The sequence below is a fragment of the Paenibacillus sp. YN15 genome (assembly GCF_003285005.1).
GTDB lineage: Bacteria > Bacillota > Bacilli > Paenibacillales > NBRC-103111 > Paenibacillus_AR.
Map to the genome: position 1 here is coordinate 1 of NZ_QMFA01000028.1, position 57,671 is coordinate 57,671.

Annotated in this window: 44 protein-coding genes (1 of these 44 running past the window's edge); 26 read left to right on the top strand and 18 right to left on the bottom strand. The window is 56.8% G+C overall.

The window, feature by feature from the left end:
- The 4 genes from DQG13_RS20225 to DQG13_RS20240 form a co-directional block, all read right to left on the bottom strand.
- On the bottom strand, positions 1-898 hold an 898-nt coding region (locus DQG13_RS20225), incomplete at its 3' end, for a pyruvate formate lyase family protein (RefSeq protein ID WP_309472250.1).
- A gap of 500 nt (positions 899-1,398) precedes the next feature.
- Entirely contained in the window at positions 1,399-3,240 is a 1,842-nt protein-coding gene (locus tag DQG13_RS20230; RefSeq protein WP_397334009.1) for an ABC transporter ATP-binding protein, read from the bottom strand.
- Positions 3,240-5,012 (bottom strand): ABC transporter ATP-binding protein, encoded by a 1,773-nt coding sequence (locus DQG13_RS20235; RefSeq protein ID WP_113021594.1) that lies wholly within the window; start codon positions 5,010-5,012, stop codon positions 3,240-3,242. Before DQG13_RS20235 ends, DQG13_RS20230 begins: the two co-directional genes overlap by 1 nt.
- A 129-nt stretch (positions 5,013-5,141) precedes the next feature.
- Positions 5,142-5,474, bottom strand: a complete 333-nt coding sequence (locus tag DQG13_RS20240; protein ID WP_113021595.1) for a TFIIB-type zinc ribbon-containing protein — start codon at positions 5,472-5,474, stop codon at positions 5,142-5,144.
- A 531-nt stretch (positions 5,475-6,005) separates the two neighbouring features.
- On the opposite strand from DQG13_RS20240, the gene DQG13_RS20245 reads away from it, so the two are divergent.
- From DQG13_RS20245 to DQG13_RS20260, 4 genes are all read left to right on the top strand, one after another.
- Positions 6,006-6,875: a patatin-like phospholipase family protein gene (locus DQG13_RS20245; RefSeq protein ID WP_113021596.1), complete on the top strand. Its 870-nt coding sequence runs from the start codon at positions 6,006-6,008 to the stop codon at positions 6,873-6,875.
- Between the two features lie 67 nt (positions 6,876-6,942).
- Positions 6,943-7,803 (top strand): carbon-nitrogen hydrolase family protein, encoded by an 861-nt coding sequence (locus DQG13_RS20250; RefSeq protein ID WP_113021597.1) that lies wholly within the window; start codon positions 6,943-6,945, stop codon positions 7,801-7,803.
- A gap of 16 nt (positions 7,804-7,819) precedes the next feature.
- Positions 7,820-8,488 carry a GNAT family N-acetyltransferase gene (locus DQG13_RS20255; protein ID WP_113021598.1) on the top strand — a complete coding sequence of 223 codons (669 nt, stop codon included), beginning with the start codon at positions 7,820-7,822 and terminating at the stop codon, positions 8,486-8,488.
- 288 nt (positions 8,489-8,776) lie between these two features.
- Positions 8,777-9,445 carry a GNAT family N-acetyltransferase gene (locus DQG13_RS20260; protein ID WP_113021599.1) on the top strand — a complete coding sequence of 223 codons (669 nt, stop codon included), beginning with the start codon at positions 8,777-8,779 and terminating at the stop codon, positions 9,443-9,445.
- Positions 9,446-9,508: 63 nt separating this feature from the next.
- Here DQG13_RS20260 and DQG13_RS20265 read toward each other — a convergent pair whose 3' ends face one another.
- The gene (locus DQG13_RS20265) at positions 9,509-10,024 is read right to left on the bottom strand and encodes a GNAT family N-acetyltransferase (protein WP_113021600.1); all 516 of its coding nucleotides are present in this window, start codon (positions 10,022-10,024) and stop codon (positions 9,509-9,511) included.
- A gap of 323 nt (positions 10,025-10,347) precedes the next feature.
- On the opposite strand from DQG13_RS20265, the gene DQG13_RS20270 reads away from it, so the two are divergent.
- Both DQG13_RS20270 and DQG13_RS20275 read left to right on the top strand, forming a co-directional pair.
- Positions 10,348-11,253, top strand: coding sequence for a lysylphosphatidylglycerol synthase transmembrane domain-containing protein (locus DQG13_RS20270; protein WP_113021601.1), 906 nt, complete (start codon positions 10,348-10,350; stop codon positions 11,251-11,253).
- A complete protein-coding gene (locus DQG13_RS20275; protein WP_113021602.1) occupies positions 11,253-12,443 on the top strand; it encodes a glycosyltransferase family 4 protein in 1,191 nt (396 codons plus the stop codon). The genes DQG13_RS20270 and DQG13_RS20275 overlap by 1 nt, the downstream gene beginning before the upstream one ends.
- Before the next feature lie 323 nt (positions 12,444-12,766).
- Here DQG13_RS20275 and DQG13_RS30910 read toward each other — a convergent pair whose 3' ends face one another.
- The 8 genes from DQG13_RS30910 to DQG13_RS20300 form a co-directional block, all read right to left on the bottom strand.
- Positions 12,767-12,943: a hypothetical protein gene (locus tag DQG13_RS30910; RefSeq protein ID WP_181592873.1), complete on the bottom strand. Its 177-nt coding sequence runs from the start codon at positions 12,941-12,943 to the stop codon at positions 12,767-12,769.
- A gap of 50 nt (positions 12,944-12,993) precedes the next feature.
- Positions 12,994-13,569 (bottom strand): xanthine phosphoribosyltransferase, encoded by a 576-nt coding sequence (locus DQG13_RS20280; RefSeq protein ID WP_113021603.1) that lies wholly within the window; start codon positions 13,567-13,569, stop codon positions 12,994-12,996.
- A 158-nt stretch (positions 13,570-13,727) separates the two neighbouring features.
- Positions 13,728-13,868: a hypothetical protein gene (locus tag DQG13_RS30915; RefSeq protein WP_181592874.1), complete on the bottom strand. Its 141-nt coding sequence runs from the start codon at positions 13,866-13,868 to the stop codon at positions 13,728-13,730.
- Positions 13,869-13,922: 54 nt separating this feature from the next.
- Positions 13,923-14,183 carry a transposase gene (locus DQG13_RS30920; RefSeq protein WP_181592875.1) on the bottom strand — a complete coding sequence of 87 codons (261 nt, stop codon included), beginning with the start codon at positions 14,181-14,183 and terminating at the stop codon, positions 13,923-13,925.
- Positions 14,184-14,352: 169 nt separating this feature from the next.
- Positions 14,353-15,318: a metal-dependent hydrolase gene (locus tag DQG13_RS20290; protein ID WP_113021604.1), complete on the bottom strand. Its 966-nt coding sequence runs from the start codon at positions 15,316-15,318 to the stop codon at positions 14,353-14,355.
- A gap of 3 nt (positions 15,319-15,321) precedes the next feature.
- A complete protein-coding gene (locus tag DQG13_RS20295) occupies positions 15,322-16,248 on the bottom strand; it encodes a lysophospholipid acyltransferase family protein (RefSeq protein ID WP_113021605.1) in 927 nt (308 codons plus the stop codon).
- Between the two features lie 27 nt (positions 16,249-16,275).
- Positions 16,276-16,551, bottom strand: coding sequence for a hypothetical protein (locus tag DQG13_RS31555; RefSeq protein WP_258525780.1), 276 nt, complete (start codon positions 16,549-16,551; stop codon positions 16,276-16,278).
- Entirely contained in the window at positions 16,530-17,045 is a 516-nt protein-coding gene (locus tag DQG13_RS20300) for a GNAT family N-acetyltransferase (RefSeq protein WP_258525781.1), read from the bottom strand. The genes DQG13_RS31555 and DQG13_RS20300 overlap by 22 nt, the downstream gene beginning before the upstream one ends.
- A 191-nt stretch (positions 17,046-17,236) precedes the next feature.
- On the opposite strand from DQG13_RS20300, the gene DQG13_RS20305 reads away from it, so the two are divergent.
- On the top strand, positions 17,237-17,941 hold the full coding sequence (locus DQG13_RS20305; RefSeq protein WP_113021606.1) for a DUF554 domain-containing protein: 705 nt from the start codon (positions 17,237-17,239) through the stop codon (positions 17,939-17,941).
- Positions 17,942-18,007: 66 nt separating this feature from the next.
- On the opposite strand, the gene DQG13_RS20310 is transcribed toward DQG13_RS20305, so the two are convergent.
- Complete coding sequence (locus tag DQG13_RS20310) at positions 18,008-19,294, bottom strand: hemolysin family protein (RefSeq protein ID WP_113021607.1); 1,287 nt, start codon at positions 19,292-19,294, stop codon at positions 18,008-18,010.
- 264 nt (positions 19,295-19,558) lie between these two features.
- Between DQG13_RS20310 and DQG13_RS20315 the strand changes: the two genes are divergently transcribed.
- On the top strand, positions 19,559-20,335 hold the full coding sequence (locus DQG13_RS20315; protein ID WP_113021608.1) for a DUF1836 domain-containing protein: 777 nt from the start codon (positions 19,559-19,561) through the stop codon (positions 20,333-20,335).
- Positions 20,336-20,664: 329 nt separating this feature from the next.
- On the opposite strand, the gene DQG13_RS20325 is transcribed toward DQG13_RS20315, so the two are convergent.
- Positions 20,665-21,225, bottom strand: coding sequence for a PadR family transcriptional regulator (locus tag DQG13_RS20325; RefSeq protein WP_181592876.1), 561 nt, complete (start codon positions 21,223-21,225; stop codon positions 20,665-20,667).
- Between the two features lie 107 nt (positions 21,226-21,332).
- Here DQG13_RS20325 and DQG13_RS20330 point away from each other — a divergent pair, with 107 nt between their 5' ends.
- The 4 genes from DQG13_RS20330 to DQG13_RS20345 all read left to right on the top strand — a co-directional run bounded on the left by DQG13_RS20330 (position 21,333) and on the right by DQG13_RS20345 (position 31,814).
- Positions 21,333-22,850, top strand: a complete 1,518-nt coding sequence (locus tag DQG13_RS20330; RefSeq protein WP_113021611.1) for an MDR family MFS transporter — start codon at positions 21,333-21,335, stop codon at positions 22,848-22,850.
- 822 nt (positions 22,851-23,672) lie between these two features.
- A complete protein-coding gene (locus tag DQG13_RS30925; RefSeq protein ID WP_181592877.1) occupies positions 23,673-23,906 on the top strand; it encodes a MoaD/ThiS family protein in 234 nt (77 codons plus the stop codon).
- A 182-nt stretch (positions 23,907-24,088) separates the two neighbouring features.
- Positions 24,089-30,445 (top strand): choice-of-anchor I family protein, encoded by a 6,357-nt coding sequence (locus DQG13_RS20340; RefSeq protein WP_113021613.1) that lies wholly within the window; start codon positions 24,089-24,091, stop codon positions 30,443-30,445.
- A gap of 418 nt (positions 30,446-30,863) precedes the next feature.
- Positions 30,864-31,814, top strand: coding sequence for a zinc dependent phospholipase C family protein (locus tag DQG13_RS20345; RefSeq protein WP_113021614.1), 951 nt, complete (start codon positions 30,864-30,866; stop codon positions 31,812-31,814).
- Positions 31,815-31,822: 8 nt separating this feature from the next.
- Here DQG13_RS20345 and DQG13_RS20350 read toward each other — a convergent pair whose 3' ends face one another.
- Complete coding sequence (locus tag DQG13_RS20350) at positions 31,823-33,109, bottom strand: MFS transporter (protein ID WP_113021615.1); 1,287 nt, start codon at positions 33,107-33,109, stop codon at positions 31,823-31,825.
- A gap of 133 nt (positions 33,110-33,242) precedes the next feature.
- Between DQG13_RS20350 and DQG13_RS20355 the strand changes: the two genes are divergently transcribed.
- From DQG13_RS20355 to DQG13_RS20380, 6 genes are all read left to right on the top strand, one after another.
- Complete coding sequence (locus tag DQG13_RS20355; RefSeq protein ID WP_113021616.1) at positions 33,243-34,139, top strand: aldose epimerase family protein; 897 nt, start codon at positions 33,243-33,245, stop codon at positions 34,137-34,139.
- A gap of 80 nt (positions 34,140-34,219) precedes the next feature.
- Complete coding sequence (locus DQG13_RS20360; RefSeq protein ID WP_113021617.1) at positions 34,220-34,444, top strand: hypothetical protein; 225 nt, start codon at positions 34,220-34,222, stop codon at positions 34,442-34,444.
- A 29-nt stretch (positions 34,445-34,473) separates the two neighbouring features.
- A complete protein-coding gene (locus tag DQG13_RS20365) occupies positions 34,474-35,394 on the top strand; it encodes a hypothetical protein (protein ID WP_113021618.1) in 921 nt (306 codons plus the stop codon).
- A 44-nt stretch (positions 35,395-35,438) separates the two neighbouring features.
- Positions 35,439-36,635, top strand: a complete 1,197-nt coding sequence (locus DQG13_RS20370) for a glutathionylspermidine synthase family protein (protein WP_113021619.1) — start codon at positions 35,439-35,441, stop codon at positions 36,633-36,635.
- Between the two features lie 5 nt (positions 36,636-36,640).
- Entirely contained in the window at positions 36,641-37,306 is a 666-nt protein-coding gene (locus DQG13_RS20375) for a hypothetical protein (protein WP_113021620.1), read from the top strand.
- On the top strand, positions 37,306-37,695 hold the full coding sequence (locus DQG13_RS20380; protein ID WP_113021621.1) for a DUF350 domain-containing protein: 390 nt from the start codon (positions 37,306-37,308) through the stop codon (positions 37,693-37,695). Before DQG13_RS20375 ends, DQG13_RS20380 begins: the two co-directional genes overlap by 1 nt.
- A gap of 73 nt (positions 37,696-37,768) precedes the next feature.
- Here DQG13_RS20380 and DQG13_RS20385 read toward each other — a convergent pair whose 3' ends face one another.
- Positions 37,769-38,839: an SGNH/GDSL hydrolase family protein gene (locus DQG13_RS20385; RefSeq protein WP_113021622.1), complete on the bottom strand. Its 1,071-nt coding sequence runs from the start codon at positions 38,837-38,839 to the stop codon at positions 37,769-37,771.
- Between the two features lie 287 nt (positions 38,840-39,126).
- On the opposite strand from DQG13_RS20385, the gene DQG13_RS20390 reads away from it, so the two are divergent.
- The 7 genes from DQG13_RS20390 (at position 39,127) to DQG13_RS20420 (ending at position 54,998) form a co-directional block, all read left to right on the top strand.
- Positions 39,127-40,719: an extracellular solute-binding protein gene (locus DQG13_RS20390; RefSeq protein ID WP_113021623.1), complete on the top strand. Its 1,593-nt coding sequence runs from the start codon at positions 39,127-39,129 to the stop codon at positions 40,717-40,719.
- Positions 40,720-40,778: 59 nt separating this feature from the next.
- Entirely contained in the window at positions 40,779-41,684 is a 906-nt protein-coding gene (locus tag DQG13_RS20395) for an ABC transporter permease (protein ID WP_258525782.1), read from the top strand.
- 5 nt (positions 41,685-41,689) lie between these two features.
- A complete protein-coding gene (locus DQG13_RS20400; RefSeq protein ID WP_113021652.1) occupies positions 41,690-42,613 on the top strand; it encodes a carbohydrate ABC transporter permease in 924 nt (307 codons plus the stop codon).
- Positions 42,614-42,764: 151 nt separating this feature from the next.
- Entirely contained in the window at positions 42,765-45,089 is a 2,325-nt protein-coding gene (locus DQG13_RS20405) for a helix-turn-helix domain-containing protein (RefSeq protein ID WP_181592878.1), read from the top strand.
- A gap of 247 nt (positions 45,090-45,336) precedes the next feature.
- Positions 45,337-53,478 carry a 5'-nucleotidase C-terminal domain-containing protein gene (locus tag DQG13_RS20410; RefSeq protein WP_113021625.1) on the top strand — a complete coding sequence of 2,714 codons (8,142 nt, stop codon included), beginning with the start codon at positions 45,337-45,339 and terminating at the stop codon, positions 53,476-53,478.
- Positions 53,479-53,686: 208 nt separating this feature from the next.
- Positions 53,687-54,571 (top strand): metallophosphoesterase, encoded by an 885-nt coding sequence (locus DQG13_RS20415; RefSeq protein ID WP_113021626.1) that lies wholly within the window; start codon positions 53,687-53,689, stop codon positions 54,569-54,571.
- A 133-nt stretch (positions 54,572-54,704) separates the two neighbouring features.
- Positions 54,705-54,998, top strand: coding sequence for a hypothetical protein (locus DQG13_RS20420; protein ID WP_113021627.1), 294 nt, complete (start codon positions 54,705-54,707; stop codon positions 54,996-54,998).
- A 605-nt stretch (positions 54,999-55,603) separates the two neighbouring features.
- On the opposite strand, the gene DQG13_RS20425 is transcribed toward DQG13_RS20420, so the two are convergent.
- Positions 55,604-56,602, bottom strand: a complete 999-nt coding sequence (locus DQG13_RS20425) for a LacI family DNA-binding transcriptional regulator (protein ID WP_113021628.1) — start codon at positions 56,600-56,602, stop codon at positions 55,604-55,606.
- A 111-nt stretch (positions 56,603-56,713) separates the two neighbouring features.
- Here DQG13_RS20425 and DQG13_RS20430 point away from each other — a divergent pair, with 111 nt between their 5' ends.
- On the top strand, positions 56,714-57,671 hold the 5' portion of the coding sequence (locus DQG13_RS20430) for an FAD-dependent oxidoreductase (RefSeq protein WP_113021653.1). The gene runs 428 nt beyond the window's last position; only the first 958 of its 1,386 coding nucleotides appear in the window; its start codon is at positions 56,714-56,716; its stop codon lies off the right edge, out of view.

Genomic DNA, 57,671 nt, shown 5'->3' on the forward strand with positions numbered 1-57,671 from the left:
TCATGACGAAGTGGTCAACCAGCTCTTGGGCTTGCTGCTCGTTGATGACGCCTGCCTTCAGATCGCGCTCTACATAGATGTCCAGGAAGGTGGAGGTGCGGCCCAGGCTCATGGCAGCGCCGTTTTGTTCCTTGATGGCGGCCAGGTAGCCCAGGTACAGCCATTGGAAAGCTTCCTTGGCGGTTTGCGCCGGTTGGGACAGGTCGAAGCCGTAAGCCTTGCCCAGCTTCTTCAGTTCGTTCAAAGCGCGGATTTGCTCGTTCAGCTCTTCGCGCAGGCGGATAATGTCATCGCTCATGGTGCGCAGGCCGGTGTTGGCCAGGTCCTTCTTCTTCTCGGCGATGAGGTGGTCGATGCCGTAAAGGGCAACGCGGCGGTAGTCGCCGATGATCCGGCCGCGGCCGTATGCGTCAGGCAAACCGGTGATGATGGCGGCCTTACGGGCCAGCTTCATTTCGTCGGTGTAGGCATCGAATACGCCTTGGTTATGGGTTTTGCGAATATCGGTAAAAATCCGGCTGACTTCTTCACTTACCTTGAAGCCGTAGGATTCGCAAGCCTGCTCTGCCATACGGATGCCGCCGAAGGGCTGCAGGGAGCGCTTGAAGGGCTTGTCGGTTTGCACGCCGACTACAGCTTCCAAGTCCTTGTTCAGGTAGCCGGGGCCGTGGGAGGTGATGGTGGAGACAATTTCGGTATCCATATCCAGCACGCCGCCGTTATCCCGTTCTTGCTTGGAGAGGTCCATGACTTGCTTCCACAATTGGTTGGTTGCTTCCGTGGCCGGTGCAAGGAATGCATCGTCACCGGTATATACTGTGATGTTTTGTTGAATGAAGTCTCTTACGTTAATTTCCTTTTCCCATGCGCCGCCTTGGAATCCTTCCCATTGTTTCATTGCGGTCACCCTCCCGAAAACAGATAATTTAAATTATTGATACAGTTCTTATGACTCTAGGATAATACGGTTTAGCTATTTTGAAAAGAGGTCATTCGTGACGTATTTGTGAAAATAATTATAAATAACGAATTCTTCGAATCCAAAGCAAATCCTTGGTGCAGAAGGGTGGAAAAATAAGGTTGTGAAAACGATCACAAAGCGTATAAATTGATTTTTGACAATATTCGTCATTCCGGCAGAAGTGTAACAGATGTCAGAAAACAGTATAACAGAGAGGGACAGAACGAAATGGAAGTCTGCTGTTTGCCTGAACATTCCGAAAAGTGTGATAATTGTTAATTGCTGTGACTAATATCATATTCATAAAGCGGCCATCCACTAAAGTATTACCCCCTTTGCCCCTGCTTTACACATCTGCCGGCCCCGGTCCGGAATCCAAAAAAAACCCCGCCTGAAAGGCGAGGGGGTGGAAGTACGGCTGCCGGGAACGGGCTCTCCTAGGAAATCTCCCCGCTCCACAGGCGGCGCATTTCTTCATTGGAGGCCAATAGCTCCGCCAGCGTACCGGATGCGTGCAGCCGTCCGTCCTTCAGAAGCAGAATCCGGTCGGCGTGCTGGAGAACGGCCTTGCGGTGGGATACCACCAGGCAAGCCGCCCTCCGCCTGGCAAAAAGCCGCTCCCACAGCTTTTGCTCCGTCTCCACATCCAGAGCGCTGGACAGGTCGTCGAAGACGTACAGCTGCGCCTCCCGGGCGAACATGCGTGCAGCCGCCGCGCGCTGGGCCTGGCCCCCGGAGAGCTTGACGCCCCGAGGGCCGATAACCGTGTCCAGGCCCAGGTGCAGCTCCTCCACATCATGCTCCAGCACCGCCGCGTGAACCGCTGCCGGGAGCCGTCCGCCCTCATGGGGCAGTCCCAGGAGAATATTCTCCGTCAACGTATCGCTGTACAGCCGGGGCACCTGGGGGGTATAGGCGCTCCGCGGCGGTACAAAGAAGTTTCCCGGGTCCTCTACCCTGTACCCGTTCCATAGCACGTTCCCGCTGTCGGAAGGAAGCAGCCCCAGAAGAGCCCGGACCAGAGTGGTTTTGCCGGAGCCGATGCGTCCGGTAATGACGGTGAAGGTCTCTTTTTCCAGTGTAAAGTTAATATCCTGGATTCCCCGCCCGGTAGCCGGATAGAGATAAGTCAGCCCCTCCACCTTCAACTGCTCCAAGGTCAGGCTGGAGGCCGCGCCGGCACCGGCATTGGCCTCGTCTGGCGCGGCTTGCGCTGCCAGCTCCCCGGGGTCGGGAAGGGTCCCGCTTAAATAAAGGGGAGCCTTGCGGATCAGCTTTTCTCCCGGCGCTCCCTGGAGCAGGGCGCTCATCCGTTTGGCGGAAACGGCGCTTTGCTTGTAATAGGTCAGGAATTTGCCGAAGTTCTGGATAAAGGTGGTGACGAAATTCAGGTAATACACAAACAGCGCAAAATCCCCTACCTGAAAGCTTCCGTTCTGCATCTTCTGTCCGGCCAGAATAAGAATGAAGCCTGTTCCCAGATTCACCGTATTGGAAAACACCGAATCCAGCGCCTGGCTGAACAGCTTGTCCTTGAGCATGGATTTGCGCCGCGTGTCGTTTAATTCCCGGAACTGGCCGATAACCCGTTCCTCGGCGCCGGCCACCTGGATGGCCTGGACGGAGGTAAACATCTCGCTGATGGCCCCCGTCACCTGGCTGGTGGCTTCGCGGCTGGCGGCGCGGTATTTCTGCAGCCATCCGGTGGACAACTGGGCCAAGGCCACAACTACCACCAGAGGCAGGAACACCCACAAGGTCATTTGGGCGTCAATTCCGGCCAGAATATAGATCGATATGGCGGCAAAAAAGACCATGCTGACCGCATCCACCGACCAGCTTACTGCCTCCTCCACCTGCTCCACATCATCCCGGAACTGGCTGATGGCCTCCCCCGGCGAACCGGGAATGGCTTTGGCTCCCGGCTCCCGGAGAATATGCTCCAGCATATTGCGGCGCAAAAGCCCGGCCGCCCGGAAGCGGAAGTGAACGTCGGAGAGAAAGCCGACGATAATGGCGGCCACCCGGGCCATGGCCGAAGCCAGCAGCAGGGCAATCACGGTGGCCACGTTAAACCCTGTAGCGGATTCCCCGGTCAGCACATCGAAAAACTCCTTGGTAACCAGTCCGGGGAGAATGGGCACCAGTGTAATCAGAATCCAGTTCAGCAAATTCCAGCTGTACAGCCAGGGCGTATAGCGGATAAGTCCCATAAAAAGCCTAAAGGTGCTTAAGGGACGGCTTCCGGTGGTTCCGGCAGTTGCATGGGGCGATTTCATCAGGCCAGCACCTCCTCAAGTCCGGCTTCCATCACCCGGCTGAACCGGGAGCCGGGGTCGGCAAGCAGCGCCAGCCGCCGGCCGTGTTCAGCGATCCGCCCGTCGTCCAGCATCAGAATGTCATCCGCCCGCTGGATGGTGGAGAGGCGGTGGGCGATGATGATGCAGGTGCGGTCCTTCAGGAGCTTGCTGACAGCCCGCTCCAACAGCTGCTCAGTGGCCGGGTCCAGCCGGGAGGAGGCCTCGTCCAGCACCACCAGCCCCGGGTTCTTCAGGAATACCCGGGCAAAGGCCAGCAACTGGGCCTCTCCTGCGGATAAGCCGCCGCCGCCGGATTCCAGCAGGGTATCCAGACCCTGGGGCAGGGCGGCAAGCCAATTGCCCAACCCCAGCTCCTCCAGCACCTGGCGGATCAGGCTGTCCGCAATGGCGGAATCATAGAAGGTCAGATTGTCCCGGACCGTTCCTTGGAAGATTTCGATATTTTGGGTGACGAAGCCGATCCGGCTGCGCAGATCATGCAAACGCACCTCCCGGATGTCCGTTCCGCCCAGAAGGATGGCTCCTTCCCCGGGATCATAGAACCGGAGCAGCAGCCGGGCCGTGGTGGACTTGCCGCTTCCCGTCCGGCCCAAGAGCCCCAGCACCTTGCCGGGCTCCAGCCGGAAATTCAGGCCCTTTAGTGTGGCGCTGTCCTCCTCGTAGCCGAAGGTGACGTTCCGAAACTCCACGGACAGGGGGCCTTCCGGAAGCTTGAACGGATTGCCGCCGTCCCGGATCAGGGATTGGGTGGCCAGCAGCTCCCGGATGCGGGTGATGCTGGCGTCCGCTTTTTGCAGATCCTCCAGCTGCTGGCGGATTTTCTCAATGGGCTGGGCCAGCAGCTCCGTATAATGGAAGACCATATACACTGCGCCGATGGTAATGCTCCCCTGCCGCCACAGATAGGCGCTGATGCCGAAGGCCATGGCGTTGCCCAGGGCAAACACTACAATGGCGGTGATCCACATGGCGGCAAACCCGAAAAACGCCCGAATCCGGATGGGCAGCCAGGTGCGCAGCAGGCTATGGAAGCGGTGCATCACATAGGCGGTGGCGCCGTTGGCCCGGGTATCCTCGGTGCCCTCCAGATGCTCTCCCAGAAAGCCGTAGAATTCGGCGCTGATCTGGCGCATTTTGCTCCACATGGGGGCGGCGTATCGCCGGATGCGCTGGATGACTACCAAAGCAAAGACAACGAACACCGTCATAACGGCGCCGATCAGGATATTTTCCCGGAACAGCAGGATCAGAATGCCGGCCATCAGGACCATATTGCTTACAAGCAGAATGACGAAGTTGGAAAAAAAGTTGCCCAGGGCATTGATGTCTCCGTCCACCCGCTCAATGATGGAGCCGGAGGTATGCTTTTTGTGGAAGGACATATCCAGCTTTAGACAGTGGGCGGCCACCTCGCTGCGCAGCCGGTTGGTGGCGGTCCAGCCCACATTTTCCCCGATATAAGCGGCGATAACCCGCACAATCTGGGTCAAGAGAGACAGCCCGATAAACCACAGGGCCGCCTGCATCAGCCGCTCCCCGCCATGGCCCGATTGGGCTGTATCCAGAAAAAAGCGGATCAGCTGGGGGCTGATCAACTGCATGGTGATGCCGGAGAGCAGCAGGAGAGCCAGGGCGGTCATGGCGGGCCACTGGGGAATCAGGTATTGCGCCAAGAGCCCCGCGTACTCCCGGAGGGGGAGCTTAAATTTTGGTTTTGACGACGATGGCATACAAAAGTCCTCCCGGTTATGATGGACGCGAAAACCAGCCGTCTGTAACCCCGTGCTGGGGGCAGCGGCTGGTTTTCGTTCAAGTCAAAAGCATGATGATCGCAGGTCAGATGGCGGCAAATATGGGGGCTAGTCGAACAGGTCGCCCAAACTGTCCAGAATGCTTTTCTTCTTCTTGCCCTTGTAGCCCTGTTGGGGGTAGTGGTTCTTGTCGTAGGAGGGGCTGTGCCCGTGATCGCGCCGCTCATCATCATGCCGTTCGTAATCCCGGCGCTCGTACTCGTCGTCACGCTGGTTCTGCCACGTATTGAAGTCATCGCGGACCTCGCGGACACCGCCCATCAATTTGTCCAATTCCCCGCGGTCCAGCCAGACCCCTTTGCACTGGGGGCATGTATCTATGGTGACGCCTGCTTTTTCCACTTCACGCATTCTCACATTGTCGCATACCGGACAGTTCATCGGGTTCGGCCTCCTTAAATTTGGCTATGAGCGATTGTTTCATGAGTTTCCTTATTTTAATTATACATGGTGACGGAATGGGCTTCCAGGCGAAACACTTGTATAAAGGTTTTTTACACGCAAAGAATCTATAAGCTCCCTGCTCCAACCGAAGATTGGGCTTTCAGGCGCCATCTTGACGCGGAGCGCCAGCACCTGCCAATGCTATAATGCAAAAGTGCAGTTATTTATGGTAGCGAGCCCTCTTTTTGGCTGGGATAATGCAAAAGTGCACTTATTTTCGCTTGAAACCACCAAAAAAGCTGAAAACTGCGTGAATGAACTGCACTTTTACATTTATGACCCTCCGTTTCAGCGGCTGACCCATGGAATAACTGCACTTTCGCATTATGGACATACCTATGTCCGGTAAATCCCCCGCAATTCGGAAACCCTATATAAACGGCTTCCGGGAAGTGCCGGCATGCCCCGAAGTCAAGTTCGGGTGCTTTTGGGGTTTGGAGCCTATTTTTGCGGAAAAGGAGGATACCGATGAAGCTGGATCAAACGGGCGGCATTGCTCTGGCGCTGGGAGGAGGCGGGGTGACGGGCTGCTGTCACGCCGGGGTTGTCCGGGCGCTGGAGGAGGAGGGCATTGCCGTCCAGGCGGTTGCCGGAACCAGCGCCGGGGCTTTGGCTGCCGCCATGCTGGCCTGCGGCGCCACCGGGCGGGAGCTCGGGGAATTGACCTCCAGGCTCAGCGCCAAGCTGATGGATGTGGACTACGCCGGCCTGGCCTGCCGCTGGTTTGCCCCGAAGGGCTCCCTGCCGGGGCTGATCCGCGGCAAACGGTTGGCCAAGCTTCTGGAGGAGATGCTGGGCAGCCGGCGGATCAGTGAGCTGGCGCTGCCGTTTGCGGTGGCGGCCACCGATCTGGCGGCAGGCTCCCAGGTGCTGTTCGCCAACCGTCCGGCGGACAGCGGCATTCTGGGTCCCCATTGCGAAGTGGTACCCGACGGAAATCTGGCCCATACGGTTATGGCCAGCATGTCCATTCCCGGCATCTTCCGGCCGGTGCGCATGGGAGAGCGGCTGCTGGTGGACGGGGGACTGATGGACAATTGCCCGGCCGCCGCTCTGAAGGCCATGGGCGCCGCACGGATTGTGGCGGTGAATCTGGTGACGGTAAAGCCGCTGCGCCTGCCCAAATGGAGCTTCTCCTCCATTCTGTCCCGGTCGGTCAGCCTGGGTCTGCACCGGATGTCCCAGGCCGATTCCGGCTATCCCGAGCTGATTCTGTCCCCGGAGCTGGGGTCCATCGGCATCCTGGACTTTCCTTGCGCCGACCGCTGTATGGAGTTGGGCTACGAATGCGCCAAAGCCAACATGCCGCTGATCCGAAAAGTGGCGGAAGGCGGTTAACTTTGGTACCATAACGGCATAATGGCCTTTTCACACAAAAAGAGCAGACGGACAGGAGGGGTTCGCGTTGAAAATGCGGGTATCCGCCGTGCAGTACCGGCTTCGCAAGGTGGAGGGCTTCCACGACTTTGCCAAGCAGTCGGAGCATTATGTCAAAACGGCCATGGAATATGGGGCGGAGTATATTCTGTTCCCCGAGTTTTTTACTACCCAGCTTCTGTCCATCGGCAGCGGCACGGGGGAGGGGCTGCCCATCGGAGCCTTGCCGGGGTTTACGGAGCAGTATACGGCCCTGTTCCGGGGACTGGCGCAGACACATGGGGTGCATATTATCGGAGGCACCCACGTGACGGAGCGGGAGGGACGGCTGTACAATACGGCCCATCTGTTTTATCCCGACGGGCGGGTGGAGCGCCAGGACAAGCTGCATATTACCCCTACCGAGGTGACGGAATGGCGCATGAGCGCAGGGGACGGAGTGCGGGTGTTCGACACGGCCAAAGGGCGGATCGGCATTCTCACCTGCTACGATATCGAGTTCCCGGAAATTGTCCGGATGGTCCGCGCAGCGGGAGCGGATGTGATCTTCTGTCCGTCCTGCACCGATGACCGGCACGGCTTCTACCGGGTGCGGTACTCCTGCCATGCCCGGACCGTGGAGAACCAGATTTATGTAGTGACTACAGGAACCGTGGGCGCTTTGGAAAATGTGGATTTTATGCGGGCCAATTATGGCCAGGCGGCTATCTTGAGCCCCAATGATATTCCGTTCCCTCCCCGGGGAGTGTTGGCGGAGGGAGAGATCAACGACGATATGATCGTCACGGCGGATCTGGATTTGAGCCTCTTGGAGGAGGTCCGCCAACGGGGCAGCGTGACTACATGGCGGGACCGCCGGACGGATTTGTATCCCGACTGGACGACGTAGGAAGGAGGGACCGCTTTTGAAAAAGGAATTGTATACCTTCACTCCTGAGGGTTATCCCCACCGTACCGTGATCCGTCAGTATAAGGAAGCGGACTTCGACGGGCTAATCCGGATTCAGGCGGAATGCTTCCCGCCGCCGTTTCCTTCGGAGCTGTGGTGGAATAAGGAGCAGCTGGCCAACCATGTGGCTCTTTTTCCGCAAGGGGCCTTGTGTGTGGAGGTAGAGGGGGAGCTGGCCGGCTCCATGACCGGGCTGGTGGTGGATTATGACGCAGAACGTCCGCAGCATACCTGGGAGGAGATTACCGATGGAGGCTACATCCGGACTCATAACCCCCGGGGCAACAGCCTGTATGTGGTGGACATCAGCGTCTCTCCCCGCTACCGGAAGCTGGGCCTGGGCAAGTGGTTGATGCAGACCATGTATGAGGTGGTGGTGCAGCTTGGGCTGGAGCGTTTGCTGGGCGGGGGGCGGATGTCCGGCTATTGCAGATGGGCGGAGCGGTTCAGTCCGCAGCAGTATTTGGAGGAGGTGCTGGCCGGGCGGCTCGCGGACCCGGTGATTACCTTTCTCCTGCGCTGCGGCCGGACGCCTGTGGCGGTGCTGGAGGATTATTTGGAGGATGAGGAGTCCCTGAACCATGCGGTGCTGATGGAGTGGCGGAACCCGTTTTTGGGCGGTTGAAGGGCAAGTGGGCGCTGTCTGTGGCAGTGCGTATGCGAAAAATCGAGCATAAAAAGCTCCTGACGGCCCTTTTGAGCGGTTATGCGCGAAAAATCATATACAATAGCGGCCCGGTTGAGGAAATAGACGCATTATATATGAAAAACCGAACACAAAGGGTGGAAAGCGGACTTCGGCCCGGATTATATATGAAAAACCGAGTTCACACTTCCCAACGTTGATGCCAGCCGCCGCCAAAGCAATGCGGACACCGGCGCCATCCACAATGACCGAGGAGGAGACTTATTCATGGACTTTGTCCGGATCACATCCATTCATGATCCTTATTTTGCCGCCATGTACAGCCTGATGCAGCGGGTATTTCCCCCGGAGGAGGTGCTGGAGGCCGCTCTGTGGGAGGGGCCGCTCCAGGATAATGGCCTGCGGGTGTATGCGGCTGTGGAGCAGGGCCAGGTGGTGGGAGCGACGGAATACCGCTTTTATCCCGATATGGAAGTGGCGATGACCGACTTTACCATTATCGGCAGGGAAGGGCTGGGAGTCGGTCCGTTCCTGGCCCGGCGGAGGCAGCAGGAGCTTAATGAATGGGCGGCGGGAAGCGGCCGGAGGCTGAAGGGGATGTTCGCCGAAATTTATAACCCTTACCTGATCCAGGACCACAGCTTCGGCGGCATCAAGCCCATGGACCCGTTTGTGCGGCGGGAGGTGCTGGCCCATCTGGGCTACCGCAAGCTGGATATGGACTACGTCCATCCCTCCTGGCTCGGGGACGGGGAAGCGGTAGGCGAGTTGGACCTGTGTTACCTTTCTTATGAAGAGGAGGCCGTTTTGCCGGGGAGTCTGGTGGCGCAGTTTCTGCAAACCTATTACGCCATTCTGCCCAATAAGCCTGCCGCTTGGCATCGGATGGTGGAACAGGCCGGAGGAAGGGAACGGATCGCCCTATTGCCGATCTGAGCGGAGCCGGAGTCGGTTGGGCAACACGGGATGGACATGCGCTCCTTCCGCCCTTATTCCGGATCATTCCTTGTTTAACCGCAGCGTCATCAAGTCTTCATCGTAATAAACTCCGTTCCACTTCAGCGACTCCCGCTCGGTGCCATATACCCGGAAGCCCAGGGATTGGTACAGCCGCCGGGCGGGGGCATTGGAGGCGTTCACCATCAGCCTCAGCTGCTCCACACCCGGCCAGCCTTGGGCCAACCGGATTAGCTCCGCTATCAGCTGCCGCGCCATGCCTTCGCCCCTGGCCTCCGGGTGGACAAACACCCGGCAAATATCCGCCTTATGGCTCTCCTTGAGATTCCCCATCCGAATGGCCGCGGCGATGCCCCATAAACGCCCGTCCGCTCCGAATGCGCCTACAGTCGCCCGTTGGTTGTCCAAGGGCCGCAGCCGCTCTTTTACCGTGTCCGGACTGAAACCCGCCTCCCGATCATAATCCGAGCCAAAAGCCTCCGGATTCAGCCTCAGCCCCATAAGCCGCAGCTCCTGATAAACGGCGGCATCCTCTTCCTGCAGCACGCGGATAAACATTCCCATCCCTCCTGTGACCACGAGTGTTATAAGATGAAGTATACAACATGGCCCTTCAAGCGGTTTTACCTTTATGGGCACTCTTAAGGAAAATTTAAGAAGCTGCGGCCGTCACCTTTTCCGGTCCGCGCCGATAGTCTGTTGAATGGCTTGAATGGCGGTTTTTTGGATAAGCTGAAGAATAAAGAAGCCGTTTTTCCCGGAAAATGCGGGCGGGAGCGGAGCAGGCTTCGTTGCGCCGGGATATGAAGATGTGTACAATGATGATATCACTTTTGCAGGCGGTGGAAAGGCTCCCTTTCATATAGAGAAAGGATGCGGTTATGAAGAAAAAGCTTCTGAACGTTCTGAAGGCCGCGGTTCTGGCGGCAACGGTTTATTTTATTGTGGTCAACCTCAAAATGAGGCCCATGGATATTGTGGACTACCTCTTGCAAGCCAAGAGTTTTTTTTATCTGGCGTTGTCTATATTCGTGGTGTTCCTGGGGGTGCAGGCCTGGATTTGGGTCCAGATCCTGAATGATTCCGGCAAGCAGATTTCCTCCTACCGGGGGCTGGTCATCTATATGACCTCCCAATTCGCCAAGTATTTGCCCGGCGGCTTCTGGAACCTGGTGGGCCGGGTGTACCTCACCAGCAAATACGGGGTGGTGCTGGGCACCCAAATGACGGCGATTCTCTATGAAAATATGATGCTGGGCATTGTTTCGTGCATTTATGGCATTATCCTGCTGTACAGCTTCCACTTCATCTTCCTGCCGGTGCTGCTGGCATTGGCGGTGCTTTTGCCTGTTGCCTACTTTTTCTATGAGCCGGTGCGGGTGTTCAGCCAGAAGGTGATCCACAAGATATCCAAGCGCTTCCGGGGAATGGAGCTTTCTTTGCCGCGGGAGCGGTTTTTCCTGTATTTGTCCTATTACTTCCTGAGCCATCTGCTTCAGGGGATTGCGTTCTGGCTCCTGCTGCAAACCTTCGGTGTGGAATCGGTCAATATTGTAACGGCGGCGGGGATTTTCGCTGTTTCCTGGCTGATTGGCCTGATCAGTCCGCTGCCCGGGGGGATTGGCATCCGGGAAGGGGCGCTGGTGTTTCTTCTCTCCTTCCAGGTGCCTGTGGCGGTGGCCACCCAGATTTCGATTATTACGCGGATCTGGAATCTGATGGGGGAGCTGGTGCTCTTTACCCTTCTGAACAGCATTGATCTTATTCGGAAAAGGATGGCCGCCTGATGATGAAAAAACGCAATGTTCTGCTTGTGGCCGGGGTGTTCCCGCCGGGAGTCGGCGGCATGCAGAACTATTATTATAATCTGTGCCGGCATTCCCGGCATAAGATTACAGTGTTCGCCTCGGATTACCGCGGAGCGGCGGAGTTTGATGCGCAACAGGATTTCAAGGTGATCCGCAGGCCTTTTTTGCAGGATGAGAAGGTCAGCGTCTGGCATACCCTGCGGATGATTCCCCAGGTGAGGCGGGTGATCAAGGAGGAAGCCATCGATATTACCGTGTACGGATATATCCTGTACGGGCTGATCGGGTGGTTTCTCAGTGTATTCCGCGGCCGGAAATACGGGGTTTCGGTCCACGGCATGGATGTGCTGAAGCTGACCCGGTATGCGGTGCTGCGCAGCATCGTCAAGGGGATTCTGCAGCGGGCGGATGCGGTGATCGTCAACAGCGGATATGTGAAAAAGCTGATGATGGAGCTGGGCGTCAAGGCCGAGCGGCTTCAGGTGGTGTATCCCGGGGTGGAGGAGCAGTACGACCGGATGGAAAAAGACCCGGCGCTGATCCGCAAGCACGGCCTGGAGGGCAAGTATGTGCTGATGACCCTGGGCCGGCTGGTGGGCCGCAAGGGCTTCGATATGGTGATCCGGGCCATGCCCGAAATCCGCAAGGCCATACCCGACGCAGTGTATCTGATCGTGGGGGGCGGCCCGGAGCGGGAAGCGCTGGAACGGCTGGTTAAGGAAAACGGCGTTTCGGACTGTGTGGTGTTTGCAGGCCGGGCGGCGGATGAGGATTTGGTAAAGTATTACAATCTGTGCGATGTGTTTGTGATGCCCAGCCGCTACATTGCCGCGGAGGGGGATGTGGAGGGTTTTGGAATCGTCTACATGGAGGCCTCCAGCTGCGGGAAGCCGGTGATCGGGGGCAATTCCGGAGGCGTTGTGGAGGCGGTGCTGGACGGGGAGACGGGGCTGATCGTGGACCCGTCTTCGGCGGCGGCCATTGCCCGGGCGGTGATCCGGCTGCGGGAGGACCCGGCGCTGGCGGATCGGCTGGCCGATAACGGCTGCCGGCGGGCCAAGGAGCAGTTCCGGTACAGGGCCATTGCCCAGGGCTTCGACCTGTTCCTGGACGAGCAGAGCGGGGGCGGACACGAACAGGCCCTGCAGGGCAGGACCCGGATGCTGTAGCGATGGTTATTCGGCAAAAGCTGCACGTGCTTCCGGTGCTTTCCGTCCGCGTGCGGCCTCCCGATCCGTTGGTTGTTTGGTCAGCATGAGGCTGTCCAGCACCTATTTTGCGGTGACCGCAAGGTGGTGGGGAATCTAACGGAAGCTGCAGCCGTTATTTCAGCTAAAATGGGGCGCTTCGGTTCCTAACGGAACTGGGCGCCCTTATTTGTGTCTGAATGGCCTCAAACCAGCCGGATTGCTCCAAATAACGGCTGTGGCCGCCGTTAGATTTTTTTTGGAGGCGGTTTTTGGGGAAATAAGGGCTCTGGCCGCCGTTAGAATCACCGCAGCCAGGCGGCGCATCCGGCGGGCAAGGCTGCGCCTGCCGGTGCAAGGCTGCGCCTGCCAGTGGCAACGCTGCCGCTGGCAGAGATGTCCGCAATTTTGCGTCTCCCCGGCGCATTTTTGCTCTGCCAATCCCAGTTCCGCACACAATCGGCCTTTCTGGTCCGCAGCACAAGTATCGCCGTCCTTCCGGAACGGCGATGTTGGGCATGCCTTAATGTGTCTACTCCTCCACAAACCTAACCTCGTTGTTGTCCAGGGAGGCGATCCGCGCCAGGGACTCCACCCGGTAACCGGCCGCGGCCAGCTTATCGGCGCCCTGCTGGAAGGACTTCTCAATGACAATGCCGATCCCCGCCACTACAGCGCCCGCCTGCTCGGCAATGCGGGCCAGCCCGAAGGCCGCTTCCCCGTGGGCCAGGAAATCGTCCAGAATCAGCACCCGGTCTCCCGGCTGGATGAACTTTTTGGCAATGGTAATCTCGTTTTTCTCCTGCTTGGTGAAGGAAAAAACCTCCTGCACATAAATGTCGTCGCGCAGGGTCAGCGACTTCTGCTTCCGGGCGAAAATCATCGGCACCTGCATCACCAGGGCGGTCATAATCGCCGGCGCGATCCCCGAGGATTCGATGGTCAGAATCCGGTTTACACCCTCATTCTCAAAACGGCGGGCAAACTCCTTGCCCAGCTCCATCATCAGCTGCGGGTCCATTTGATGGTTCAAGAAGGAATCCACCTTCAGAACCTGGCCGGACAGCACGATGCCTTCCTTCATAATCTTTTGCTTCAGCAGCTCCATTACGGCTTTCTCCTTCCGGGACGTCTATTTGCGATTATACAATAGAACATCGGCGCAGAAAAAGAAGGCTTATGGCGAATTTGCGAAAAAGAAAGGACAGGCTTGGGCAGCCTGTCCGGTGAGTGCGGGCATAACGCTGCAAAAGGCGGTATGCCGGATTAATGCTTTTTCAGATCCAGCTGGTCGGTTTCGGATTGGGCTGCCCGCGCTCTCGCTTTGCCTTGCCCGGTCCGGTCCGCCTTGGATTGCAGATCCGCTGCCGCCAGCTTCCGCTTGGATGGATAAGTGCCGCTCGCCATGGGAAACACTCCTTTCCGGAAGGTGATCCGTTATCCGTGCCTGGGTCCTAGCCGTCAGTCTCCTTTGTCGCTGCCTTTTCTCTTGAACCGGTCGGGATAGGTGATTTCCTCCCGGAAGCGGGCGTCCATCGTCATCCCGGTGTGGGTGTCATGGGCCAGGCCCACCAGCTTCCAGGTGGAGGTGCCCAGCTGCGGATCGGCGGGGAACAGCTCGCCGCGGTTAAAATAAGCCTCCCGGCCCCATTCGTTCTCGTACACACCGTCCGTCTCCACCGGCTCCCCGGACATGGGGTCCATACGCTCTTGCTCTGACAAGGGACATTCCTCCTGCTTCGCATGATATTCGTTCGGTGCGGCGCAGCCGGCCCCGGAAGGAGCCGGCTTTTGAAGCCAAGCAAAGCGCGCAGCTTTCGCGCTTCCACGGCTATTTTCCGCTGAAGGGAGGCTTTCTATACTCCGGCAGCCCAGCCGCCGGTCCCAGCCTTCACACGTAAGGCGGGTCCCAGACCTTTTTGCTCCAGTAGAGCTTCTCCCGCATGACATGGAGGTCTGTGTCCAGCTTCACATCCACCCCGAAGGGAAGCTTGCTGTTATGCCAGAAGCGCACATCCCGCCACTGCACCAGGAAGCCGTCCTGGGCTTCCGTAATGCTCACATGCACCTTCTCGGCGAAGCTGAGGAAGGTCCGCACATTGTCTCCGCCCAGAGTGGCTTGCACCGCCGGGTGGCCGCTTTCCTTGGGATAGGCGCCTTGGAGGACTGCGCGGCCCTGAAGCAGGGTGCCGGTTTGGTATTCCTGCTCCGTCTCCAGCAGGAACTGGCCCCACCCCCAGATCAGGCCGGGAACCAGCTGGATTCCCGTTTCCGCCGCCGCGTATTCGGAGCGGATGCGCCTTAGCAGGCGCTTCTGGTACAGCATACGAAGCAGCACATAGCCGCAGGAGGCGGCATATACGGCGGGAAACACATGGACCGCCCTCCAGTCCGCAAGCAGCCAGCCCGCAAGCCCCAAGGCATGCAGGACAAACAAAAAGGGATCAAACAGGGGCAGGATGTCCAGATGGTGCCAGCGCCGGTTCAGGGGCCGGAAGCACTGCACCCCGTATACATTGAGCCAATCCAGGAAAACATGGAGGGCCACCGCCGCTAGGGTCCACATATACAGCAGCCAGAACGATTCCATAACGCCGAAGGCCCAGGAGCAGGGCAAGGCGATCAGAGCGGGCCAGACGCCAAGGGCCGGCAGGGAGTGGGTAATGCCCCGGTGGTAACGAAGGTAGTGGCGGTAGCTCTTCAGACGGGCGACGGTGTCGAAATCGGGAGCGTGGGACCCTACTACCGTGCAAAGCAGCATGGCCTGGGCCAATTCAGGCTGCGCCGCCACCTCCGGGTGGAGGAAAGCCAGGCCGCCCAGTGTGGCGCCAAACAGCAAATGGCTGGCTGTATCCATGGATCATTCTCCTTCCCGCCGGAAATCTCCGGCAAACCGCTCATGAACGTTAAACCAATAGAACCATTGCTCCGGACACTTCAGAAGCTGCTCCTCCAGCCGGCTGTTCAGCAGAGCCGTAGCCTTCGTCTGCTCCTTGCGCCCGAACTGCCGCCGAAGCAGCACCGGCGCCTCCATCACCAGGCGATGGGTCAGATCGGCATCACGGATGCAGCGGGCCGGCAGCACCGGCGAGCCCAGCTCCAGCCCCAGCATGGCGGCTCCGGCGGGCAAGCGGGTGGTTCTCCCCAGAAGGCGGGCGGGAGGAAAGCCCGGCCGGTAGAAATCACCCAGAAGCAGCAGCACTCCGCCATTCTCCAGATGTCTGCGCAGCCTCCGGATCAATTCCAAGGGCGGCGTCCCGTCATAATCCAGACCCGGACAGCCCAGCCGCTGGAAGCTCCGGTACAAGGGGGCCAATTCAGGGTCGGAGGCGGTAGCCACAGTCAGACAGGGATAATCTCTGGACAAGCGCCAGTAGCCGTAAAAGAAGTTCCCCGTATGGGGCGCATACAGAATGGCCCCTTTGCCCAGCTGCAAGGCGTCCAGCAGATGCTGTTCGCCCTCCAGCGCTATGTTTATTCTCCCGGAGGGCAGCAGCGTCTCCGCCGCCAGCAATTCATACAGGGTGCGGGCCGCATGCCGGTAAAACCCGTTTACACACGCGTTGACGTAAGCCAACTGCTCCGCTTCCCCGCGGCCCTCCCGGGGGAGCAGCTCCGCCATATTGCGGCGGATCACAGCGGTTTGCCCGCGGAGCACCGCCTGCAGGGTCCATGCGGCCCCGGGCAAAAGCAGCGGCGCGGGTTTGGCCAGGACCCTGCGCAAAAGCCCCGGCCATTGGCCGGGAGCCTGCTGGAGCCTCGCCAGTCTGGCTATGGTTTGATACATGGGTGACACCCCCTCCTTCCGCAAGCCTCAATGGCCCTGCTGGAGCAGGCGGAGGTAGCGGCGGGAAATACGGGCCTTTTCCAAAATAACGAAGTAGTCTACGGTATCGAAGAGGGCGTCGTATGCAGGGTCTCCCCCGATTTCCGCACCCAGCCATTGGTAGCCCTTGACCAGAGGCGGCAGCCGCCGGAACAGCTCCTCCTCGCTACCGGTCAGCTCCACCTGAGCCAAATCGGGGATGGTGTGGGTATCCAGCGGCTTGATGCCGTAACGGTGGGTAATCACCCCTTTGCCTCTAAGCAAAGAGTAGGTTTCCAGCATTTCGCCGCGGCTGCGGGAATGGATGCTGGCGCAGCCGACCAAGCGGGAGAAGCCGCCGTTGTCGGCGTATTGAAGGATTCCCTCCCACAGAAGGCGGATAGCTCTGCCGCTGCGGTAATCCGGGTGATGCAGCTGCGTCCCAGCTCCAGGGTTTCCCGTACCCAGGGACGATAGCCCTCCAGATCGAATTCGCTCTCCGAATAAAAGCCGATATGTGCAGCCGCTCTGGGGCCGGGCAACAGCCGGTACGTGCCGATTATCTCACCGGCCTCCAAATCCTTGACCACCAGATGGTCGCAGAATTCATCGTACCGGTCCGTTTCCAGACCGTCCGGGTTATACAGCTGCAGATTCTTCTCTTCCTCGGCAAAGACCCGGTAGCGCAGGCGCAGCGCCCCTTCCACATCTCCATCCGTCCGGGCCAGGCCAACCTCCAGGCGCCGGAGGCACAGGGCGGCATTGATTGGTTCTGCCATTCGTCTCACACCTTTCGCGAGGAGTAAAGGCTTTGCATGTGTACTGGGGATTATCGTAGCAGGGCATCATTAAGCCCGGATATGCGCCAAGTTAAGTTATTGTGTAGGTTCCCGGGGCTTGACCGCAGCAGTATAATAGATGCTGGCGTATTTAAATTTTGGACACGGGCGAGAGAGGATTGGAGAGAATCATGGTCTTATGGGGAACGCTGGTCAATACTTTTGCAATCATTCTGGGGGGCATCATGGGGCTGGCGCTGCCGAAGCTGTCCCAGGGCATCAAAGCAACGGTTATGCAGGGCTTGGGCCTGGCCGTTGCGGTGCAGGGAGTTACAATGGCGCTGAAAACCAATAATCTGCTGATTGTCATCGGAAGCCTGGTAATCGGGGGAGTGCTGGGGGAGCTGTTGAAGGTGGAGCAGGGGCTGGAAAAGCTCGGTGTGCAGCTGGAGGGTTTCGTGGGCAGCAGGGCCAAGGGGAAAGTGGCGGCGGGTTTTGTCTCCACCACTCTGATCTACTGCGTGGGGGCGATGGCGATTCTCGGCTCTATCGACAGCGGAGTGCGGCTGAATCATGACATGCTGTACACCAAATCCATGCTGGACGGATTTTCAGCGATTATTTTTGCTTCCACCCTGGGGGTAGGGGTGCTGTTCTCCTCCCTGCCGGTGCTGCTTTACCAGGGGGCCATTGCTCTGTCCGCCACCTTGATCACTTCCCTGATCAGTCCGGGCATGCTGGAGGCCATCACCGCGGAGCTTACCTCCGTCGGCGGCATTCTGATCATCGGCATCGGGCTGAACATTTTGGAGATCAAGAAAATCAATGTGGCCAATCTTTTGCCGTCGGTGGTGGTAGCGGCGCTGCTGGTGCCGCTGGTGTCCTACTTTAGCTGACTGGTTCCTCCATTAATAAAAACAGCCCCCGGACTTATGCCGGAGGCTGTTCGTCTATTAGCGCCGTTATTCCACCTTCAGAATCTCCACCCGGCGAATCCGGTGGGGACCCATTTCGCGGACGGTAAATTTGATCCCGTTGTACATCCATTCGCCGCCTTTTTTGATGGTGGGCTGGTTGGTGTAGAGCCAGCCGCCGATGGTATCCAGCTCATCGCTTTCCAGATGGGTATGGATCAGATCGTTGACCCGGTCCAGCGTCACCTTGCCGTCCACAACGTAATGCTGCTCACCCAGACGGGTAATTTCCGCTTTTTCCTCGGCGTCGAATTCGTCCCGGATTTCCCCGACAATTTCCTCCAAAATATCCTCGATGGTAATCAGACCGGAGGTGCCGCCGTATTCATCCACCAGAATCGCCATATGGATTTGCTGCTGCTGCATCCGCTGGAGCAGACTCTTGATGGGGATGGATTCGGAAACGGACAGTACCGGCTGGACCAGGGAGGCGATATCCAGGTTGGGATCGTCGCTTAATTGCATAAACAGCTGCTTGGTGTTGATAAAACCGAGAATATGGTCCTTGTCCCCGGCCATAACGGGAACCCGGGTGTATTGTTCTTTTTTCATCACCCGCAGATTGAATTTCCGCTCCACACTCAGGTCGACGCAGACCATATCCGTCCGCGGCACCATGATCTCCCGGGCCAGCAGTTCGTCGAAGTTAAAAATCCGGGTAACATAGCCGTATTCCGCCTGGTTGATCTTGCCGCTCTCATAGCTCTCCGTCAGAATCAGGCGCAGCTCCTCCTCGGAATGGGCCTCCTCATGCTCCTTGGCGGGCTTCATGCCGAACAGCCGGACAAACCAGTTGGCGGAGCCGTTCAGAGCCCAGATAAACGGATACATGGCTTTATAGAAGAAGATAATCGGTTTCGCCACAAAAAAGCTGATGGCCTCCGCTTTATGGATGGCCAGGGTTTTCGGGGCCAGCTCGCCCAGCACCACATGCAGGAAGGTAATGGAGGCGAAGGCGATCACAATCGAGAGCACATGGCTTATATTGTGCAGAAACTCATACCGGGCAAACACAGGCTCCAGAATTTTCTCTACGGTGGGCTCACCCAGCCAGCCCAGAATCAGCGCGGTAATGGTAATGCCCAACTGGCAGGCGGAGAGATAGCCGTCCAGGTTGGAGGTAATCTGCTTGACGGCCAGGGCGTTTTTCTTGCCCTCCATCACCAGCTGGTCAACCCGGCTGGAGCGCAGCCGGATTACAGCGAATTCCGTGCCGACAAAAAAAGCTGTGGCGAGAATCAGCAATGCGACTGCAATAAGATTCAGGACGATCATGGACAAACTCCCATCTCATGAATTTTTCAGCAAAAATAAATGCATATCATGAACTTACACATTATAAGTTCTTATGAACTTATAATATCAGGAAACCTGATGGCGGCTCAATGTCCGAAATCCACCGGAACCACCCAAATAAGGCAGTATAGCCCCGGTTGGGGCAGGTCATGGCCGGCCTGACTAAGCCGCAGCCCCGTTCTTTACAATTCACGGGCGCCGTCGTAATATGAGTTCGTATGAACTTGAAATGGGGGGATTGGTCTGGAAACCTTTCAATTGACCCGCAAAGAAATGTCCCAGCTGCTCATCAGTCTGTCCGGCCGGCCGGGGAAATCCCCCAAAGCCATCCTCCAGGAGGTATGGCTGAAGTCACGGCGGGAGCAGCCGGGCCAAAGCCGCTCGTTTGACGCCTATGTGGGCGCGTCCATCTCGCCCATTCTGGCCAAGGTGATGGACATTAATCCGGCCCGGGAGGCGGGGCTGTCGCTTAGTGATATTGTGGCCCTGGGAGGGCAGATCGAATACAATCATTTTGCCGTCACTGCTGTGCAGAATTGGGTAAAGCGGGACTTGAAGGAAGTCATCGGCGCTCCCCGGCTGGGCAAAAAATATTCCATCCAGCAGGCCGCCCTTCTCTTCATTATTGAGGACCTGCGGGCCGCTCTGGATCTGGAGTCCATCCGGCGGCTGCTCCTGCGGATTTTCCGCCATTGCGACAGCGATGCCGATGATGTGATCCATCCGGCGGACTTCTACGCCGCGTACTCCGGCCTGTTCGAGGAGCTGGACCCCAACAATGACCAGGTGCTGGACCTGCCCGGCTCGCCGGGGCGGGATTTCAAGCATGACCACCTGATGGAGGCGCTGGTGAAAAAGAAAGCCGATGATTTCGCGGCGGCTCTGCCCGGGCTTCTGCCGCCGGAGCGGGAGGCGGTCCGCAATTGCATGGTGATCGCCATGCTGTCCGTACAAACCGCTTATTTCCAAAGCTTGGCCAAACGGTATTTTCAGGCCTCCATGTTTTTGCAGAATTTGTAGGAGGGGACTGTTGTGCCCCAAAAAAGAAGACCCGCGGGAGCGAGATTCCCGGCGGGTCATTTTTTGTGGCGGAGGTGGGGAGGGGGAGTTGGGCGGACAGAGAATCCGTTATTTTCCGCAAGCGGCCCGTTTTTCGATTTTCACGGACAGACGTTCCGCTATTTTGCTCCAGAAGCATGGATTCCCATCGCTTTTTCAGATTTAACGGATCGTGAGTCCGCGGAGGAGAAAAAAAGGCGGATTTTAGCGAAATAGCAGAACCTCTGTCCGTCAAACTCAAACGTTTTGATAAACGTGCAGCTCCAAAGGACGCCCAGGCGTTTTTCTCATTACGGTTGAACCGGTCCCGGCTCCTCCAGCTTCCGGATTATGCTCAGGCACCAATCCCGCTCCGCGTATTTGGTGGCGATGGATTTTTCGATGAGAATCTGGGCCCCGAACATGGGCGAGGTTAGATCATAAGACTCCTCGCCGGGTTTCCGCCGCTCAGCCAGCTGGACCAGCCGCTTGTTCAGCCTGGCCAGCTTCTCGTCCAGCATCCGAATCTTTTCCTCCAGCAGGCCTTTAATGGAGGGTTTGTCTACCAGGAACAAGCTGAAGATCTTCAGGGCAAACTCATCGCGCACCACAGGATAATCCGTAGGCCCGGTGATCCATTGCCGGACGGCCTCCATCCCCTCGGGGGTGATGGTGTAAACCTTCTTGTCCGGCTTATCCGTCTGGGGGACCAAGGTGAAGCGGACGTAGCCGCCTTCCTCCAGCTGGGCCAGCAGCGGATAGATCTGGCTGTGATTGGCGTTCCAAAACAGCTGGATGCGCTGGGTAAGGTCATACCCTGTGCAGGGCTCCACGGCGATCAGGCTCAGAAGTCCATAGGACAGCTTGTTCATGGCTTCCTCCAATATGTTGTATTTGACATATGATTTCGTCGGGTGTAAGATAAGCTTCATTCATTATATGTAAATTGAGACATAAAGACAAGGAGAGGTAAACCAGTATGGCAACTCAAAACGAGAAGCTCCGGAGAGGCGCGCCGGACGGGGAGAAGGCCGGTTCGCACCGGGATTCCTTCTGGCCGATCATGATCGCCCTGTTCTTCGGCAGTTTCTTTTCTTCGTTGGCTTCCAGCACCATCAATATTGCCCTTCCCGTGCTGCAGCGCGAATTCAATACGGAGCTTGGCACCATTCAATGGGTGATGACCGGCTTTATGCTGGCCATGGGCACCTTCGCTCCGGTTACCGGCTATTTCGGCGAAAGATTCAGCTACAAGCGTCTCTATCTGTTCAGTCTGGCCGGTTTTACCGTGGCCTCCGTATTCTGCGCTTTGTCCACCACGGTAGGGTCGCTGATTGCTTTCCGGACGCTGCAGGGCGTCTTCTGCGGGGTTATCGTCCCCACAGCCATGGCGGTTATCTATCAGGTTATCCCGCGGGAAAAGCAGGCGGTGGCCATCGGCATTTGGGCGGCATCGGCCATGCTGGCCCCCGCCATCGGACCAACCTTGTCCGGCTATATTCTGGAGCATGTGTCCTGGCACTGGATTTTCTGGATGAACCTGCCCATCGGAGCTATTGCCATTGTGATGGTGCAGCTGTTTATGCCCTACTACCGGATGAAGGTGCCGCAATCCTTTGACTTCCTGGGCTTCATTACGGTTATCGCCAGCAGCGCCTCCATTCTGGTGGCCCTCTCCCAGGGACGGACCTGGGGCTGGAGCTCTGCGGGCACCCTGTCCCTGCTTATCGGAGGCTTCGCCGTGCTGGGGCTGTTCCTCTGGAGAGAGCTTACTGCCAAGTCGCCTCTTCTGAACCTGCGGGTCTTCAGAAGCGGACGTTACACTATGGCGCTGGTGATAACCTGCATTCTGAACATCAGCCTGTATTCGGGCATGCTGATGACTCCTGTGTTTCTGCAAAATATCCAGGGCGTTTCTCCTATGGACGCCGGGCTGATTCTGCTGCCGTCCTCCCTGGCTATGGCCATTGCCATGCCGTTTGTCGGCAAGCTGTACAACAAGGTGGGCCCCCGGGTGCTGACGGTTACCGGACTGAGCATGGTGGCATTGGGCTCCTTGCCCTTAAGCTGGCTCTCGGCGAACACCCCTCACCATTATCTGTTGTGGTGCATGGTAATCCGCAGCCTGGGTATCGGTTTGACTATGATGCCGGCAAGCAACTATGGCATGGAGCAGATTCCGAAGGAGCTTTCCGGCCATGCCTCATCCATTAACAACTGGACCCGCAGCGCCTTCGGCTCCTTCGCCATTGCGGTGTTCACCGCCATCATGAGCAGCCGCTCCGCTACCCATGCCCAGGAGCTGGCGGCGGGGGGGCTGCGGGATAAGGCGCAGATTCAGCTGTCGGCGGTCACCATGGGTGTGGACGACGTATACCTGATCGCCACATGCATCGCCGCCGCGGCCATTCCCATTGCCTTCTTCATCCGCAAGCACAACAAGGGCCCTTCCGCTCCTGCCGCCGAGCAGGTGGCGCTGGAGCCGCAGAAAGCCTGACAAGCAAGCCAAAAGATCCGGAGCCGGTTGGTTCCCGGGTCTTTTTTTTGACATATCGGAAAGTATAAAATCCCGCGAAGGGGCGCTCTTTCTCATCTGGTCACGCTGCGCTCTGCGAATCATCCTCTGACCAGGTTTGCAGGCGCGCGCAAGCCTGCGTCCTTGTTAAACGGAGATTCTTCGTTCCGTTCAGGCGGGAATAAGCGGCAAAGGGCCTGGCCTGGTACTAACGGCGGTGGGAGCCCTTATTTCGGCAAAAACACCGCTTCCGAAAATCTAACGGCGGCAACAGCCGCTATTGGGGCCGATTGCTCCGCGGCAAGCCCTTTTTTAGCCCAATAAGGGCTCCTGCTTCCGTTAGATTTGGCCGCCCCCCCGTTTTGGAGCAAATAAAGGCTCTCACCGCCGTTAGGAATCGGGGCATGGTAAAGCGAACAAATCGGCAGAGGCGCGGTCAAGCACTGGTTTATGGTTAGAGCCTCTATCGAATGTATCAAAATGTTCGGAGCGAAGACGGTAAGGGGAGGGGGGCGGACAGAGAATCCGTTATTTTGCTCCAGAACCAGTCAATGGCGGAAGCGAACAAAAGAATGAATAACGGCATAAAATATTAACTTGCGTAATATTTCATTACATAAATATATCAAAAATTTTGCTTGTATGCGATTGCACATTTGTTTTTCCAGAAAATTCACCCAAAAACATCTTGTTATATTTAGTTTTCTCACTATAATGAATGTATTAGGGGAGATATATGTTAATAAACCTGTCATATTATATAGCCCTCGGGCAAACTTTTCAACAAGGAAAGGATGGAGCGCAATGATCAAAATCCGATTTTACGCAAGCTTAGCCGACCACACCAAGTGTACAGAGACGGAAATGAACGTCGCGCCGCTGACTGTGGAAAAGCTGCTGGAGAAGCTGTCCTCCCAGTATCCTGACGCCCGGTTTGAAGGGGTGCTGGTGGCGGTAAACGGCGCATCGGCGCGGAAAACCAGCACCGTGGAAGCCGGAAGCCTGGTGGCGCTGCTGCCGCCTATAGCCGGGGGCTGAAGCATCGAACCATCCGAACCGCCGCCCTGTTCGCAAAACATGCTTTTGCGAAAGGGGCGGTTTTTGCTGTCTTTACAAAACCTCCATGTTGCGCTGACGTTTGGATAATCTTTCTTCGCTACAATTAGGGATGATCTGGAAGATTGATAGAGTCCAATCGCAAATGGAGGGAATACAAAACCATGCAGATGTGGAGAAAACGCGCAGTATCGGTTGTGATGTCATTCGTTTTGGGCATCGGGGCGGCCATTCCGGCGCTTGTGGCGGAGTCCTTCGCCGTGCCTGCCGCGGCTCAGGCCGCTTTGGGTCCTGACATCGCGGATGCTTCAAACGACGAGCTGACCATGACGCTGATCGGCCGTTACAACGCGGGAAAAGAGACGGCAGCAGAGATTGTATCGTACAACAAGTCCACTCACAAAGCCTATGTGATCAATGGTGCAGACAAGTCCCTGGATATTTTGGATCTGAGCACACTTCAGAGCTCCGTGACTGGAGGCACCTACCAGGATCTCAGTCTGGCAACCAGAATTACTCTCCAGGATTTGGGGCTGGCCGATTCGGACGAAGGCAGCTACGATATGACCAGTGTCGCGGTTTCTCCTCTCGGAGACTATCTGGCCCTAGCCATTCCCTATGTCAAGAAGGACGCTGTCGGCAACGCCCTGGAGCATTACAAGGGGAAGATTGTTCTCCTCAAGGAGAACGGCGATTTAGTCGAGCAATTCGAGGCCGGTTATCTGCCGGATATGGTCACCTTTACGCCGGACGGCATGAAGATTCTTGCCGCCAACGAAGGCGAGCCGAACCTCGATTACAGCAAGGACCCGGAAGGCTCGATTACTGTGGTGGATCTGTCCGCAGGCGTGAACAACGCCACAGTCACTCAAGTCAGCCTGGTACTGGACGACAGCGTATTTGACGCCAATGTCCGTCTTTTCCCTCAAGGCAAGTCGATTGAAGCCTTGGCATCGGCCAACGGCACATCCGTTGCGATTGAACGGGCCAAGGATCTGGAGCCGGAATATATTGCGGTGGCCTCCGACAGCAATTATGCCTATGTCACCTTGCAGGAGAATAACGCCATCGCCACGCTCAACCTGCAGACGTTGTCAGTGGAGAAAGTCAGCGGCTTGGGCGTTAAGGATCATTCCCGGCCGGGCAATGCGCTGGATGCATCCAATAAGGACAATGCCGTCAACATTGCTCAATGGCCTGTGCTGGGCATGTATATGCCGGATGGCATGTCCCTTTTTGAACAAGCCGGAAAAACCTATCTGGTTACAGCCAATGAGGGAGACGCCAGAGTATATCCCGCCATTGAAACCTCTGAGCTTGGCGAAGGGGAAGCATATAGCGAAGAAGAGTCTATTGAGGATATTGCCGACCTGGTCCAGTTAAACCGGGCCTACTACCCCGGCTACACCGATGAGGAATGGGCAACCTTGCAGCAGAATCTGCCGGATATACTCACAAATAAGAAAAAACTCGGCAAGCTGACGGTGACCAATTCCGTATACACCGTAACCGGAGCGGCTTATTATGAGGCCCTGTACAGCTACGGCGCCCGCTCCTTCTCCATTTGGGACACCTCGGATATTGCGGCAGGTCCCGTATTCGACAGCGGTGCGGACTTTGAGCAAATTATAGCCGCACGGCTTCCCAATTACTTCAATGCCTCAAACACGAAGACGGATATAGATGACCGCAGCGACAACAAAGGACCCGAGCCGGAGGACGCCAAGGTAGGCGTGATCAACGGCAAGACGTACGCTTTCGTCGGTCTGGAGCGGATTGGCGGCATCATGGCCTACAACGTGACTGACCCGGCGCAAGCCACCTTTGCCGGGTATGTGAATTCCCGGGATTTCAATGTACCCGTTGGCGGAGATTCCGGACCGGAGGGCTTGCATTTTGTTGCGGCGGAATACAGCCCTACAGGCAAGCCGCTGCTGTTAGTGGGCAATGAGATATCGGGGACGGTAGCTGTTTATGAGATTACCTCCAATACCTCCGACGCAGATGTTTTTCCGCTGACCATCATTCATACCAATGACACCCATGCCAACATCGATTCCGCAGGCTCTCCCGACAACGTTGCGCGCCGAATCACTGCCATCAAGCAGGCGCGGGCCCAGGCTGCCAACTCCATTCTGGTGGATGCGGGGGATGTTTTCTCCGGAACCCTGTATTTCAACAAATATCTGGGGCAGGCGGATTTGGCCTTTATGAATATGGCCCAATATGATGCCATGACCTTTGGCAACCACGAATTTGACAGAGGCTCGGCTGCGCTGGCTGATTTTATCCGAAACGCCTCCTTTCCCTTCGTATCTGCCAACGTGGATTTCTCGGCCAATGACGATCTGAAGGGCTTCACCGTCAATGACATCGGCCACCCGGCGGCAGCGGGGAAAATTTATCCGGCCCTGATCAAAGAGGTTGGCGGTCAAAAAATCGGCATCTTCGGTCTGACCACCGAAACGACATCGGTTACCTCCTCTCCCGGACCTACCATCTCGTTTGCCGATGCAACCGCCAAGGCGGGGGAGACGGTAGCGGCGCTGAAGGAGCAGGGAATCAACAAAATTATTGCCCTGAGCCATCTGGGGTACGATGTGGACCAGCAGCTGGCGAAGGACGTAGCGGATATTGATGTGATTGTGGGCGGACATACCCATACCCTGCTGAAGCAGCCGTATGTGGATACATCCTTCGCCAATCCTACCATCATTGTTCAAGTGGACGACAAGGCCAGCAATCTGGGCAATCTGAAGGTGGAGTTTGATTCCGAGGGCAAGCTGATTTCCTGGACGGAGGATCTTATTGCCATCAATGCCCAGGACAGCGGCAAGAATTATGTCTTGGCTGCCGATCCCGAGGCCCAGCAGCTTCTGGATACTGCCTACAAGCCGGCGGTTGTTGCCGAGAAGAACATTGTGGTAGGCAAATCTGAGGTGAATCTGTACGGTGCTGCGGCTGCCGACGGCAATCCCCGCACGGTGCGCACCATGGAGACGGCCATCGCCAATCTGGTGGTGGACGGCATGCTGGATGAGGCGGTTTCAGCCGGAACCGGTGCAGTTATGGCTCTTCAGAACGGGGGAGGCATCCGGACCAATATTCTGGCCGGAGATATTACCCGGGGCGGCATAATTGAAATCCTGCCGTACAGCAACGATCTTGTGGTGCTTGAGCTGACCGGTCAGGAGATTTGGGACGGACTGGAGAATGGAGTGTCCGCGGCGCCCGGCGAATACGGCGGTTTCCCCCATGTTGCGGGAATGAAATTCACCTACGACTCCTCCAAACCCTCCAAGCAGCGGGTGGTCAGTGTCAGTGTCAAGACAGCTACCGGCTATGAGCCGTTGAAGCTGGATCAAAGCTACAAGCTGGTTACGAATATTTTCACGGCTAAGGGAGGAGACAGCTATAGCTCCTTTGCCCAAGCCTTCAACGAAGGCCGGGTAGATTACATGTATTCCCCGAGCTATCCGTACAAGGCAGACTTCGAGGTATTCATCCAGTACCTGAACAAACTGGGCGGTACGCTGACCGCCGCCAATACCGGCGTGGAAGGCCGGATTACGGATGTGAAGGGAGCGGACCCGGGTACGCCGGACGCCTTCCCGCTGACCGTCCTGCACACCAACGATACCCATGCCAACATTGACTCGTCCAGCTCGTCGGACAATGTGCTGCGCCGGGTGACAGCCATCAAGCAGACCAAGGCCAACTCCGTGAACCCTCTCCTGTTGGATGCGGGAGATGTGTTTGCGGGAACTCTCTACTTCAATGAATATGAAGGCCAGGCGGATTTGGCATTTATGAATCTGGTGCAATATGATGCCATGACCTTCGGCAACCATGAGTTCGACAAGGGCTCCGAAGCGCTGTCCAACTTTATCAAAAATGCGCAGTTCCCCTTTGTATCGGCCAACGTGGATTTTTCCGCGGATGATCTCCTGAAGGGTTACTTCCAGGCAGGCATCGGCAGCCCGGCGGAGTCCGGCAAGGTGTACCCTGCCATCATCAAGGATGTGGACGGCCAAAAAGTAGGCATCTTCGGCTTGACCACTGTGGACACGGCCACTATTTCTTCTCCCGGCGCCGTTACCTTCCAGGACCCGGTGGAGAAGGCTCGGAATACGGTGGCCTTGCTGCAGCAGCAGGGCATCAACAAGATTATCGCCCTATCCCACCTGGGTTATGATGTGGATCAGAATCTGGCCAAGGAAGTGGAGGGCATCGACATTATCGTCGGCGGCCATTCCCATACCAAGCTGGAAGCGGCGGCGGTGGACAATACCCACAGCGAGCCCAAGCTTATTGTACAAACCGGTGAGCGGGCGCAGAACCTTGGCAAGCTCCAGGTGGAGTTTGACAAGGATGGCAAGCTGGTGGAATGGCAAAACACTCTGATCGCCATCGACCAGAAGAACGGCTCCGACTATGTGTTTGCAGCCGATCCGGAGGCGGCCGATATTCTGGCCCAGTACAAGCCGAAGATTGATGAAATGAACAAGCTGGTGGTAGGGCATTCGGATGTGAACCTGTACGGCGCGGTGGCAGTGGATGGTTATCCCCGGGTAGTCCGCACCAAGGAAACAGCCATCGGCAATCTGGTAGTGGACGGCATGCTGTATGAAGCCAAACAAGCGGGCATTCAAGCGGATATGGCACTGCAAAACGGCGGCGGCATCCGGACCAACCTGCTGGCCGGAGATATCACCCAGGGGGCCGTTCAGGAAATCCTCCCCTTCAATAATGATGTGGTGGTGCTGGAGCTCACCGGTCAGGAAATTTGGGACGGGTTGGAGAACGGCGTCTCTGCTGCCCCCAAGGAATACGGCGGCTTCCCCCATGTGGCAGGTATGAAGTTTACCTATGATTCCTCAAAACCTGCCCATCAACGGGTCACCAGCGCCAGCGTCAAAACAGACAACGGCTATGTGCCGCTGGATGTAAAGAAAACCTATAGTCTGGTAACGAACATCTTTACCGCCAAGGGCGGCGACGCATACGCCTCCTTCGGCAAAGCGTTCAATGAGGGCCGCGTCAACTTCATGTACAGCGAGCAGTACCCCTTCAAACCGGACTACGAGGTGTTCATCCAGTATCTGAAGGTGCTGGGCACCCTGACAGCCTCCAACACCGGCACAGAAGGCCGGATTGCGGATGTGAAGAGCAGCGACACCTCCGACTCTGGGGACAGTGGTGATGATGGCAACAACTCCGGTACCCCCGCAACTGGCAACACTACTCCTCCTTCCTCCACTACCCCGGACCCGGGCGTGCAAGTGGAAGCAGGTGCAGTCAGCGGCGGTGTGGAGCTGAAGCCGGATGCCAAGGACCTGAAGTTGGAAACGGCGGCGGACGGAAGCTCCGTCACCAGCCTGACGCTGGCGGCCGATTCGCTCTCCAAGGCGCTGGAAGCGGCCGGCACGGGCAAAACCATTATCACCCTGCCGGAGGTGGAGGGAGCGGTTAAAGTGGCGCTTCCGGTAAGCGGCATGACCGGCAGGACGCAGGGAACCGTGCAAATCCGCACTGCGGATAAGAGCTATGATCTGCCTCTGGCGGTTGTGAAGCCCAACGAGCTGGCAGCAGCCCTGGGGACGGCAGTAAACGATATCCGCATTAAAGTGGTCATCGGCGAAGTGGCAGGCGCGGCCAAAGCGGCAGTGGAAGCGGCCGCAGCCAAGAACGGTGCCGCCTTGCTGGCGGACGCCGTCAGCTACACCATCACCGCCCAAGCAGGCGGCAAAAATGTGGAAATCAACCATTTCGGCGCCACCTATGTGTCACGGACGCTGACTATCCCGGGTACCGTGGACCCGTCCTCCGCCACCGCGGTAGTCTTCGACCCGGCAAGCGGCAGCATGAGCTTTGTCCCGGCTGTGTTCGGCAGTGCGGACGGCAAAACCGTGATCACCATTAAACGGAATTCCAACAGCATCTACGGTGTGGTTAAACCTTCCGCCGCATCCTTCGCGGATTTGAGCGGACACTGGTCCCGTCCGGATGTGGAGCTGCTGGCAGCCAAGCTGGTTATCGACGGCCAGGCTCCCGGCCGGTTCGCTCCCGATGCCCAGGTGACACGCGGCGAATTTGCCGCCCTTCTGGTACGGGCCCTGGGCCTTGCTCCGGATGCGTCGGCGGTTTCCGGCGTGAAGGATCTGACGGGCAGCGAGTGGTACGCCGGCGCTCTGGGCGCTGCCGTGAAGGCCGGCCTGCTGGACGGCTTTGAGGACGGCACCCTGCGCGGCGAAGCCAATATTACCCGGGCGCAAATGGCCGTCATGATGAGCCGTGCCTTGAAGGCGGCCGGAAAGCCGGCTCCGTCGGGAAGCGGCGCAGCCTTTGCCGATCAGGGGGAAATCCCCGCCTGGGCAGCCGATGCAGTTGCCTCCGGTGCAGCCGCGGGACTGGTGGAAGGAACCTCGGGCAACCGTTTTGCTCCTGCGTCCCAGGCTACCCGCGGGGAAGCGGCGGCCATGCTGAAGCGTCTTTTGAAATACGCCCAATTCATCAACTAATTGCACTGGACGCTCCTTAATGGACCTACGTTCCGCTATTCGGTGAAAAAGCGGCATTTGGATGTTCAGACGGACTTACGATCCGTTATGTGGCGGAAAATGGGCTGTTGCAGCGCTCAAAAGGGTAAATAAGAGATCGTGTGTCCGCGCAATAATGAAAAGTCCGCATATTTGAAAAATAGCGGATCTCCGGTCCGGATGGCGGCAGCTTCATAAGGGTGCACAGAAATTCGGGTTGCTTCAATGCAAGAGCCTTCGATTAACGCCATTATGGCGGGGATCGGAGGCTTTTGCATGGAGTCCGGCGAATGAATGAAAGGGACGCAGCGGCTGTTTGCGCGGGAATCCGTTGGCTGGCTGCAGGGAGTGGAAGGTCTGTGATCAGGCGTGGAAATACGGATTTCGGGAGGGGTACAGGATGCCGAATATTTGGACGCATATTATTTTTGGCCAGGAGGCGCTGAAGGCTGTTGGCCGGACGGAATGGCTGGACCGGGAAGAGGAGAGCAAGCTGTTTTCATGGGGCTGCCAGGGGCCGGACCCGCTGTTCTATTACCGCTTCCTGCCCTGGAGCAAGGACAAGCGGATGAAGATTCTGGGAGAGCTGATGCATGAGGAGCATTGCGGACCATTTCTTGCGGAGCTGCTCCGCAGGGCGGGGATGCCGGAGGGGCGGCGTTTGCAGCCTTATGCGGCAGGGTTTCTGCTGCATCATATTCTGGACCGCAATGCCCATCCTTACATTTTTGCCAAGTCGGGATTTAAGCCCTGGAACCACCAGCGCTTCGAGATTATTCTGGATACCATTGTGGCGGAGAAGCTGCGGGGAATCGAGACGTGGAAAGCGCCGGTCCGGCGGGAGCTGACGCTAAAGAGGGACAGCTCGCTGTTTCAGGATGTGCCCGCCCTGCTCTCGGAGCTGGCGGCGCAGTTTTATCCCGAGGCCGCAAGAGAGGTGGGTGTGCGCCAATGGCAGGAGAGCTTCCGGGACATGCTGCGGGCGCTCTGGCTGTTCCATGATCCAACAGGAGTCAAGCGGGTTCTGACGGCAGGCAAAATCACCCCTTTTGTCTACAAAAGGGACAATCCGCCTTTGGATTATTGCAACGGGGAGCGGAAAGCCTGGCGTGACCCTGTGGAGGAGGGGGTCACTCATCATACGGGCTTCTGGGATCATTGGGAGGCGGCCATGGAGGAGGCGGGGACGATGCTTCCCCTGGCGCTGGAGGTTATGGAAGCCGGGCCAGCAGACAGCCGCGCAGCTGCGGCGGAAGCGGAGCTGCTGCGCCAACTGGGGAATGTCTCCTATTCTACGGGGCGGGCCTGCGGGGAAGGGGCCATCCGTTACGAGGACCCGCTTCCCTTCTGAAGCCCTGATCAGCAAGAGGGGGCGGCGGGCCGGACAGCTCCTGCTTCCACAGAGCCCCGCTCCAGGTCCACAGTGCGCAGGAGGGCGATTCCCGCAATGAAGAACAGCGCCAGGGCCAGGATGCCGTACCGGCTGGAGCCTGTAAGGAGGCCCATGGCGGCGAATACCGCCGGCCCCACCATGGAGGAGAACTTGCCGGATACGCTTAGGAAGCCGAAAAACTCCGCGGTGCGGTCCGCCGGCACCAGGCGGCTGAACAGGGAGCGGGCCACGGCCTGGCTTCCGCCTTGAACAAAGCCCACCATCACGGCCAGCAGATAAAAATGGGTGCTGGTGGTCATAAAGTAGCCCAGCAGCACAATAAGCAGATAGATGCCCAGGCTGATGTAGAGGGCGGGTTTAGCCCCCAGCTTTTCCCCGATTTTTCCGAAGAGCAGTGTAAACGGGATGCCCACGAACTGGGTGATGAGCAGGGCCATGATCAGATCCTGGGTCTCAATGCCGATGGCTTTGCCGTAGGCGGTAGCCATGGTAATGATGGTGTTGATGCCGTCGTTGAAAAACCAGTAGGCCAGGATAAACTTCAGCAGCTGGGGATAGCGCTTCAGGCTTTTTAGGGTTTCCCAGGTGCGGGTGAAGCCTATGCGGGCGTATTGGCGCGCCGGGATGGGGGCGGCGGCAGCACGGTCCTTCACATGCCGGAACAACGGCAGCGAAAAGACCAGCCACCAGACAGCAACGCTGGCAAAAGCCAGCCGGGTGCCTGCTTCGCCGTCCGACAGGCCGAAGAGCCCCGGCTTTTGAATCATGAGCAGATTCACTACCAGGAGCAAACCGCCGCCTACGTAGCCGCTGGCATAACCTTTGGAGGAGATGTACTCCCGCTTTTGTTCCTCCGGGACCAAATCCGGCAGCAGGGCGTCGTAGAAGCTGTTGCCTCCGGAAAAGCCCACCGTAGCCAGCACGAACAGCAAAGATGCCGCCAGATAATTCCCCTGCCCGATAAACACGAACAAGAACGAGGCGGCGATGCCCAGATAGGAGAACCGCCTGAGAAAATACATTTTCTTTCCGGCGCAATCGGCGGCGGCTCCCAGAACCGGAGCCAACACCGCCACCAGCAGCATTCCCGCTGCCTGGGTAAGGCCCCAATAGGAGGCGGAGGTGCTGGAGGACAGGCCCTTCGCGGCAACCTCGATATAGAAAATCGGCAAAACGGCGGCCATCAGGGTGGTGGCAAAGGCGGAATTGGCCCAGTCGTACATCAGCCATGCACGCACAGCCTTGGGGTTCATGCGGATCTCTCCCATCCGGTGGTTTCGTTCAACTTTTCTTCAGAATAACACCGGATTGTTCGAGCCGTATCAACACATTTCGTGATAAAATAGGATTCTGGTAAATTTTTGGTTAGAGAGGGGTTTGTCAGTGATGTCCCATGTCAACGAATACCAAGACGGGCCTTACCGGATGCTGGAGCTGCGGGAGGCGTCCACGGAAACCGCGGTGCGGATTTGTCCGGAGCGGGGAGGCATTGCCATAAGCTATGCGCCGGGCGGAAAAGAAGTATTTTACTTGGACAGGGCCACCTTCCTGGACCCCAATGCCAATATCCGCGGCGGCAATCCCGTGCTGTTCCCCATCAGCGGCCAGCTGGCGGACGGAGCCTATAAGTGGGAAGGGAAACGCTACGCCATGAAAAATCATGGGTTGGCGCGGATTTCCCCCTGGACAGTGGAGGAGACGGGGGTGGCGGCTTCCGGCGAGCCTTATACGGTTCTGAGTCTGGCTTCCACGGCGGACATGCTGGCTTCCTATCCCTTTGCCTTCAAGCTGGTATTTACCTACCGCATTCAAAAAGGAGCTTTGGTCATCGAGCAGGAGTACCGCAATCTCTCCGGAGAGCGGATGCCGGTTTATCCAGGCTTCCATCCCTATTTTGCCGCGCGGGAAAAAGACCTGGTTTATGAAACGGATGCCACCCGTTATATGGATTACAACGACGGCGCGGTGAAGCCCTTTACCGGCCGTTTGGATGTTAGCTCCATGAAGGAGGCCGCAGCGCTTCTGGACGCCAAGGAGCCGCGGATCGCTTTCCGCTTGCCCGGACTGGGGCGGAAAATCGAAATGGAGTATTCCGGACAGTTCCGTTATGTGGTGATCTGGACTGTTCCGGGTGCGGATTTTGTCTGCGTGGAGCCATGGATGGCATTGACCGGCGAACTGAACCGGGGCGGCGAGCTGGTCTGGATTGAACCGGGGGAGACGCTGTCCGCCAGGCTTGTTATCAGAGCGGAGCATGAAGGATTTCCCGGCGCACAGCTTTGAAACCTTCACAAGCCCCTTTACGTTATATTATGCATGACCCAAACGGGGGAAATCATTCATAATGCGGGAGGCTTGAAACCATGAAGGTTGTCATAATGGAAAAAACGGAAGCGGGCGAGCTGGTTGCCCTGGATGCGCGGGATTGGAACGACCAAATGATCGCGATGATGAACCATGCCAATTATTTGCTAGTCAACGGCAAGGAATATGAGATGGTGGAAGGCCGGCTGAATGTCAATGAGCCATATATGGAGGTTCTGGTGCTGGCCGTGAAGCAGGAGGCGTCAGAAGCCGCGAAGGCCTAAGCCGGAGCGGTGAAAGGAGAATGAAACTCATGAATCATCAAGAGGAAAACAGGCTGCCTATTAAGGTGCTGTCCACTTCCCTGGGCGTGACCCTGGCGGCCCATATGCTTCTGGCCCCCGGCTTGCTGATGGGCGGAAGCGCGGCTTTTGCCGCGGAAGCGGATCAGCCTACCCTTGCCGAATGGTCCACCGAGGAGGTAAAGGCTTATTATGACCCCAGCGTGGACTGGAGTCTGCCCGCCCTCCCCGATGAGGAGCTGGGCGAGATTGTGCCCCAGCTGCCGGCCAATAATGGCGGCAGCGGCAGCGGAGCCTCAGGCGCCGCCGGCGGCAACACAACCATTATCCATCAGGGAAGCAGCTTCGGATGGGATGATATGCTGCTGTACCATTTGCTCTTTAACAGCGGCGGCTCCTATTCGTCGGGAAGATGGCATCAAAGCTACCCTTCCTACGATGCCAGAACCAATCAGCCCTATCAGCCTAAAACCTATTCGGCAGGCACTTTCCAGAACAAGCAGGTGCCGGGAAGCAATGTAAAGCCCAAAACCAGCGTGTCCAGCGGCTCGTTCAACACCAAGTCCGGCAGCATTAATAAGGCAACCGCAGCCAAATCGGATGCGGCCTCCGGCAAATCCGGAACAACAGGGACATCCGGCGCGGCGGCGGGTTCAGGGAGCAAACCGGCAACAGGCCAGTCCTCCTCCGCCAGCAAGCCTGCCGACACCGCAACCAAATCGTCCACCGGCAGCTCTTCGTCTGCAGGCTCGTCATCCAGCGGCACCTCATCGTCGTCCACCGGCAGCAAGTCATCATCATCTTCGTCCTCGTCCAGCAAGTCGTCATCATCCAGTAAATCGTCATCCTCGTCATCCGGCAAGTCCACTTCCTCGGGCAGCATCGGCGGGAAGTCCAGCGGCTTTTCCGGAAGCAGCAGCTCGGGCAGCTAATGGCGTATAGAGCGGGAATATCAGAGCGGAGGAGACGGTAGGCGATGAGCTTTCAGGTGGTAGGGCATCCGGCGGCGGACAGGGGGGCGCGGGTGCGTCAACTGAAGGAAATGGGCTTTGGCTGGGCGGATCTGGAGGATGAGGCATATTGGGTGGATCAGGCGGTAGCCATGGACCCGAGAGTATGGGAGGAGCTGCAAGAGGCCAGCGGCCTGCTCTGGACCATCTTCGACAAAGCCGCCCGGTTCATTATCGGCCAGCGGGATTTGTATGAGCTCCTTTCCATTCCGGAGGTGCTCTGGGACGGCCTGGACGCGGTTCCTCCAGAGGAGCCCGGGCTGCTCTCCCGTTACGCCAGATTCGATTTCAGCGTCGGCCTTGGCGGCACCATCAAGCTGCTGGAGCTGAACGCCGATACGCCTACAGGCTATGTGGAGTCCTCTGTGGCGACACCTTGGATGTGCAGCCAGCATGGGCTATGGACGCCCAATACGGCTATGCCCGCGCAGGTGCGCCATGCCTTTGCGGACGCGCCTCCCGCGTATGCGGCCTGCATCGCCTACGGCAAGCATGAGGAGGACAGCGGCACCATCGATATGCTGGTGCGGCATATGGAGCAGCCTGTTGTTTGTGTGGATACCCTTGAGCTGTGGGTGGATGAGGGTGTTTTGCGGGATGCGTCGGGCCAGGCCATTGACAGCCTGTTTGCTCTTTACCCCAAGGAATGGATGGGGGTGGATGACGGCGGAGAAGCGCTGGCGTACAGCATTGAGACGGGAAGGCTCCGGATTCTTAACTCTCCCCATGCGGTGATTCTCCAGTCCAAGGGGCTGCAGGCGGTGATTTGGGGCTTGCATGAGCTGAAGGCTCCGTTCTTTACCGAAACTGAGCATGACGCGATTGAAGCGTATATGCTGCCTACCTATAACGAGCCTGTTTTTGACGGCGATTATGTGGAGAAGTCCATGTTTGGCCGGGAGGGCGGCTCCGTCCGGATATACGGCGCAGGAGGCGGGATGGAAATAAAGGACCAGGACGGCTTTGATACCAGCGTCTTTTTCCGGCCGGTGTACCAGGCGCGCGCCGATCTGCCCCGCATCCGGCTGCATGACGGCGAATACCATCTGTTGACCGGCGTGTTCATGATTCATGGAGAAGCCTGCGGCCTTCTGGGCCGGGCAGGCGGTCTGATTACGGGAAACTCCAGCCGCTTTGTGGCGATGGGAGTGAGGAAGGATTGAGCCATATGTTTGGCAACGTAAACGAAAGAAGAAAGGGCGGCTATCTAAGGCGGGTGTTTGCAGGGGCGCTGGCTCTGGTAATCGCCGGCGGGATTGCCGCAGGCTGCGGCCAGCAGGAGCCGGGCAAAAGCTCCGCCGGCGCTGCCAATTCCGCCGCGGCGGCAGGAAGCGCCACGGTGCCGTGGGATTATAAGGTGGAGGAAGCCAAGGTCGGGGACCTGATCGGCTCGGACATGACCATTTCCCCCAACAACCAGCTGCTGCCCAATGATGACAATTACGCCACAGGGGATAAGGTATGGGTGCTGTCCTATATGACCGCGGAAATGAAAACCGCTGCCGACGGCCAGAGCAGCGTTGATTTGTCCCAATGGGCGCCTCTCAAAAGCTACCGGACCGCGGAAGCCGCCCAGACGGATCTTGCCGGGCTTAAGGTCCAGTTGAAAACGGAAGTGGATCTGGTGGGCGTGTACAAAACCGACTATCAGGGGAAATCCAGATATTTTGCGGTTATTACGCTTCCTACCGGCAACAGCGTCAAGCAGCCGATTCCGGAGGAGCGCTATAAGAGCATGAAGGACCAGAAAACGGCAAAGGTCATGCTGGAGGAAGTGCATGATTTCGGCGATTACGATCTGGCCATGGCTAAATTCAGGGGGTGGGCGGACTAATGGTAGCGGTCAATATTATTATCAGTGTGGCGGTCATTATTGTGCTGCAATTTTTGGGGATGCTGGTTTTCAATTTAATGACGCCGTTTAACGACATGGAGGAGCTGCGCCAGGGCAATGTGGCTGTCGGTTTGGCCATGGGCGGCAAATTTATGGGTACGGCGATTATCCTGGGGGTTTCCGCCTTCACCAACAGCACCATCTGGCATATGGCCCTGTGGTTCGCGGTAGGTTACCTCTGTCTGCTTGCGGCGTATTGGGTGCTGGAGCTGGCAACGCCCAAGCTTACCCTTCATGAGCAGCTCAAAAAAGGGAATGTGGCCGTTGGCATTCTGCTGGCCTCCGTTTATGTGGGTATGGGCTTCTCCGTCAGCAGCCTGATTATTTAAACGGCAGGTCCAAAGTGAGCAAAAGGCTGTTCCCCAACGTCATACCAATGACGGGGAGCAGCCTTTTTGTTGTTCAAACCTGTTTCCGCTGGCCTATGAGGCCCTCAATCACTTCGGCCAGATGCTGGCCCATAAGCGTGTGGCCATAGTCGGAAGGATGGATGAGATCCACCGTCAACGCGCTAAAGTCTGTCAAAACATCATGCCCATCCACCAAATGCAGGTTGGGATGATTCAAGTCACGGTGAATGCGCTCAAGCCGCTCGGTAAACTGCTGGTTTATATTCGGGCCGCCATCTGCGGAGCTCCGCTTCCGCACATCATCGTGGTTGGGATAGATGGTGACCAGCACCACCGGCTTGTCGGGATACTGGCGGATCATGCCCTCCACCAGATACCGCGCCCTTTTCTCGAATTCCTCTGCGTCCATCAGCCCCCGCATATTGACGCCCAGCTCCAATACGGCAATATCCCAGCCTCCATGGCCGATCAAATAATCCGCCATGGCTTTTTCGCAGAGGCAGGAACCGCCCAGCGCCTTGTTGTAGAGGTCGGCTCCCAGTCTCCGGGCCGTCTGCTGGATATAAGCCTGATGCTGGACGGTTGCCCCTGAGCCGTGGGTAATGGAGGAGCCGTAAGCCAACAGCTTAAGCGGCGGCAGCTCGTCCTCCCGGGGAGGGCGCACTTCGTGGCCGAAGGTGTCCAGACCATGGAAGGCGGCCTGAAAGGCCAGACCCGGATAATAATTGCGGCTTACCACAATCCGCCAAACCCCCGGGGCAAAACGCCCTTTCTGCAGCGCCTCCGGCGCCACATCCGCGAAGCGGGCGGGTTTGTCCAGATGCAGCGTCTGGATGATCCCGGTGCGCAGCCGGTGCATGGAATGAAAATAATCCCCGCAATACACCAGCACATCCCCGTCCTCCACCGTAGCCGACAGCGTAATCCGAATAAACGGCGCATCGGTTACAAAGCGGATCTCGCACCCGGTGGAGGCTTGGCCGATAAACCGGCCCCGTTGGTACTCCCCTTCCCCCAATTGGTGGACCACCCCTCTGGGTATCCGGTTCATGCGAAGCCCCGGCATCTCTTCATTTCTCTCCAGCTCCGCCACATTATGAAACTCCATTTGGTTATAAATCACCTGTTATGCCCCCTTAATTAACAGTATGCAGCTATGTTCTCCATTTTAGGACGCGGCTGCCCATATGGCAATCCCGTCTTCGGGGAACAGGCGGAAAAAGCGGCAATAAACAGTTGCCATTTCAGCACCTTATTTCTAAAAGACAACCATGTCATCTGCTGATCATTTGGTCACCAGATACAAATTGTCAACCCGTGAAAGCGCTGTCTATACTAAGGGGGCAATGAACGGCACCGCGGCTGCAATGGCCCGGTTCCGTCATGAAGCTTAAAGGGAGGTTATAACAGATGAATACAAAATGGCCAAGGCTGTTGGCCGCTTCTGTCCTTACCGCTGCAATGGCGGCGGGATGCAGCAGTGAGGGCGGCACGAAGGAGGCTTCCACCGCAGCGCCTTCCGCTGGCGCATCTTCCGGTCCGTTGACGTTATCCTATTGGGTTGCCATGTCCGGAGATGCGGCACGGTCGCTGAAGAGCTTGGGGGATTCTATGTTCTTCCAGGAGTTGGAGAAGAGGACGGGAGTCCACGTTAATTTCCAGCATCCTGCCACGGGCAGTGAAAAAGAACAGTTCAATCTGATGATTGCTTCGGGCAAGCTGCCGGATGTGATTGAATCCGATTTTACAACCTATCCGGGAGGACCGGAAAAAGCCATTACGGATAAGGTCATCATTCCTCTTAACGAGATCATTGAAAAACATGCTCCTAATTTGAAGAAGTATCTGGATGAGCATCCCGACGTGAAAAAAGAAGTGGTGACAGACAACGGCACCCTCTATGCGTTCCCGACCATCGGCATCGGCAATACCCAGTCCACCACCGGTTTCGTGGTGCGTAAGGACTGGCTGGATGAACTGGGTTTGACTGCGCCGGAGACGGTGGATGAGTGGACACATGTACTGCGGCAGTTCAAGGAAAAGAAGGGGGCCAAGACTCCCATGACCTTTACCCTTAGTGAGCTGAACCTTGACCGCTTGAATGGGGCATACGGCATCGGCTATTCCTTCTATCTGGACAATGGCAAGGTGAAATACGGCCCGTACGAACCCGGCTACAAAAATTACATGGCGCAGCTGAATGCCTGGTATAAGGAGGGGCTCATTGATCCCGACTTTGCCGCCCAGGACACCAAGGCTAAGGAAGCCAAAATTACCAATGGCACTGCGGGAGCCTTCCCCAGCTATATAGGCCCCCTCGGGAAATATTTGCTTGCCATGCAGCCGGCCAATCCGAAGGTGGATTTTGTTGCCACCCAGCACCCGGTATTGAAAAAAGGCGATCAGCCCACCATCTTCTCTGCAGCCTACACCTACCGGGGACAGGGCAGCGCAGGCATTACAACCGCCAACAAGAATCCGGCAGAAACCGCCAAGTGGCTGGATTACCTGTATTCGGAGGAGGGGCATATTCTGAAATCCTTTGGCGTGGAGGGAGTCACCTTCAATATGGTCAACGGGTATCCCACTTACACGGACCTGATTTTGAAAAATCCCGACAATCTGTCCGTAGCGGAAGCCATGTCCAAATATTTGCGCGTTGCCACACCTTCCCCCGGCTTCGTCGGCGATCCCCGTTACGGCGAGCAGTACAATTCCTTTCAGCAGCAGAAGGATGCCAGCCAAACCTTTAATGTCTACTTCCAAAACCTGGAGAAAACCCGGATGCCACGGGTGATGGAAACAACGGATGAGGGCCAGGAGCTGTCTTCCCTGATGTCGGAAATCGAAACCTATCGAAGTGAAATGTTCCTGAAATTTGTCATGGGAGCGGAGCCGCTGTCCAATTTCGATAAATACCAGGCTCAATTGAAAAGCATGAAAATTGAACGTGCTATTGCCATTAAGCAATCTGCACTGGAACGCTATTATAAACGCAAATAAGCACAAAGAGGGGGAACGCCGCCTGTCAGGGGCTTCCCCCCGGATAGGAGGCTGCCAAGGTGAATCTGCTCATCAAGGACTACCGCAAGCATAAATACCTGTATCTGATGATCCTGCCCGTTGTGGCTTATTATCTGATCTTTCACTATGCCCCCATGTACGGCGCGATTATCGCTTTTAAAAACTACCGCATCGGCCAAGGGCTGCTGGAAAGCCCCTGGGTGGGATTTCATCATTTCACAGAGTTTTTCAACAGCTATTATTTCGGCCGCCTGTTAAAGAATACCCTGTTGTTGAATGTGTACATGCTGTTATTTTCATTTCCCGCTCCGATTATGTTTGCGCTCCTGATCAATGAAATCGGCAACCGTTTTTTCAAACGCGCCGTGCAAACCATTACGTACTTGCCCCACTTCATCTCGGTGATCGTCGTATGCGGCATGATTACACAATTCGTGGCCCGGGACGGCTTCATTACCGATCTGCTGGTTTGGTTGGGCATGGAGCGGACGGCCCTTCTGGGACATCCCGAATATTTCCGCACGGTGTATGTCATCTCCGACATCTGGCAGAGTGTGGGCTGGGGCTCGATTATTTATTTGGCGGCGATTACCGGAATCAATCCCGAGCTGTACGAGGCCTCCCGGATTGACGGGGCGTCCAAATGGAAGCAGATTCTGCATATTACCATTCCCGGAATTGCTCCGATCATCGTCATTCTATTTATCCTCAAAATCGGACATATGCTGGACGTGGGCTTTGATAAGATCATCCTGCTCTACAATCCCAATACCTACGCCACAGCGGATGTGATCAGCACCTTCGTCTACCGCAAGGGGCTGGGCGAATCCAGCGATTTCAGTTATACCACGGCAGTGGGGCTGTTTCAGTCCGCAATCAATTTTATTCTGCTGGTTTCGGCCAACCGAATCAGCGCCAAAGTGAGTGAGAACAGTCTATGGTAACCAAAATGGCGGAAGCGGCGGCAACGCCGGCGGTTAAGGGTGCGGGCGGGCTCCGCAAAAGCAAGGGCGAACTTTTGTTTCAAATGGTCAATACGCTGTTTATGCTGCTGATGGTAATCATTACTTTATATCCGTTCCTTTATGTGGCTTTTTCGTCTGTCAGCGAATCGCGGCAGCTGATGTCCCACACCGGGCTTCTGTTGGGGTCCAAAGGATTTACCTGGACGGCTTACAAAATGGTATTCAAAAACCCCAATATCATCAGCGGCTACCTGAACACCATCCTCATCGTGGGGATCGGTACGACAGTGAATCTGTTGATGACCAGCCTGGGAGCCTATGTGCTGTCCCGCAAGGGTGTGCCGTGGACCCGACCGATCATGCTGCTGATTATTTTCACTATGTTTTTTTCCGGGGGGCTGATCCCCTCCTATCTGCTGGTGAACAATTGGCTCCATCTGGGCAATACGCTGCTGGCTGTCATTATCCCCGGCATGATCTCCACCTGGAATTTGATTATTCTGCGGACCTCCTTCGCATCCATTCCGGAGGGGTTGATTGAATCGGCGAGAATCGACGGCGCAGAGGATTTCACTATTTTGTTCCGGGTGGTGCTTCCCTTATCCCTGCCCGTTATGGCTGTAATGGTTCTGTTCTATGCGGTGGGCCACTGGAATGCCTGGTTCGGAGCCATGATCTATCTCCGGGAACGGAGCCTCTTTCCGCTGCAGCTGATACTCCGGGAGATTCTGATTCAGAACAGCACTACCTATATGTCCGGAAATGCGGCTACTGAAGATGTTGAAGCTGTAAGCGAAAGCATTAAATATGCCACTATTATTGTCAGCACCTTGCCTATCCTTATGGTATATCCGTTTCTGCAGAAATATTTTGTCAAAGGGGTTATGGTCGGCTCCGTCAAGGGCTGATGGGGGAATGAATCCGATAGCACGGAGCTGTTATTCACGGGAATGGCCGGCGATGCTATGATTGATCCGTTGACGGATGTTTTGTGCTGCCGGCTTTACCTCTCTGGGGCAGAACCGGCAGGAGAAACTGCGAAACGGGAGGATGGCGGGCATGCAGGCTGGAAGAATAAGCAAGGTTCAAAGCAGGTGGCTGGGGTCTTATGCCATTGTGCTGCTGATCCCAATTATAATGATGGCGGCCACCTATTTTCAGAGCCGCCAGGTGATTAAAGGGGAGATTGACAAGGCCAATTCCGCCCTGCTTCTGCAGCTGCAGCAGGAGATCGACAATTATATTGATTTTGCCAACCGGCTGACTGAGGTTGTGTCCCTGAATACCAATGTAGGTGCTCTGATCCGCAATCAGGCGGAGGTAGGAACCGAGGAACGGCTCTCCATGGTGAGGGCATTGGCTGATTTCAAGGCCTATAACATTGCCAAACGATATGTGGATCATTTTTATCTGTATTTTCATGAGGCTGACTACATCCTTGGGGACAATTCCCACTATGAAACAGCCGCTTATTACGATCTGTATATTCGGCCCACGGGCCTTACGCTGGAGGAGTGGAAAGCCCGTTTGACCCAAGCGCAATGGGGCAGCTTCTCCAATTTGTACGAAACCGGCGGGGGAGATCCCGGGAAAATTGTATATGCCCAATTGCTCCCCATATATCAGGGGAATTCTTCAGCCGCCACCTTGGCCGTCGAATTGAATGAAGAACAGCTTAGAACCTCCATGAGCAATATTCAAACCTATAATGAAGGCGTTATCTTTATTGTGGGCGCTGACGGCCGGCTTCTGTCCGCTTCCGGGGAAACCGGCGAGTTGGGCAAGGTTGAGCTGGCGTTATGGAGCGGCGGTTCCGCGAGCGGAAACATTTCGACCCATTGGGGGAAGGAGGAGATGATCCTATCCTATGTGCAGTCGGAGCGCACGGGCTTCACCTATGTATATGCCCTCCCGTCCCGTCTGTATAGCGAAAAGGTGGAGTATGTCCGAAATATAACGATTCTGACCCTTGCCTTAGCCGTTATAACCGGGTTGGCTCTCTCCATTTTTATGGCCAGCCGAAATTATCATCCTCTCCGGCGTTTGGTCCGCGGGGTGGCTGAACGCAGTAAGCTGAACCCGCAGGATCTGGCGCTGGTCAACGAATATGCGTATCTGGAGGAGGCCATTGACCAGACTCTGGACAGCAATAAGAGGATGAATCAAATGCTGGAGCGACAGAAAAAAACCATTCGCTCCAACAGTCTGGTCAGGCTGCTGAAGGGAAGGGTGGAGGGCAGCTTTCCGCTGGAGGAGGCGCTGTCCGGTTACGGTGTCCGCTTCTGGTCCGGAGGGATTGCAGTGCTGCTGTTTTATCTGGAGGATTACAGCGGCTTTTTTCGCCAGGATGAGCAGGATGAGGGAAACAAGCATGATTTGGTCCACCTGATTGTGACCAATATTGTGGAGGAGCTGGCCGGGCAGGAGCATCAAGGCTGGATGACCGAAATCGACGAGCTGCTGGCATGCGTGGTCAATTTCAGGGAGGGCACCGGTCAGGAGGAGGCTTTGGAAAGCCTAAAGCGTCTGGCGGAGGAAGCTCAGCGGTTTATCGGCAGCCGGTTCCATATCCATCTGTCTATTTCGGTCAGCTCGGTTCACAGCGCCGTGGCGAAGCTTCCCGCCGCCTATCAGGAGGCGCTGGAGGCCATGGAATACCGGATGCTGCTGGGCGTTCAGTCGATTATCTGGCATGACAGCATCAGGCATCAGGAGCTTGCCTATGCTTACTCCATGGAGAAGGAGCAGATACTGATCAATTATATCAGCGCCGGCGATTATCACTTGGCCAAGGAGACGCTGGACGAAATTATCGACAGCAATTTGTCCCAGCCCCGCATTTCAGTGGATATGATCCGCTGCCTGATGTTCGATATGTGCAGCACGATGATGAAGGCGGCCATCGAGGCCAATCTGGAGCGCTCCGAGCTGTACAAGGACAATCTGCAGGCGCTGCAGGAATTAATGAACCGGACCACGGTTTCCGGCATGCGCGAGCGGATGACTGCCTTTCTCGGCAAGGTATGCGGCCATGTCCAGGAGCGGCGGAAAAGCAATAAATCCCGCTTAAAGGAAGGAACGCTGGCTTTTATTGCCGAGCATTTCCGGGACCAGACCTTAAGTGTAAGTACAATCTCCGGGCATCTGGGGGTACATCCCTCCTACTTGTCCCGTTACTTCAAGGAGCAGACCGGGGATACCCTGACCGATTACATCAACCGCTACCGGCTGGAGCAGGCCAAGCCGCTGCTTCTCCAGGACAGCATTCTTATTAAGGACATCAGTGATTCTGTAGGGTTTTACAGCATCAGCACCTTCATCCGCTTGTTCAAAAAGTATGAAGGGCTGACCCCCAGCGCCTACCGGGAGAACAACAAGGCGTAGAGCGATACACCGGATCTGATCCAATGCAAAGGCTGTCCCCCAAAGTCATACAAATGACGGGGGACGGCCTTTTTGTCAAAGTTTCGGAGGCATAAACGGGGAAGCTGCCCAACTTCTTGACAAACGTTGATATGAAGGCGGAAAAATTTACAAATTCTTAGCGGCTAGATTACCTTCTATTAATTGAAGATTGGTAGAATTCAAGCAATATAAAATATAGATTAGTGACAGAGAGGAGAAAGGGAGCATGCTAAAACTTGTTGCAAACAAGACAAGGAAGTGGGTAGCTGCAGTATTGGCGGTCATTATGCTTGCCGCAGCAGCAATTCCATCTTCCGGCATAGCGTTGGCTAAGCCAGATAACTCCAATGTGGTCATTTCCCAGATTTACGGAGGAGGGGGGAACAGCGGCGCTATATACAAGAACGACTTTATTGAATTGTATAATCCGACGAGCAATCCGGTCAGCCTGGATGGGTGGTCGGTGCAGTATGCCAGTGCCGCTGCTACGGGAAGTTTCAGTAGCTCTAACTCTGTAGCGCTCAGTGGAACTATTGCCCCAGGCGGCTACTATTTAATTAAAGCAAAAGCAGGGACCACCGGCTCAGCTACGACAGACTTGCCTGAGCCAGATGCCTCTAACACCAACCTTGATTTAAGCGGAACCAATGGCAAGGTTGCTCTTGTCTCCAGCACAAATGCACTAGGTACAATAGACGGTGCCGCCGTTGCGAATAATGCCCTCATTGTGGATTTTGTGGGATACGGTTCCGCCACTCTTTACGAGGGCGCTGGCGCCACTCCTGCCCTGAGCAACCCTACGGCCGCGATCCGCAAGCCGCTTGCATCCGGAATGCCCGGAAACAGGGGCTTGGACACGAACGCCAATAGCGCAGATTTTATCACGGGGACGCCTGATCCCCGCAATTCCTCCTACGGTGGTCAGGCAGTGGTGGTGCAGCAAGTAACAGCCGTGCCTGCTGCCAACGCATGGCCAACCGGCACCCCAATTACATTAAGCTCCCCGACGGTTGGCGCGTCCGTATATGCCAAGATTTATAGCGCAGGCGAGCCGGGGGCTGCTTTCCAGCTGTCCACCGGTTTCACTCTGGACAGACCGGTGACGGTGGAAACCTACGCGACTATGCCTGGGTACGAGCAGAGCGATTTGTCTACGTATCAATACTCGCTTTTGGAAAAGGTTCCATTGCCTGAGGCCCGGACCGCTCCTGTGGGGCGCAACGTCTGGACGGAGGGAGTCGTTACTCATGTAAACGGACAGAAGACGTATATTCAGAAGAATGATACGGCTCTTGTCTTGTACGGTTCTTTTACCCCTGCCTTTGAGACCGGGGATTATGTAGAAGCTTTGGGCAAAATGGCCAACTTTAACGGCCTTCAAGAGCTGGAGCCCGTGACAGGTCTTCCTGGCGAGGTGGTGTCCAAGAACTACCCTCTTCCGGCTCCTCAAACGGTAACCTATGAGGCCTTGTCTGCCGCTAACGGTGAAAGCTACGAGGCCGAGCTGGTCAGCTTGGAGAATGTAACTGTCACCTCTAAAAGCGGCACCGTGTGGGTGGCGGAGCAGAATGGCGGCACCTTCTCCATCTATTCTGCCAGCAGTAAGATAACGGCAGGAAAAATCTTCGAGAAAATTACCGGCTTCATTGAGCAATACAATACCGGCTACCAATTTATTCCGCTTAACGATAACGCCTTGGTAGAGAATCTGCTCTCCGTTACGGCTACCCCGGGAGCCGGACGGATTGTCCCCGGCGGATCGGTTGCCCTCGCTTCTCCTGCAACGGGAGCCGAAATCCGGTATACACTGGACGGCACGGAGCCGACTGTAACCAGCACGCTGTACCAGGCTCCCATTGTCATTACGGCTGATACCACCATCAAAGCGGTGGCAGTTTCCGGCGGCAACGTAAGCAGTGTGTATACCTTTGCCTATACGCTGGCCAATGGGGAGCTGCGCATCCGGGATATCCAGGGTTTGTCCCATACTTCCGGCTTTGACAAGCAGGAAGTGACAGATATCGAAGGCATTGTCACCCAATATGGCTATACCTTCAGCAGCGGAGCATATAAGGGCTTTTTCATCCAGGACCCCCAGCCTGACAATAATCCCGCCACCTCCGAGGGCATTTATGTTTATAGCACTGACGCAGCGAAGAAGCCTGCCATCGGCGACTTGATCCGCGTCAGTGGGACGATTGCGGAATACAACGAGGGCAGCGACAGCAATCTGACCTCCACCCAGATCAGCTATCCCGAATGGGAGGTCGTATCGCATGACAATGAGCTTCCTGCGCCGGTAGTGCTGGGAGCGGCGGGACGGCGGATTCCTTCTTCCATCGTGGACAATGACGGTCTCAGCCAGTTCCAGCCGGAGGAGGACGCCATTGACTTCTTCGAATCCCTGGAGGGCATGCGGGTCACAGCTCCCCAGCCGACCATCCTCAGCCCTTATTGGGCGAGCAGCGGTACTTACAACATTCCTGTCCGCGTGGACAATGACAGCAACGATGCAGTCACACCCGCAGGCGGTCTGGCCCTGAAGGAATACCTGAATTACAATCCCCAGCGGATTCTGATCGCTTACGGCAAACCCGGCCAGGAAGTGGGCACCGGCGACAAGTTCGCGGGCGATATCAACGGTGTTATCGGCTACAACAACGGCAACTTCAAGTTAATTCCGGCCCACAGCAATCTTCAGACCGACGGGGGTTTGCCCTCTATTGTCGCCAGCACCTTCGAGCGGGAGACAACCGGAATCGTTACGGACCTGGACCAATTGCGGATTGCTTCCTACAATATCGAGAATTTCAGCGCCAAAACCGATCAGGCCAAAATTGACGGTATCGCCAAAACTATTGCCGATAATCTGAAGGCCCCGGATATTGTCGGTCTGGTGGAGGTTCAGGATGACAGCGGCGATACTAATGACGGTACCCTTGAGGCTGCCCAAACTGCCGCTGCCCTGATCAGCGCCATCTCCGCGGCAGGCGGACCGGCATACAGCTATACCGACGTTGCTCCCGCTCCAGGCAATCTGGACGGAGGAGCGCCCGGAGGCAATATCCGCACGGCATTCCTTTACAATCCCGCCAGGGTGACTTTGGCTCCCAGCGTCGAGGAACGGAAGGGGGAAAGCACGGAAGCGGTGGTCTATGACGCCGCATCCGGCAAGCTGTCGGTAAATCCCGGGCGGATTGCCCCGGAGAACGCCGCCTTCAGCAGCTCCCGCAAGCCTCTTGCCGCCCAGTTTGAATTCCGCGGTGAGAAGATCATCGTTATCGCCAACCATTTCAACTCCAAATCCGGGGACAACGGTCCCTTCGGCGGCGTTCAGCCGCCCCAGCTGGTCAGCGAAGCCCAGCGCCACCAGATCGCCCAAGTGGTGAACGGCTTTGTGAAGTCGGTGCTGGCTGCCGACCCGGATGCCAATGTGGTAGCATTGGGCGATCTCAACGACTTTCAGTTTACGCCCACAGTGGACAAGCTGAAGGGCAACGAAATGTTCGATCTGATTGACCTGCTTCCCAAGCATGAGCAGTATACGTACACCTACGACGGCAACTCCCAGGTGCTGGATCATATTCTTGCGACGAATAGTCTGGCTGCCCGTTCTCAGGTAGACATTGTCCATGTGAACGCTGACTTCCCGGAATCCCGGGGCCGGCTCTCCGACCATGATCCGGTTTTGGCTCAGATGGATCTTGTGGGCGACAAAACAAGCGGCAGCATCAAGCTGCAGCTGCTTAGTGTCAATGATCTTCACGGAAAGATCAACGACAAGTATTCGGAAGCCACGCTCAAAACCGACATTGACGGCGACGGAGTTCAATCGGCGGATGTATTCGCCGGCGGCATGGATTATCTGGCCACAGCCATCAAGGCGCGGGAGCTGCAAAACCCCAATACACTCCTCCTGCACACAGGGGATATGATAGGGGGCAGTCCGCCGGTTTCCGCCCTGTTCCAGGATGAGCCGGTAGTGGAAATCATGGAGCAGATGGGCTTTGATGCGGGTGTGGTAGGCAACCATGAGTTTGACGAAGGCACCCGGGAGCTGCTGCGGATGGTCAACGGCGGCTCTCATCCCAAGGGTGATCCTAACTACAACGGGCAAAATTTCCCGCTGCTTGCGGCCAATGTGGTGTATAAGGATGGTGAGAACCAGGGCAAGCCGGTGCTGGACCCTTACGTCATTAAGCGGGTGGAAGGAGTGCCGGTAGGCTTTATCGGCGTGGTCACCCAGGAAACCCCCAACATCGTCATGCCTGCGGGGATTCAGGACCTCAGCTTCATTGATCCGGCGGAGGCAGTCAACCAGGCTGCGGTAGAGCTTAAGGCTCAAGGCGTGAAGGCCATCGTCGTGCTGGCTCACATGTCCGCTTCCGGTTCGGGAGAAGCTGTGTCCGGAGAAGCGGTAGACCTGGCCGAGGCGGTGGATGATGAGGTGGATGTGATTTTTGCCGCCCACAATCACGCGCTGGTGGACGGAACGGTGGACGGCAAGCTGATCGTTCAGGCGTGGGAGTACGGCAAGGCCTTCGCCGATGTGGATGTGGAGATTGACCGGACCACCGGGGATATTGTGAAAAAAGAGGCGGAGCTGGTCTATAACGTGCAGCAAACTGCCGACCCGGCCGTCAAGGCCATCATTGACCATTATGTAACCAAAGCCGCGCCGTCCATGAACCGTATTATCGGCAATACGGCCAATGCCATGATGAAGGATTATCCCGGCATGGGCATCGGCGCCAACGGGGACCGGGCGTTGGGAAATATGATTGCCGATGGCATGAAGTCGGCCATGAATGCGGATTTCGCCCTGATGAACGGCGGCGGCGTCCGGGAAAACCTGGATGCGGGGGAGATCACCTGGGGCGAGCTGTATGGCATTCAGCCCTTCAACAATGTGCTGATGAAGCTGGATGTCACCGGGGAAGGCCTGGAGGCCATCCTGAATGCGCAGTTGGGCTCCCACAGCCAATATGGACCGGACTTCCATGTAGCGGGCTTCCGTTACACCTGGTATAGGGATGACGCGGACAACCGGAAGGTGCTGGACATCACCCTTCCCGATGGTTCGCCTATCGATAAGACGAAGGATTACACGGTGGTGGTCAATAATTACATGTATACCTCCGTGACCAACCCCAAGAATGTGGAGATCAGCCGGAACGGCAAGAATCCGGTCACAGGTCCGGAGGATCTGGATGCGACCGTGGATTTTGTGGCCGGCTTCGGCGGCACGCTGAGCTATGCTCCGGAAGGAAGAATTCTTGAGGTGGTGAAGCCGGGTGTAGTTGCCCCATCGCAGGTTTCCATCCTCTACTTCAACGACGGCCATGAAATCATGCCGGTTGTGGACAGCTACGGCAACCGTGGCGGCGCAGCCAGAGTAAAGACGGTTATCGACCAGGTGGCCGGGGAGAAAATAACCGCGTTTGGCGGAGACTTGGGTGGCGGCACGCTGTTCGGCGGCGTATTTAAGGGCCATCCCATGGTAGATGCCTTCAACGGGTTCCCGGTGGATCTGGCCAATTTCGGCCAGCATGATTTTGACGGCGGTGTGGATAACACGCTGAAGCTCATCAAGGGGTCGCAGTTCTCCTGGATCACCTCCAATCTCAAGGGGGAGGACGACAAACCTTTTGCAGACCTGCCCACCTATAAGGTTATGGAGAAAAATGGCATTCGTGTCGGCTTTATCGGCTTGACCAGCGCCATGGACACCACCATCCGCGACAGCCGGGTGAAGCAGCAGGAGGTAATTGCCTCCGCCAAGGAAGCCGTGGCCCAAATGAAGGCGGAAGCCCAACCGGACATCATTCTGGCCCTGACCCAGGAGCCGGTGGCAGATGATCAGGCTTTGCTGGAGGCCGTACCGGAGATTGCGGCTGTCTTTACGGAGGAGCAATCCGAAACCGAAACCGGCGTGTATGAGCTGGAAGACGGGAGAAGGTACATTTTCTCCCCCCAGGGAAATATGGGCTCTGTTGTCCAACTTGTTATTGCCCGCAATAGCGACGGCACATTGGCTCTATCCCATCACGTGTTAAAGGTGGACGAAAATGTAGCCGAGGACGCCGGTATTGCAGAACTGGCTGCCGGCTATCAGGCAGAGCTGGAGGTCAAACTGGGTGCGAAGGTAGCGGTAGCGGCCCATGATTTTATTTATGGGGAAACCCATGAGTCCCGCCGCCAGGAGACGGCCATTGGCAATCTGATTGCCGATGCCTACCGGGATTATTACAAAACGGATGCGGCCTTTGCCAATGGCGGAGGCATTCGCGCCAGCATTGCCAAGGGAGATGTGACGTTGAAGGCGATCCGCAGCGTGTTGCCCTACGGCAACAAGATTGTGAAGGTGGAAGTAACCGGCGAGGTCATTTGGGATGCGTTGGAGAATGGCGTTTCCCAGGTGGAAACGAACAACGGGCGCTTCCTGCAGGTATCCGGGCTGGACTATGCCTATAACACTGCGCTTAAGCCAGGCAGCCGGATCAAGCATGTCACCTTGAACGGAGAGCCGCTGGATAAGAGTAAAACGTATACGCTGGCCTTGTCCAATTACATGTACACCGGCGGAGACGGCTATACCATGTTTGAGGGTGCCCGGACTTTGGTGTCCGCCGGCGATGCCCTGTCCGATGCCGAGCTTCTGGCGGCTTATGCGGCCAAGAAGGGAACGCTGGATGTGGATGTGGAAGGGCGGATTGCCATCTACCATGACGGAGAGCTTCCGGTGTGGCCGGAGGATGCTGCGGTAAAGGCGGTTGACGTTACCGACTCCTCCGTTCTGCTGCAGTGGACGCCTGCCGCCGATAATGCGGCCATAAAGGAATACCGCATCTACCGCGATGATGCTCCGGCAGGAACGGTGAGCGCTTCGGTATATCAAACAGCGGGCGAGTCCCGGCTGTATGCCTACCGGGTTGAAGGCTTATCCTCCTCAACCCGATACACCTTCCACGTGAAGGCCGTGGATACCTCGGAGAATGTTACAGACCAAGGCCTGACTGCCAGTGCGACAACGCAGGAATCGGAAACCGGGGATTCCGATACTGCGCCTGCGCCGAGCAGCCCTGGAGGCACAATCCCTCCCGCTCAGGAAGGCGTGAAGCTGGAGCCTGTCACTACTGCGGAGGGTGTGCAGCTGAAGCCTGAAGCGAAGGATATGAAGGAAGAGGCAACGGCGGACGGGCGCAAGGTATCCGTGCTGGCCCTGGCAAGCGACAGCCTCAGCAAGGCGGTTGCGGCAGCAGGAAGCGGCGCTGTGGTAATCGATTTAAGCGGAGCGCCGGAAGCGACTGTGAAGCTGGGCTTCCCGGCAGGAGCTTTGGCGGATGCCCCGGAGGGCGCCATCATCCGGATTAAAGCCTCTGCCGCACACAGCTATGATTTGCCGGTGTCGGTGATCAAACCGGCTTCGTTGGCCGCCGCATTGGGCGTTTCGGCAGCGGATCTGAAGGTGAGCATCACGATTGGCGAAGCGCCGCAAGCGTTGCGGAATAAGGCGGAGGCGGCTGCCTCCGGCCAGTCCCTGACCTTCCTGGCCGAACCGGTCTCCTACGTCATTACTGCGGAGGCCAATGGAAAGTCGGTGGAAGTCAACCATTTTGGCAATGTGTATGTAAGCCGGACCTTTACGCTGAACAGCGTTGTAAATGCCGCAACAGCCACTGCGGTAGCGGTGGATGAAGCTACCGGCGCGTTCAGCTTCGTGCCTGCGGTGTTCCGGAACGAAAACGGTACTACGGTTGTCACGGTGAAGCGCAGCTCCAACAGCACCTACGCCATTGTCCAAGGGGCGGCGCCCGAGTTCGGCGACCTGAAGGACCACTGGTCGCAGCCGGAGGTGCAGCTGTTGGCCGCCAAGCTGGTTGTGAACGGCCAGGCGCAGGGAGTATTTGCGCCGGACGCCTCCATTACCAGAGCGGAGTTCGCCGCTCTTCTGGTCCGAGCCCTGGGGCTTGTGCCGGATGCCTCCGGCGTAAGTGGAGCAAAGGATGCGGCTTCGGGAGCCTGGTATGCAGGCGTTCTGGGTACGGCCGTGAAGGCCGGGCTGATGGAGGGTTTTGAGGACGGCACCTTCCGTCCTGAGGCTCAGATCACCCGCGGCGAGCTGGCCGTGATGGTCAGCCGTGCCATGAAGGCTGCCGGGAAGCCTGCGGCAGGCGGGGATCTGCAGTTTGCGGATACGGCCGCCATTCCCCAATGGGCCCGCGAGTCCGTATCCGCCAGTGTTGAGGCAGGCATTATTCAGGGAGCGGAGGATAACCGCTTCGCTCCGGCCCGCCAAGCCACCCGCGCCGAGGCGGCAGTTATGCTGAAGCGTCTGCTGCTGGCTGTGGAATTTATAAACGGCTGACCGGTTCAGCCTGTGCAATCCAAGGAGGCCCTTTGCGGTTCAGCCGCAAAGGGCCCTTTTGGCATGGGCGGCAGATTTCCGCCTCCGGGTTTTCCGCCACCGCAACGCTTCTCTGCCAAACGGTTCAATGGATATGAAAGGTAAATTGCGGTAAGATGGTAGGCATAGCATAGATAGATGAGAGAGCAAGGCAGGAGGAGGGAGAGGAATGCCGAATACAGAGCTGCCGTCCGGAACCGAACCGCGTGTGATGAGCCGCCGGACATTTTTGAAGAGAACGGGCCAATTTGCGCTGGGCCTGGCTGGCCTGGCTGCTTTGGGAGGCAGCTATGTGACGGCTGTGGAGCCGCGCTGGCTTCAGGTGGTGCATACCCGGCTGGCGTTGGCCCGGATTCCTCCGGCTTTTCAAGGCACGCGGATTGCCCATTTCAGCGATGTCCATTATGAGTTTCATTTTGGCCCCGGCCGTCTGAAAAGTCTCGTCAACCGCATCATGAAGGAGAAGCCGGATCTGATCTGCTTTACCGGAGACCTGGTGGACCGCAAGATCGGAACCAGCGGGGAGGAGATGACCTCCATTCTCGCCAAGCTGGACGCGCCGTTGGGGAAATTCGCCGTCCTCGGCAACCATGACTATTATTTCAATGACAAGGAAGTGGCCGGGGTGCTGCATAATGCCGGCTTCCGGGTTCTCCGCAACGAGACGGTGCGCATTGAAAAGGATGGCGCCTTCATGGCCATGGCAGGGGTGGAGGATTCCAACCGGGGGCGCCCCAATATCAATACCACCCTCCAGGGAGTGGGCATGGATGAGTTTATTCTGCTGTTGGCCCATACGCCGGATTATGCCATGAATACGATGGTGCATCCCATTTCCCTGCAATTGTCGGGACACAGCCACGGCGGCCAGGTGCGGCTGCCCTTTCATGGGCCCTTGGTGCGGGTCCCCGGGGCCAAGCGTTATCCCGACGGTTTGTACCGTCCGCCGAACAACGATATTTTCCAGCTTTATACCAACCGGGGCGTGGGGGTTACGGGCATTCCCGTCCGGTTTTGGTGCAGACCCGAGCTTACCATCCATACGATAGTCTGAAGCAGCGGGCGGCGGAGGGGATGCGGGAGGCTTCCGGCCATTGTGCGCAATCCTATCGCATATTCTCCCGCTTTTGGTGTACAATGCAGATAATGCAATGCACACAAGCTTAAGATGGGGGAGTGGCGGATCGATGGGAGTAAAATTCAACCGGGAATACAACGATATTGTCGAAGAGCTGACAGACGCTCTGATGGATATAGAGGGCTGCCATGAATTTTTTGAGATGGAGCAGGAGGAGTGGGGCCGTCTGAAAACCAGGGAGCGCCGGGATTGCCTGCGCACGCTGTCGGATGATCTGTTCTATGGCTTGGGCACCGAGTCCTTTATTGAGCTGGGGGACAGCCTGATTACCTGGCACCGGCAGAACCACACGATTACGGTGAGCTATCCCGTCAAAACCACCCGCACCATTGCGCTGATCTAAAGAGCGGCCGGGAGAGAGCTGGTCTGGCTGCTGCGTGATCAGCTCCCCGGGTCAAAGGCTGAGCGGGGGGCTGGCTTGCGCGGAGCGTTGCTTCCAATCCAGGCGATACGCATATGAACCGGCTCCTTTGCATTTGAGCAAACGGAATGTCGGTTTTTTTGCGCCAAAAAAGAGGCTGTCCGAAAAGTCAAATGGGAGGAATAAATATTCAGCAAGCTCCAATCTCTCCCGGAAAAAGGCTGTCTTGAAAGCTTCAAACACGTTCTGTCCGCTTTTTGTTAAATGGGAGAAACGCTAATGAATCTATGCATCGCTATTTGACTATAGGTAGGCGTGTTTGAAATCTAACGAATCGTAGGATCGCTATTTGTCCGAATTTGTGCCGAACTGCGCTCAACCAGGCGAATAACGCGATATAGATTCGTTAGATTTTTTATCATGCCCGTTTTCGCGAAATAGCGTGATAGAGATTCGTTAGCCAGCTTCCGCTTGTCCTCAGACGTATGCTTCCGAAGCTGGTTTTTCCTACAATCCTTTACCTCCCGCTCCTTTCTGCCGAATATGGATTCACCTTGGCGTACTTTTCGGACAGCCTCCTGTTCTATTTACAGGCGGCCGACAGTCTGCCCGGCATAGAAGCTGCCTGCCACCCGCGTATGCTCATAAGGTTGATTGGGATGGGCGATCCGCCACAGGATGCGATCCGCCGCGCGGTAGGCGGTTTCCTTGATCATCAGCAGCGAACGCGTCAATTCCGGCAGCTTCGGCATCGCTTCGTTCATCAGGCCGACCAGCGAGCAGTCGCCGGGAATGTCCACTCCCTTCCGGCTCAAGGCATGGTACACCGGGCCGCAATCCTCGTCAATGCCCACCACAACTGCCGTCGGTTTGTACCGCTCATATTCGTCGGCGAACGCCTCCGCCGTTGTCTGCCGCGCTTCCAGACCGCATTCTCCCATCCAATCGCGGTACGCCTGCCAGCGCAGCACATATCCCCGTTGGGAAATCGTATCGCCGACATACAGGATGCGGCGATGGCCGCAGCGCACCAGGTAATCGGCTATTTGGCAAACCGCCTCGCATACGTCCCAAACCACGCTGTCCACCTGCGTTAACGGCTTGGCGTAGTTGATCAGCACTTTGGCGATGGGCAGCTCCAGCAGCCTTGCCTCCATCTGGCCGGAGATCAGGCGCGGCGCAATAAACAAGCCATCCGCATGAAGCAGATGATGCTCGTCCACCCACGCCTCGAACGCCCGCTGCGACAAATCCTCATTGAGCACAAAGCTGTCCAACTGATGGTCATATTGGCTGAAACGCTCCTTCAGTCCGTCCAGCAGCAGCCGGTTATAGTTCATCGACTCCCGGGACTGCACCAGAATAAACCGCAGCCGGAAGATCGGATAAGGCGCAATCCCTTGCCGCGCCATCTCGCGCGCCTGCTGGGGAGACAGATACCCGCTGCGGTAAGCCGCGCGGATCACCGTGCTGCGCGTTTCCTCCGACATGCCGGGCATGCCGCGCAGCGCTTTGGAAATCGTCTGAACGGACAACCCCAGCTCCTCCGACAAATCGGCAAGTGTAATCGGCTTGCGCTTGCTCATCTTCGCACCCTCTCATGTTTGCTAATGCTATTTTAAACTAAAGTTAAACTATATTGAAGGGAAAAGCCGCTTCTATAATAAGGGTAACTACTGATGGAAAGAAGGGTTTACATGAGTCAGCAAACACCTCAAATCCTTGATACCGATATTGTCGTATGCGGCGGCGGCCCCGCCGGCATCAACGCTGCGTTGGCGGCAGGCAGAAGCGGCGCGAAAACGCTCTTGATCGAACGCTACGGTTTTCTGGGCGGCATGTCCACGATTGCGCTGGTCTATCCGTGGATGACCTTCCATACCGAAGGAGGCAAGCAGGTGATCGCCGGCATTGCCCAAGAAATCGTCGACCGGCTGCAGGCGGAAGGCGCGTCTCCCGGCCATGTGCGGGATACCGTCGGTTTCGTCAATACCATTACGCCATATGATCCCGAAATATACAAAACCCTCATCTTCGACATGCTTCGCGAAGCCGGCGTAACCATCCTGCTGCACAGCTTCGTGGACGATGTGACAGTGGACAGCGACCGGATTGCTTCGTTGTCGATTACCACCAAGTCGGGCCGGATTACAGTGCGCGCCCAGCAGTTCATCGATGCCAGCGGCGATGCCGATCTGGCCTGGCTGTCCGGCGCTCCGTGCCTGCAGGGACGGGACGGGGACAAGCTGACCCAGCCGATGTCGATGAAGTTCCGCATGCGCGGCGTCGATCTGGGACGGGTCAAGCAATATATGATCGATCATCCCGGGGAATTTTACAAAAAGACGCCTGTTGACGAGCTTCCGCAATTGCCGCTGTCCGGCGTGCTTGGTTTCTATAAGCATTGGCAGGCGGCCAATCTGCCGATCAACCGCGATCAGGTGCTGTTCTTTACCGGGCCCGGGGAAGATGAAATATTGGTCAACACAACCCGAGTGCAAGGGCTGGACGGCACCAACGTCATCGATCTGACCGAAGCGGAGGTGCTGGGGCGCAAGCAGGTGCGGATGGTTGCCGACTTTATGATTCAGAATTTGCCCGGCTTTGAGCGCGCTTCGATTTCCTCCGTCGGCGCCCAAATCGGCATTCGGGAAT

Coding starts and splice junctions, on each gene's coding strand:
- DQG13_RS20295 (WP_113021605.1), bottom strand. CDS start 16,248: ATGTATCAAACCATAGCCAGACTGGCGAGGCTCCAGCAGGCTCCCGGC.
- DQG13_RS20340 (WP_113021613.1), top strand. CDS start 24,089: ATGCAGATGTGGAGAAAACGCGCAGTATCGGTTGTGATGTCATTCGTT.
- DQG13_RS20370 (WP_113021619.1), top strand. CDS start 35,439: ATGAGCTTTCAGGTGGTAGGGCATCCGGCGGCGGACAGGGGGGCGCGG.
- DQG13_RS20410 (WP_113021625.1), top strand. CDS start 45,337: ATGCTAAAACTTGTTGCAAACAAGACAAGGAAGTGGGTAGCTGCAGTA.
- DQG13_RS20300 (WP_258525781.1), bottom strand. CDS start 17,045: ATGGCAGAACCAATCAATGCCGCCCTGTGCCTCCGGCGCCTGGAGGTT.
- DQG13_RS20390 (WP_113021623.1), top strand. CDS start 39,127: ATGAATACAAAATGGCCAAGGCTGTTGGCCGCTTCTGTCCTTACCGCT.
- DQG13_RS20400 (WP_113021652.1), top strand. CDS start 41,690: ATGGCGGAAGCGGCGGCAACGCCGGCGGTTAAGGGTGCGGGCGGGCTC.
- DQG13_RS30915 (WP_181592874.1), bottom strand. CDS start 13,868: ATGGCGAGCGGCACTTATCCATCCAAGCGGAAGCTGGCGGCAGCGGAT.
- DQG13_RS20310 (WP_113021607.1), bottom strand. CDS start 19,294: ATGATCGTCCTGAATCTTATTGCAGTCGCATTGCTGATTCTCGCCACA.
- DQG13_RS20330 (WP_113021611.1), top strand. CDS start 21,333: ATGGCAACTCAAAACGAGAAGCTCCGGAGAGGCGCGCCGGACGGGGAG.
- DQG13_RS20375 (WP_113021620.1), top strand. CDS start 36,641: ATGTTTGGCAACGTAAACGAAAGAAGAAAGGGCGGCTATCTAAGGCGG.
- DQG13_RS20420 (WP_113021627.1), top strand. CDS start 54,705: ATGGGAGTAAAATTCAACCGGGAATACAACGATATTGTCGAAGAGCTG.
- DQG13_RS20290 (WP_113021604.1), bottom strand. CDS start 15,318: ATGGATACAGCCAGCCATTTGCTGTTTGGCGCCACACTGGGCGGCCTG.
- DQG13_RS20275 (WP_113021602.1), top strand. CDS start 11,253: ATGATGAAAAAACGCAATGTTCTGCTTGTGGCCGGGGTGTTCCCGCCG.
- DQG13_RS20415 (WP_113021626.1), top strand. CDS start 53,687: ATGCCGAATACAGAGCTGCCGTCCGGAACCGAACCGCGTGTGATGAGC.
- DQG13_RS20405 (WP_181592878.1), top strand. CDS start 42,765: ATGCAGGCTGGAAGAATAAGCAAGGTTCAAAGCAGGTGGCTGGGGTCT.
- DQG13_RS20380 (WP_113021621.1), top strand. CDS start 37,306: ATGGTAGCGGTCAATATTATTATCAGTGTGGCGGTCATTATTGTGCTG.
- DQG13_RS20235 (WP_113021594.1), bottom strand. CDS start 5,012: ATGCCATCGTCGTCAAAACCAAAATTTAAGCTCCCCCTCCGGGAGTAC.
- DQG13_RS20265 (WP_113021600.1), bottom strand. CDS start 10,024: ATGTTTATCCGCGTGCTGCAGGAAGAGGATGCCGCCGTTTATCAGGAG.
- DQG13_RS20345 (WP_113021614.1), top strand. CDS start 30,864: ATGCCGAATATTTGGACGCATATTATTTTTGGCCAGGAGGCGCTGAAG.
- DQG13_RS20325 (WP_181592876.1), bottom strand. CDS start 21,225: ATGAACAAGCTGTCCTATGGACTTCTGAGCCTGATCGCCGTGGAGCCC.
- DQG13_RS20360 (WP_113021617.1), top strand. CDS start 34,220: ATGAAGGTTGTCATAATGGAAAAAACGGAAGCGGGCGAGCTGGTTGCC.
- DQG13_RS20365 (WP_113021618.1), top strand. CDS start 34,474: ATGAATCATCAAGAGGAAAACAGGCTGCCTATTAAGGTGCTGTCCACT.
- DQG13_RS20240 (WP_113021595.1), bottom strand. CDS start 5,474: ATGAACTGTCCGGTATGCGACAATGTGAGAATGCGTGAAGTGGAAAAA.
- DQG13_RS20305 (WP_113021606.1), top strand. CDS start 17,237: ATGGTCTTATGGGGAACGCTGGTCAATACTTTTGCAATCATTCTGGGG.
- DQG13_RS20350 (WP_113021615.1), bottom strand. CDS start 33,109: ATGAACCCCAAGGCTGTGCGTGCATGGCTGATGTACGACTGGGCCAAT.
- DQG13_RS20280 (WP_113021603.1), bottom strand. CDS start 13,569: ATGGAGCTGCTGAAGCAAAAGATTATGAAGGAAGGCATCGTGCTGTCC.
- DQG13_RS20230 (WP_397334009.1), bottom strand. CDS start 3,240: ATGAAATCGCCCCATGCAACTGCCGGAACCACCGGAAGCCGTCCCTTA.
- DQG13_RS20245 (WP_113021596.1), top strand. CDS start 6,006: ATGAAGCTGGATCAAACGGGCGGCATTGCTCTGGCGCTGGGAGGAGGC.
- DQG13_RS30925 (WP_181592877.1), top strand. CDS start 23,673: ATGATCAAAATCCGATTTTACGCAAGCTTAGCCGACCACACCAAGTGT.
- DQG13_RS20260 (WP_113021599.1), top strand. CDS start 8,777: ATGGACTTTGTCCGGATCACATCCATTCATGATCCTTATTTTGCCGCC.
- DQG13_RS20355 (WP_113021616.1), top strand. CDS start 33,243: ATGTCCCATGTCAACGAATACCAAGACGGGCCTTACCGGATGCTGGAG.
- DQG13_RS20425 (WP_113021628.1), bottom strand. CDS start 56,602: ATGAGCAAGCGCAAGCCGATTACACTTGCCGATTTGTCGGAGGAGCTG.
- DQG13_RS20270 (WP_113021601.1), top strand. CDS start 10,348: ATGAAGAAAAAGCTTCTGAACGTTCTGAAGGCCGCGGTTCTGGCGGCA.